At 46.2% G+C, this 57,671-nt stretch carries 52 protein-coding genes and 2 tRNA genes (2 of these 54 cut by a window edge); 21 read left to right on the plus strand and 33 right to left on the minus strand.

The annotated features are described in order from the left end of the window. From putA to MBO_RS02270, 5 genes are all read left to right on the plus strand, one after another. On the plus strand, window positions 1-2,947 hold the 3' portion of the coding sequence (gene putA, locus MBO_RS02250; protein ID WP_036362821.1) for a bifunctional proline dehydrogenase/L-glutamate gamma-semialdehyde dehydrogenase PutA. 641 nt of this gene lie to the left of the window's left edge; only the last 2,947 of its 3,588 coding nucleotides appear in the window; its start codon lies off the left edge, out of view; the stop codon is at window positions 2,945-2,947. A 389-nt stretch (window positions 2,948-3,336) separates the two neighbouring features. After that, window positions 3,337-5,613 carry a class 1a ribonucleoside-diphosphate reductase subunit alpha gene (nrdA, locus tag MBO_RS02255; protein ID WP_036362823.1) on the plus strand — a complete coding sequence of 759 codons (2,277 nt, stop codon included), beginning with the start codon at window positions 3,337-3,339 and terminating at the stop codon, window positions 5,611-5,613. A 122-nt stretch (window positions 5,614-5,735) separates the two neighbouring features. Beyond that, on the plus strand, window positions 5,736-6,068 hold the full coding sequence (locus MBO_RS02260; RefSeq protein WP_036362828.1) for a YbaB/EbfC family nucleoid-associated protein: 333 nt from the start codon (window positions 5,736-5,738) through the stop codon (window positions 6,066-6,068). Between the two features lies 1 nt (window position 6,069). Next, on the plus strand, window positions 6,070-6,663 hold the full coding sequence (recR, locus tag MBO_RS02265; protein WP_036362831.1) for a recombination mediator RecR: 594 nt from the start codon (window positions 6,070-6,072) through the stop codon (window positions 6,661-6,663). 7 nt (window positions 6,664-6,670) lie between these two features. Continuing rightward, window positions 6,671-7,906 carry a ribonuclease D gene (locus MBO_RS02270; RefSeq protein ID WP_080702149.1) on the plus strand — a complete coding sequence of 412 codons (1,236 nt, stop codon included), beginning with the start codon at window positions 6,671-6,673 and terminating at the stop codon, window positions 7,904-7,906. 76 nt (window positions 7,907-7,982) lie between these two features. Here MBO_RS02270 and MBO_RS02275 read toward each other — a convergent pair whose 3' ends face one another. Then, window positions 7,983-12,374 carry an NAD-glutamate dehydrogenase gene (locus tag MBO_RS02275; protein WP_052585241.1) on the minus strand — a complete coding sequence of 1,464 codons (4,392 nt, stop codon included), beginning with the start codon at window positions 12,372-12,374 and terminating at the stop codon, window positions 7,983-7,985. A gap of 262 nt (window positions 12,375-12,636) precedes the next feature. On the opposite strand from MBO_RS02275, the gene xseA reads away from it, so the two are divergent. Together xseA and nfsB are read left to right on the plus strand one after the other, a co-directional pair. Then, a complete protein-coding gene (xseA, locus tag MBO_RS02280; protein WP_052585242.1) occupies window positions 12,637-14,154 on the plus strand; it encodes an exodeoxyribonuclease VII large subunit in 1,518 nt (505 codons plus the stop codon). A gap of 18 nt (window positions 14,155-14,172) precedes the next feature. Then, window positions 14,173-14,826, plus strand: coding sequence for an oxygen-insensitive NAD(P)H nitroreductase (gene nfsB, locus MBO_RS02285; protein WP_036362835.1), 654 nt, complete (start codon window positions 14,173-14,175; stop codon window positions 14,824-14,826). A gap of 45 nt (window positions 14,827-14,871) precedes the next feature. Here the strand turns inward: nfsB and MBO_RS02290 are convergent, their stop codons facing one another. Together MBO_RS02290 and gpmI are read right to left on the minus strand one after the other, a co-directional pair. Then, window positions 14,872-16,197 carry a S41 family peptidase gene (locus tag MBO_RS02290; RefSeq protein ID WP_052585243.1) on the minus strand — a complete coding sequence of 442 codons (1,326 nt, stop codon included), beginning with the start codon at window positions 16,195-16,197 and terminating at the stop codon, window positions 14,872-14,874. Between the two features lie 17 nt (window positions 16,198-16,214). Continuing rightward, entirely contained in the window at window positions 16,215-17,786 is a 1,572-nt protein-coding gene (gene gpmI / locus MBO_RS02295) for a 2,3-bisphosphoglycerate-independent phosphoglycerate mutase (RefSeq protein WP_152545084.1), read from the minus strand. A 257-nt stretch (window positions 17,787-18,043) separates the two neighbouring features. On the opposite strand from gpmI, the gene MBO_RS09920 reads away from it, so the two are divergent. Together MBO_RS09920 and MBO_RS10305 are read left to right on the plus strand one after the other, a co-directional pair. Further along, complete coding sequence (locus tag MBO_RS09920; protein ID WP_197971974.1) at window positions 18,044-18,508, plus strand: AzlC family ABC transporter permease; 465 nt, start codon at window positions 18,044-18,046, stop codon at window positions 18,506-18,508. Window positions 18,509-18,823: 315 nt separating this feature from the next. Further along, on the plus strand, window positions 18,824-19,078 hold the full coding sequence (locus tag MBO_RS10305) for a branched-chain amino acid transporter permease (protein WP_227712651.1): 255 nt from the start codon (window positions 18,824-18,826) through the stop codon (window positions 19,076-19,078). Here MBO_RS10305 and MBO_RS02310 read toward each other — a convergent pair. The 3 genes from MBO_RS02310 to uvrB all read right to left on the minus strand — a co-directional run bounded on the left by MBO_RS02310 (window position 19,055) and on the right by uvrB (window position 22,638). Further along, window positions 19,055-19,648, minus strand: a complete 594-nt coding sequence (locus tag MBO_RS02310) for a uracil-DNA glycosylase family protein (RefSeq protein WP_036362838.1) — start codon at window positions 19,646-19,648, stop codon at window positions 19,055-19,057. The genes MBO_RS10305 and MBO_RS02310 overlap by 24 nt on opposite strands. A gap of 98 nt (window positions 19,649-19,746) precedes the next feature. Continuing rightward, complete coding sequence (locus MBO_RS02315; protein WP_036362841.1) at window positions 19,747-20,331, minus strand: OmpW/AlkL family protein; 585 nt, start codon at window positions 20,329-20,331, stop codon at window positions 19,747-19,749. 177 nt (window positions 20,332-20,508) lie between these two features. Beyond that, complete coding sequence (uvrB, locus tag MBO_RS02320; protein WP_036362843.1) at window positions 20,509-22,638, minus strand: excinuclease ABC subunit UvrB; 2,130 nt, start codon at window positions 22,636-22,638, stop codon at window positions 20,509-20,511. 228 nt (window positions 22,639-22,866) lie between these two features. On the opposite strand from uvrB, the gene MBO_RS02325 reads away from it, so the two are divergent. The 6 genes from MBO_RS02325 to ppk2 all read left to right on the plus strand — a co-directional run bounded on the left by MBO_RS02325 (window position 22,867) and on the right by ppk2 (window position 28,787). Next, window positions 22,867-23,031, plus strand: a complete 165-nt coding sequence (locus tag MBO_RS02325; protein WP_036362848.1) for a rubredoxin — start codon at window positions 22,867-22,869, stop codon at window positions 23,029-23,031. Beyond that, window positions 23,031-24,032 carry an alpha/beta fold hydrolase gene (locus MBO_RS02330; protein WP_046700031.1) on the plus strand — a complete coding sequence of 334 codons (1,002 nt, stop codon included), beginning with the start codon at window positions 23,031-23,033 and terminating at the stop codon, window positions 24,030-24,032. Before MBO_RS02325 ends, MBO_RS02330 begins: the two co-directional genes overlap by 1 nt. Before the next feature lie 54 nt (window positions 24,033-24,086). Beyond that, on the plus strand, window positions 24,087-24,689 hold the full coding sequence (locus MBO_RS02335) for a fumarylacetoacetate hydrolase family protein (RefSeq protein ID WP_036362852.1): 603 nt from the start codon (window positions 24,087-24,089) through the stop codon (window positions 24,687-24,689). Between the two features lie 78 nt (window positions 24,690-24,767). Beyond that, window positions 24,768-26,045: a phosphoribosylamine--glycine ligase gene (purD, locus tag MBO_RS02340; RefSeq protein WP_036362856.1), complete on the plus strand. Its 1,278-nt coding sequence runs from the start codon at window positions 24,768-24,770 to the stop codon at window positions 26,043-26,045. Between the two features lie 144 nt (window positions 26,046-26,189). Beyond that, complete coding sequence (locus tag MBO_RS02345) at window positions 26,190-27,542, plus strand: ABC1 kinase family protein (RefSeq protein WP_036362859.1); 1,353 nt, start codon at window positions 26,190-26,192, stop codon at window positions 27,540-27,542. Window positions 27,543-27,686: 144 nt separating this feature from the next. Then, the gene (gene ppk2, locus MBO_RS02350) at window positions 27,687-28,787 is read left to right on the plus strand and encodes a polyphosphate kinase 2 (protein WP_036362862.1); all 1,101 of its coding nucleotides are present in this window, start codon (window positions 27,687-27,689) and stop codon (window positions 28,785-28,787) included. A gap of 37 nt (window positions 28,788-28,824) precedes the next feature. Here the strand turns inward: ppk2 and MBO_RS02355 are convergent, their stop codons facing one another. The 10 genes from MBO_RS02355 to MBO_RS02400 form a co-directional block, all read right to left on the minus strand. Further along, window positions 28,825-29,142 (minus strand): hypothetical protein, encoded by a 318-nt coding sequence (locus tag MBO_RS02355; RefSeq protein ID WP_036362865.1) that lies wholly within the window; start codon window positions 29,140-29,142, stop codon window positions 28,825-28,827. Further along, complete coding sequence (locus MBO_RS02360; protein WP_036362868.1) at window positions 29,139-29,357, minus strand: hypothetical protein; 219 nt, start codon at window positions 29,355-29,357, stop codon at window positions 29,139-29,141. Before MBO_RS02360 ends, MBO_RS02355 begins: the two co-directional genes overlap by 4 nt. Window positions 29,358-29,362: 5 nt before the next feature. Beyond that, window positions 29,363-29,548 carry a hypothetical protein gene (locus MBO_RS02365; protein WP_036362871.1) on the minus strand — a complete coding sequence of 62 codons (186 nt, stop codon included), beginning with the start codon at window positions 29,546-29,548 and terminating at the stop codon, window positions 29,363-29,365. Beyond that, on the minus strand, window positions 29,548-29,898 hold the full coding sequence (locus MBO_RS02370) for a 2Fe-2S iron-sulfur cluster-binding protein (protein WP_052585244.1): 351 nt from the start codon (window positions 29,896-29,898) through the stop codon (window positions 29,548-29,550). Before MBO_RS02370 ends, MBO_RS02365 begins: the two co-directional genes overlap by 1 nt. A 104-nt stretch (window positions 29,899-30,002) precedes the next feature. After that, the gene (nrdB, locus tag MBO_RS02375) at window positions 30,003-31,133 is read right to left on the minus strand and encodes a class Ia ribonucleoside-diphosphate reductase subunit beta (RefSeq protein WP_036363233.1); all 1,131 of its coding nucleotides are present in this window, start codon (window positions 31,131-31,133) and stop codon (window positions 30,003-30,005) included. Window positions 31,134-31,290: 157 nt separating this feature from the next. Beyond that, window positions 31,291-31,548, minus strand: coding sequence for an EamA family transporter (locus MBO_RS02380; RefSeq protein WP_052585245.1), 258 nt, complete (start codon window positions 31,546-31,548; stop codon window positions 31,291-31,293). A gap of 18 nt (window positions 31,549-31,566) precedes the next feature. Then, entirely contained in the window at window positions 31,567-32,001 is a 435-nt protein-coding gene (locus MBO_RS02385; protein ID WP_118873402.1) for an EamA family transporter, read from the minus strand. A gap of 184 nt (window positions 32,002-32,185) precedes the next feature. Next, window positions 32,186-33,079 carry an SEL1-like repeat protein gene (locus tag MBO_RS02390; RefSeq protein ID WP_052585247.1) on the minus strand — a complete coding sequence of 298 codons (894 nt, stop codon included), beginning with the start codon at window positions 33,077-33,079 and terminating at the stop codon, window positions 32,186-32,188. 107 nt (window positions 33,080-33,186) lie between these two features. Continuing rightward, a complete protein-coding gene (locus MBO_RS02395) occupies window positions 33,187-34,428 on the minus strand; it encodes an O-succinylhomoserine sulfhydrylase (protein WP_036362873.1) in 1,242 nt (413 codons plus the stop codon). A 149-nt stretch (window positions 34,429-34,577) separates the two neighbouring features. Further along, a complete protein-coding gene (locus MBO_RS02400; RefSeq protein ID WP_036362876.1) occupies window positions 34,578-35,510 on the minus strand; it encodes a branched-chain amino acid transaminase in 933 nt (310 codons plus the stop codon). Between the two features lie 169 nt (window positions 35,511-35,679). On the opposite strand from MBO_RS02400, the gene MBO_RS02405 reads away from it, so the two are divergent. After that, the gene (locus MBO_RS02405; protein ID WP_046698225.1) at window positions 35,680-36,516 is read left to right on the plus strand and encodes a threonine/serine exporter family protein; all 837 of its coding nucleotides are present in this window, start codon (window positions 35,680-35,682) and stop codon (window positions 36,514-36,516) included. Window position 36,517: 1 nt separating this feature from the next. After that, window positions 36,518-36,970: a threonine/serine exporter family protein gene (locus MBO_RS02410; protein ID WP_036362878.1), complete on the plus strand. Its 453-nt coding sequence runs from the start codon at window positions 36,518-36,520 to the stop codon at window positions 36,968-36,970. Window positions 36,971-37,034: 64 nt separating this feature from the next. Here MBO_RS02410 and MBO_RS02415 read toward each other — a convergent pair whose 3' ends face one another. The 3 genes from MBO_RS02415 to MBO_RS02425 are packed head-to-tail and all read right to left on the minus strand — an operon-like array spanning window position 37,035 to window position 43,225. Further along, entirely contained in the window at window positions 37,035-38,651 is a 1,617-nt protein-coding gene (locus tag MBO_RS02415; protein ID WP_080702151.1) for an efflux transporter outer membrane subunit, read from the minus strand. A 9-nt stretch (window positions 38,652-38,660) separates the two neighbouring features. After that, window positions 38,661-41,810 carry an efflux RND transporter permease subunit gene (locus tag MBO_RS02420; protein ID WP_036362881.1) on the minus strand — a complete coding sequence of 1,050 codons (3,150 nt, stop codon included), beginning with the start codon at window positions 41,808-41,810 and terminating at the stop codon, window positions 38,661-38,663. Between the two features lie 8 nt (window positions 41,811-41,818). Further along, window positions 41,819-43,225, minus strand: a complete 1,407-nt coding sequence (locus tag MBO_RS02425) for an efflux RND transporter periplasmic adaptor subunit (protein ID WP_036362884.1) — start codon at window positions 43,223-43,225, stop codon at window positions 41,819-41,821. 481 nt (window positions 43,226-43,706) lie between these two features. Between MBO_RS02425 and MBO_RS02430 the strand changes: the two genes are divergently transcribed. Beyond that, window positions 43,707-43,780 (plus strand) — tRNA-Cys (locus MBO_RS02430). 27 nt (window positions 43,781-43,807) lie between these two features. Then, window positions 43,808-43,894, plus strand: a tRNA-Leu gene (locus MBO_RS02435). Window positions 43,895-44,092: 198 nt separating this feature from the next. Here the strand turns inward: MBO_RS02435 and MBO_RS02440 are convergent. Together MBO_RS02440 and MBO_RS02445 are read right to left on the minus strand one after the other, a co-directional pair. Beyond that, window positions 44,093-44,875, minus strand: a complete 783-nt coding sequence (locus tag MBO_RS02440) for a hypothetical protein (protein ID WP_036362889.1) — start codon at window positions 44,873-44,875, stop codon at window positions 44,093-44,095. Then, window positions 44,866-45,720 carry a D-Ala-D-Ala carboxypeptidase family metallohydrolase gene (locus MBO_RS02445; RefSeq protein WP_052585248.1) on the minus strand — a complete coding sequence of 285 codons (855 nt, stop codon included), beginning with the start codon at window positions 45,718-45,720 and terminating at the stop codon, window positions 44,866-44,868. The genes MBO_RS02440 and MBO_RS02445 overlap by 10 nt, the downstream gene beginning before the upstream one ends. Window positions 45,721-46,373: 653 nt before the next feature. On the opposite strand from MBO_RS02445, the gene MBO_RS02450 reads away from it, so the two are divergent. Further along, on the plus strand, window positions 46,374-46,958 hold the full coding sequence (locus tag MBO_RS02450) for a septal ring lytic transglycosylase RlpA family protein (protein ID WP_036362892.1): 585 nt from the start codon (window positions 46,374-46,376) through the stop codon (window positions 46,956-46,958). Between the two features lie 76 nt (window positions 46,959-47,034). Here MBO_RS02450 and radA read toward each other — a convergent pair whose 3' ends face one another. The 12 genes from radA to ffh form a co-directional block, all read right to left on the minus strand. Further along, on the minus strand, window positions 47,035-48,450 hold the full coding sequence (radA, locus tag MBO_RS02455) for a DNA repair protein RadA (protein WP_036362895.1): 1,416 nt from the start codon (window positions 48,448-48,450) through the stop codon (window positions 47,035-47,037). Between the two features lie 23 nt (window positions 48,451-48,473). After that, window positions 48,474-49,205 carry an LPS export ABC transporter ATP-binding protein gene (gene lptB, locus MBO_RS02460; RefSeq protein ID WP_036362898.1) on the minus strand — a complete coding sequence of 244 codons (732 nt, stop codon included), beginning with the start codon at window positions 49,203-49,205 and terminating at the stop codon, window positions 48,474-48,476. Between the two features lie 96 nt (window positions 49,206-49,301). After that, the gene (lptA, locus tag MBO_RS02465; RefSeq protein WP_052585249.1) at window positions 49,302-49,832 is read right to left on the minus strand and encodes a lipopolysaccharide transport periplasmic protein LptA; all 531 of its coding nucleotides are present in this window, start codon (window positions 49,830-49,832) and stop codon (window positions 49,302-49,304) included. A gap of 27 nt (window positions 49,833-49,859) precedes the next feature. Then, window positions 49,860-50,435, minus strand: a complete 576-nt coding sequence (gene lptC, locus MBO_RS02470; protein ID WP_036362900.1) for an LPS export ABC transporter periplasmic protein LptC — start codon at window positions 50,433-50,435, stop codon at window positions 49,860-49,862. A 23-nt stretch (window positions 50,436-50,458) separates the two neighbouring features. Beyond that, window positions 50,459-50,986 (minus strand): KdsC family phosphatase, encoded by a 528-nt coding sequence (locus tag MBO_RS02475; protein WP_036362903.1) that lies wholly within the window; start codon window positions 50,984-50,986, stop codon window positions 50,459-50,461. Window positions 50,987-51,001: 15 nt separating this feature from the next. Continuing rightward, complete coding sequence (locus MBO_RS02480) at window positions 51,002-51,973, minus strand: KpsF/GutQ family sugar-phosphate isomerase (RefSeq protein WP_036363252.1); 972 nt, start codon at window positions 51,971-51,973, stop codon at window positions 51,002-51,004. Window positions 51,974-52,198: 225 nt separating this feature from the next. Continuing rightward, entirely contained in the window at window positions 52,199-53,080 is an 882-nt protein-coding gene (gene ubiA / locus MBO_RS02485; protein ID WP_036362906.1) for a 4-hydroxybenzoate octaprenyltransferase, read from the minus strand. Then, window positions 53,070-53,345: a hypothetical protein gene (locus MBO_RS02490; protein WP_036362909.1), complete on the minus strand. Its 276-nt coding sequence runs from the start codon at window positions 53,343-53,345 to the stop codon at window positions 53,070-53,072. The genes ubiA and MBO_RS02490 overlap by 11 nt, the downstream gene beginning before the upstream one ends. 12 nt (window positions 53,346-53,357) lie before the next feature. Further along, the gene (locus MBO_RS02495) at window positions 53,358-54,173 is read right to left on the minus strand and encodes a class I SAM-dependent methyltransferase (protein WP_036362912.1); all 816 of its coding nucleotides are present in this window, start codon (window positions 54,171-54,173) and stop codon (window positions 53,358-53,360) included. An 83-nt stretch (window positions 54,174-54,256) separates the two neighbouring features. Next, window positions 54,257-55,099: an undecaprenyl-diphosphate phosphatase gene (locus MBO_RS02500; protein WP_036362915.1), complete on the minus strand. Its 843-nt coding sequence runs from the start codon at window positions 55,097-55,099 to the stop codon at window positions 54,257-54,259. Window positions 55,100-55,223: 124 nt separating this feature from the next. Further along, entirely contained in the window at window positions 55,224-55,880 is a 657-nt protein-coding gene (gene tsaB / locus MBO_RS02505; protein WP_036362918.1) for a tRNA (adenosine(37)-N6)-threonylcarbamoyltransferase complex dimerization subunit type 1 TsaB, read from the minus strand. Between the two features lie 78 nt (window positions 55,881-55,958). Further along, window positions 55,959-57,503, minus strand: a complete 1,545-nt coding sequence (ffh, locus tag MBO_RS02510; RefSeq protein ID WP_036362921.1) for a signal recognition particle protein — start codon at window positions 57,501-57,503, stop codon at window positions 55,959-55,961. A 151-nt stretch (window positions 57,504-57,654) separates the two neighbouring features. Here ffh and MBO_RS02515 point away from each other — a divergent pair, with 151 nt between their 5' ends. Next, window positions 57,655-57,671, plus strand: the 5' portion of a protein-coding gene (locus tag MBO_RS02515; protein WP_036362924.1) for a cytochrome C assembly family protein. The gene runs 775 nt beyond the window's last position; the window shows 17 of its 792 coding nt (coding positions 1-17); its start codon is at window positions 57,655-57,657; its stop codon lies off the right edge, out of view.

The raw sequence follows: 57,671 nt of genomic DNA on the forward strand, positions 1-57,671 counted from the left end.
TGACCGTTACTATAATGACTATGTGACCGCCATCCACGCCATTGGCAAAGATGCCCAAGGTCGCGGCGTGTATAATGGCAATGGCATCTCGGTTAAGCTATCTGCCATTCATCCACGCTACTTCCGCGCTCAACACGACCGCGTGATGAACGAGCTGCTGCCACGCCTAAAAGCCCTATTCGTTCTGGCCAAAGAATATAACATCGGTCTAAACATTGATGCTGAAGAAGCCAACCGCTTAGAACTGTCGCTTGATCTGATGGAAAAACTGGTGTCAGACCCAGATCTGGCAGGCTTTAATGGCATCGGCTTTGTCGTACAAGCATATCAAAAACGCTGCCCTTATGTGATTGATTACCTGATTGATCTGGCGCGTCGTAACAACCAAAAACTAATGATTCGTCTGGTTAAAGGCGCATACTGGGACAGCGAAATCAAATGGGCACAAGTCGATGGCATGGATGGCTATCCTGTCTATACGCGTAAGGTTCACACCGACGTGTCTTATCTTGCATGTGCACAGAAGCTACTTGCCGCTCAAGACGCCATTTTCCCACAATTCGCCACACACAACGCCCAAAGCCTTGCCACCATTTACAAGATGGGCGAAGGTAAAGACTTTGAATTTCAATGCTTGCACGGCATGGGTGAGACCCTATACGACCAAGTTGTCGGCGAAAAGAACCTAGGTCGTCGCGTGCGCATTTATGCACCAGTTGGTACACATAAGACTTTGCTTGCCTACCTAGTGCGTCGCCTACTAGAAAATGGTGCCAACTCATCATTCGTTAACCGTATCGTTGATGAGAAAGTAAGTATCGATGAGCTGACTGTGTCGCCACTAGATGAGATCGATGTTAATAACATTACTACCAACCCACTGACGCCTAAGCCACGCCACATCTACGGCGAGCGACTTAATTCTTATGGCATTGATTTGTCTAATGAGCATGTATTATCCGCACTTCAAGCTGACATGAATGCTGCGCTTAACATTGACTTTGGCAGTGTTAAGTCTCTAACCAGCATTCCTGTGCTACACAACCCAACGCACGCCGTTCTAAACCCGGCTGATCACAGCGATATTGTCGGTCATGTATCATTCATTAAGGTTGATGCGATCTCTGATGTGATTGGTGCCGCCATCAGCGCCCAAAGCTCATGGCAAAGCACTTCACCAAAAGCGCGCGCTGATATCTTGCGACGCTTTGCCGATACGCTAGAATCACCCAAGCACATGGCACTGCTGATGATGATCGCTGTACGCGAGGCTGGTAAAACCTTATCGAACGCCATCGCAGAAGTTCGTGAAGCGGTTGATTTTTGTCGTTATTATGCCGATGAGACCGATCGTCTAAACCTAAACAGTCCAGTTGGTACTGTTGTTGCGATCAGCCCATGGAACTTCCCGCTTGCCATCTTTGTGGGTGAAGTGGTTTCAGCACTGGCCGCGGGTAACACCGTCGTTGCCAAGCCCGCCGAACAAACAAGCATCATCGCCCATCTGGCAGTGACGTGGCTACATGAAGCTGGCGTACCAAAGGACGCGCTTCAACTTGTTCTGGGCGCAGGTGACGTGGGCGCGGCATTGACAAATGACCCACGCATTGATGGTGTGATCTTTACAGGTTCGACCGATGTCGCCAAACGCATCAACACCATCCTAGCTGCACGTACTGACAATCCTGTATTGATCGCTGAGACAGGTGGTATGAACGCGATGATTGTGGACTCTACCGCACTGCCTGAGCAGGTATGTACTGACGTACTGGCCTCTGCCTTTGACTCAGCTGGTCAGCGCTGCTCTGCCCTGCGTATTCTATGCATCCAAGAAGACATCGCTGATCACATGATCGAGATGATCAAAGGCGCTATGGATGAGCTTGTGGTGAATAATCCAGCTTATCTAGCAACGGATGTCGGTCCTGTGATTGATGCAGAAGCCCAAGAGAACCTGCTTAACCACATCAATACTCTTAAGCAAACGGCACCTTATCATGAGGTGAAAGTACGCTCACACGCCCAAGGCACCTTCGTCGCGCCAGTAATGTTCGAACTTAAGAACCTAGCGCAGCTCAAAAAAGAAGTATTCGGCCCTGTGCTGCACATTGTTCGATTCCATGCGCATGAGCTTAATGACTTGATCGATAACATCAACAAAAAAGGCTTTGCGCTGACGCACGGCATCCACAGCCGCATCGATGGCACGATTGATAATATCACCAGCCGTATCGAGGCAGGTAACGTATACATCAACCGCAACATCGTTGGCGCGGTGGTTGGTGTGCAGCCATTTGGCGGTCATGGCATGAGTGGCACAGGCCCTAAAGCTGGCGGTCCATTCTACTTACAGCGCCTAAGCAAGCTTGACACTTGGCACGCGCCAGAGGTTGATTTCCCTGCGCGCGTGGATGAGATGGCACTTAATCAAGTGCTTAGCACTGCAAAAGCCCTAAGCCTATCAGTAGCCGAACTTCACTCATTGGAAGCCATCGCTGATCAAGCACGAAAAAATTCGCTTAACGAGGCATATACCGTGCTTCCAGGACCAACAGGCGAACGCAATACCTTATCATGGCGTGCACCGCATTCTGTGGCACTATATGGCGGTACAGTAGCTGCATCCGTAAAAGCATTGGCGGTATTAGCAGCTAACGGCATCACAGCACACATCTTGCCAAATCATATCTTAGCCGCCAGCGTTGATCTTTTCGGGGATAGCCTGGTGGTGAGTGAGCAGGCTGGCTTAGATGCGCATAACATCATCATCGCCTTAGAATCGATGCCAAGTGATGAACAAGTACGCTTAGCCGCCCTAGATGGTTCGATTCGCCGCATTATCGATGCCACTCACGGCTTAGACGTTACTCGTCTATATCATGAAATCAGTCAAAGCTACAACACCACGGCTGCTGGTGGTAACGCAAGTCTGATGGCAAGCGCGTAATCTGATTGTTAATATAGACCATAAAATACGCATCCTTTTGGGTGCGTATTTTTTTATAAATTACCCAGCAATCAAAAGATAAACCATTAAATTTGACAAAATTTATCACAAAAAATTTTAAAAACCGCTTGACAAACCTGCACCCCTTGCCAGATTTAGCTTTCGCAAATTTTCCAAAATAGATTCATAAAATCACAAAAAAAACAAGCTAGCATTTTAAAAATTTTTAGGCTATATTGTGCTACATCAAATAGAATACACCTAGATATAGTGATTAAATTTTATGCGATGGGTTGATTAAGTTGATAAAAATCATATCATCAAGCCATTGAAGAACACCATATCTGAAGATTTTTAACGATTTTTTGACGAAATACGCAGGATACATCATGGTACATATTGACAAAATCCAAGTCACCAAACGCGATGGCAGATCAGAACCAATTGACCTAGAAAAAATCCATAAAGTCATCACTTGGGCGGCTAAAGACCTAAAAGATGTATCCGTATCCCAAGTGGAATTAAAGTCACACATCCAGTTTTATGATGGCATTCGCACCAAGGACATTCATGAGACCATTATTAAAGCTGCCGCCGACTTAATCTCTGCATCGACACCAGATTATCAATATTTAGCAGCGCGCCTTGCCATCTTCCATCTGCGTAAAATCGCTTATGGCGATTACGAGCCACCACACCTATACGACCACGTCTCTAAATTGACCGAAGCAGGCAAGTATGACAAGCACATCTTGGCTGACTACACTTATGAAGAATTCGATGAGCTAAATAACTACATCGATCACGAACGCGACATGAATCTTGCTTATGCTGCTGTTGAGCAGATGATGGGCAAATACCTGGTTCAAGACCGCGTCACCAAGCAAGTCTATGAAAGCCCGCAGTTCCTATATGTACTGGTTGGTATGTGTTTGTTTGCTGCTTATGACAAGGCGGAGCGTTTGGATTATGTGAAGCGTTTTTATGATGCGACGTCTAACTTTTATATCTCTTTGCCAACGCCCATCATGTCGGGCGTGCGCACACCAACACGTCAGTTCAGCTCGTGCGTACTGATTGAGTGCGGTGACAACCTAGACAGCATCAACGCCACCACTTCTGCCATCGTGCGCTATGTCTCACAGCGTGCAGGCATTGGCATTAACGCAGGCGCAATACGCGCCCTAGGTTCGCCAATTCGTGGCGGTGAAGCGCAGCACACAGGCTGTATTCCATTCTTCAAAATGTTCCAGGCTGCGGTTAAATCCTGCTCACAAGGTGGTGTTCGTGGTGGTGCAGCGACTCTATTTTATCCAATGTGGCATCTAGAAGTTGAAAGCCTACTCGTCCTAAAAAACAACCGTGGCGTTGAAGACAACCGCGTGCGCCACATGGATTACGGCGTTCAAATCAACAAAACCCTATATGCACGCCTGATCCAAAACAAAGAAATCACTCTGTTCAGTCCATCAGATGTACCAGGACTGTATGAGGCATTCTTCGCTGACCAAGCAGAATTTGAGCGCCTATACACGCAGTACGAGAACGATGAAAGCATCCGCAAACGCAAGATTCCTGCCAGAGAGCTATTTAGTCTCATGCTTCAAGAGCGTGCGAGCACAGGTCGTATCTATGTACAGAACGTCGATCACTGCAATACACACAGCCCATTCAACCCTGCAGTCGCACCGATACGCCAGTCAAACTTATGTATGGAAATCGCCCTACCGACCAAGCCTCTAGATAACATCAACGATGAGAATGGCGAGATTGCTCTGTGCACATTATCTGCGATTAACTTAGGCAAAATCAACGACCTGTCTGAGATCGAAGAACCCGCCGAACTTATCGTGCGTGCGCTTGATGCCTTGTTAGACTACCAAGACTACCCTGTCATCGCCGCCAAAAAAGGCAGCATGAATCGCCGTACGCTTGGCGTTGGTGTGATCAACTACGCTTATTATCTTGCCAAGAATGGTACGCGCTACTCAGACAACGCAGCGCTTGGCTTGACTCATCGCACCTTTGAGGCGTTGCAATATTATCTATTAAAAGCCTCTAACAAGCTTGCACAAGAGCAAGGTGCTTGCCCATGGTTTGATCAGACGACTTACAGTCAAGGCATTCTACCAATCGACACCTATAAGTCAGACCTAGATGGCATCTGCAACGAGCCACTACACCTTGATTGGGAAGGTCTTCGCGCTGACATCAAGGCACATGGACTGCGCAACTCCACACTGTCTGCGCTTATGCCATCTGAGACCAGCTCTCAGATTGCCAACGCAACCAACGGCATCGAGCCGCCTCGAGGTCTTGTTTCTATCAAGCAATCAAAAGATGGCATCTTAAAGCAAGTTGTGCCTGACATCGAATCACTGGCTGACCAGTATGAATTGCTATGGCAAATGCCTGACAACAACGGCTATCTACGCCTTGTCGGCATCATGCAAAAATTCATCGACCAAAGTATCTCTGCCAACACCAACTATGATCCTTCTAAGTTTGAAGGCAATAAAGTGCCGATGAAAGTGCTGATCCAAGACCTACTGACCGCTTATAAATTTGGTGTAAAAACCCTATACTATCACAACACGCGTGACGGCGCAGATGACAGCCAAAGCGACATCGATGATGGCTGTGCAGGCGGTGCATGTAAATTGTAATTTCACTGTATTTATCATTAAAATCCAAGTAAGACCATGGTTCTGCTTGGATTTTTTTTGTCAAAATATGCTATAATTAGTCAAATTTTTGTCCTTTTAATCATTAAAAATTAGGAATAATCATGAACATTCAAGCCCTAATGCAACAAGCTCAAGCCATGCAAAAGCAAGTTGAAAAAAATGTCGAAGCTGCCAAAGCAAGCCTTGCCACCAAAGAAGTGCATAGTGAGTCAGGCAATGGTCTGGTTAAAGTCACCATGACAGGTCGCCATGTGGTAAAACGCATCAGCATCGACCCTAGCCTAATGGATGATGAGCCTGACATGATTGAAGATTTGGTTGCAGCGGCAATCAATGATGCCGTTCGCCAAGCTGATGAGCTGTCTGAGGAAGTCATGGCGGGCGCGACCACGGGTATGGGTCTACCAAAAGGCATGCAAGGTCTGTTCGGCTAATATGCTCACCCCAAAGTTTGATCAATTGGTAAAAGAGCTGCAAGTACTACCTGGCGTCGGTCAAAAATCAGCACAGCGCATGGCTTTGCAGCTACTTTCCAAAAAACGTCTACAAGGCATCAATCTCGCTGCAGCGCTTGATATTGCCATGCGTGACATCATAGAATGCCGACACTGCCATTCTTTTAGCGATGATGAAATTTGCCCCATCTGTGCCGATCCACGTCGGGATGACACCCTTCTATGCGTGGTTGAGAGCGCTTCAGACGTGATGGCGATTGAACAAAGCGGTGCCTATCGCGGTAAGTATTTTGTGCTAGGTGGGCATTTATCACCCATTGATGGCATCGGCGCGGATGATCTGCACATTGACGAACTGATTTTTCGCCTCAAGAACGAAACCATCGAAGAGCTGATACTGGCTACAGGCGCGACCGTTGAAGGTCAGACCACAGCATTTTTTATTACAGATGCAGCGCGCCCTCATGTCAAAAAAATCACCCGTCTTGCCCAAGGCATTCCTATGGGCGGCGAATTGGAATATGTCGATAGCCTAACTCTCCACCAAGCCCTCCAAAATCGCGCTTTTATTTGATACACTTATGACAACCACCCTTACTGATGATGAACGTTTTGGCTTCTTTCGCGCCAATGACGTTGATTTTGATGCCTTAGATGACCTGCCTACCGTGTGGGTGCGCACCGAAGATGAGCTGTATGAGCTTATCGATGAGATTGATTCTGTTGATGTCGTCGCACTTGATACCGAATTCATCAAGCGCACCACCTACTATCCAATCTTAGCCCTCGCTCAGGTCAATACTGGACGAGCCATTTACTTAGTGGATGCGCCGCGCCTAGATTTAACAGAATTTTGGCAGGCTCTGATCGAAGTGCCGACGATGGTGTGGTATGCCTGTGGTGAGGACTTGGGGATTTTTTATTTACTTGCCAAGAATGCCCCTTTGACGAATATTTTTGATGTACAAATCGGCGTGGCGTACCTGACAGGCAAGCTTCAAGCAGGCTACAGCCAGGCAGTTTCTGAGATCCTAGGCATTGAATTGGATAAAGGCGAAAGCCAATCGGATTGGCTGGTACGCCCATTAAGCCCCACCCAAGAGATGTATGCGGCGAATGACGTGCGTTATTTGTTGGCACTTTATCAAGCGGTGCAAAATAAATTAGCACAAAATCAAGTGCTCGACTATGTCATAGAAGACAGCAATCTATACGCCAAAGAGCTGCATCATACCACCAATATCAGCGATGAGGTGCTATACCTTGATTTTACTGCACCCGAATACAATCGCCTACAGATCGGCGCGCTAAAACAACTCGTGATGTGGCGAGAAGCCCTAGCACGAGCCACAAATGAGCCGCGCACTTTTATCATTAATAAGCAGGCCATGCGTGAGATCATAGAGACGCTGCCTGATAGCATCAAATTATTAGCCAGAACCACCATCAATCGTGGCTCACTACGCAAATACGGCGATGAAATCATACGCATCATACGCATGGTAAAAGCACAATCAGTTGACAGCTTACCACCATTGCCACCACCTGTTTATAAGAGCAAAGAAAAAACTTTCAAAAAAGCCCTAGATAAAGCAGCCCATGATCACAGTCATGCCATCAATGTGCCTGAAAACCTACTGCTTCGCGGTCGTTGGATTCATGAACTGCTGTTAATGACCGCTTATGATCACTCCATTGATCAGCTACCTGATGGCTTAAAAGGTTATCGCCGAGCTTGGGTGGTGGATGTACTTTTGCCATTATTGAATGAGTATAAATCCCAAATCATAGCAGGATTGGAAGCGTCCAAACCATAAACAATTTAAATTGTATTAATTAAGAAATCAGGATGTCTGCACATCCTGATTTTTACTTATTACAGAGTTAGGCTGCCTACTTAATGGCTGCTATCTGCGCAGGTAGTCTGGCAAATAGTGCAGCAGACGCCGCCGGCACACCTTGACCTTCAAGCTTAGATTGATAAGATTCATCCACGCCATCAGCCACATCTAGATGCTGACCCACTAATGTCGCCACATCAAGGTCGTCATTAGCATTAAGTAGTGAGATAATGGCAAATTGAAGGCTGCGACGAATCTGAATCTCGATATCAAGCTGTAGCTCGGCTGAGATTCGATTATCCAGAGCTTCGATCTCATTCCAAAGCATCTGCACCCCAAAGACATCGCGAACCACCGCATAAGCGCGTGTAATATCTGCGATACAACGATCAGTCTTACGATAAATATCGAACACCGTCTCAATGCCAAGTCTATTTACCAAGCCGTTGGTTAGGTAGGTGCTGATGATTTCTCGATGCAGGCGATGTTTTACCATCTCATCAAAATACGGCCCATCCAGTGCATCTGGGAAGTATTTTTTGAGTTCATTTAAGAAATAAGCATCATTCGCTAAGTCGCTATCAAGCATCTCATCATATACCCACATCTTGCCATAGGCCAACAGAATGGCAAACTCTGGATTGGTCAGCCCTTGAGTTAAAGCTTGGCGCTCTTTGATAACTTCATCACTTGGCAGGTATTCGATGGCGCGATCTAGTCGACCTGCATTCTCAAGGAACTGCATGAATTGATGGTGTTCTGGCAGTCGGGTCGTGGCTTCACGAGCGGATAACTCGATCGCTTGTGGCTGTAGGTAGTTCTGGCGAAGCACCAATTGAGCCACTTCATCGGTCATGCTCTCAAGCAGAGTATTACGCTGTTTGATGGTCATCTCATCTTGTTCAACGACCGCGCCCAGCAGAATCTTGATATTCACTTCATGGTCAGAGCAGTTCACACCCGCTGAGTTATCGATGGCATCGGTATAGATGCGACCACCGTTTTGAGCGTATTCGATGCGACCCTTTTGGGTGCAGCCTAAGTTACCGCCTTCGCCGACAACCTTGGCGCGCACCTCATTACCATTGACACGAATCGCGTCATTGGCACGATCACCCACATCGCTGTGCTCTTCGTCAGATGACTTAATGTAGGTGCCAATACCACCGTTCCAAATCAGATCTAAAGGCGCCTTTAATAGCTTATTAAGTAGCTCATTTGGGGTTAGGCTATCTTCTGCGATATCAAAAGCAGCCTTCATCTGTGGCGTGATGCTGATGGATTTATCTGTGCGGTTAAACACGCCACCACCTTCACTGATGAGCTTAGTATCATAATCTGTCCACATAGAGCGCGGCATGTTGAATAGGCGCTCCCGCTCGGTAAATGAAACCTTGGCGTCTGGATTAGGATCGATAAAGATGTGCAGATGGTTAAAGGCGGCCAGTAGGCGCGTGTTTTTCGACAGCAGCATTCCATTGCCAAATACGTCGCCTGACATATCACCAATACCCACCGCGGTGAACTCATCGTGAGTCTGAATGTCTTTACCCATCAGGCGGAAATGACGCTTTACGCTCTCCCATGCGCCACGAGCAGTGATGCCCATGCCTTTATGGTCATAACCTGCCGAACCACCAGAAGCGAAGGCATCTTGTAGCCAAAAGCCATATTCGGCCGACAGCCCGTTGGCGATGTCAGAAAACGTCGCCGTGCCTTTATCAGCTGCGACCACCAGATAAGGGTCATCCTCGTCATGGCGCACGGTATTGCTTGGCGGTAAGACTTTACCATCGACCAAATTATCTGTCAGGTCGAGCAGTCCGCGGATGAACGTCTTATAGCACGCCACACCTTCAGCTTGCCACGTCTCGCGATTGGCCGCCTTGCTGCGATCTTTACACACAAAGCCGCCTTTTGACCCGACAGGTACGATGACGGCATTTTTGACCATTTGCGCTTTTACCAATCCTAACACTTCGGTACGATAGTCTTCCATACGATCAGACCATCTTAGACCACCACGCGCCACTTTACCGCCGCGCAGATGTACGCCCTCGATGCGCGGAGAATATACATAAATCTCAAACATCGGCTTGGGCTTAGGTAGGTGTGGAATTTGACTTGCGGCAAATTTAAAGGAAACTCGGTCTTTGCGATTACCCCCTTCATCTACTTGATAATGACTGGTGCGTAGCAACGCCTGAATCAAATCTAAGAACCAGCGAATGATGCGATCCTCATCAAGACTGCTTACATTGGCCAGCTGAGCATCGATGGCATCTTTGGCGCTTTGAACTGCGCTGTCACGATTATCCACATCGGGTGACATCTTGGCGTGGAACAGCGTCACAATTAGGCTTGCAAGTTGTGGGTTATTCACCAAGGTAGCATGGATATATTCATTAGAAAACGGAGCTCGTGCCTGCACGATGTAGCGCGATAATGCGCGTAACAGCACCACGTCATAGGCATCTAGGTTGGTGGTTAGGACTAACTCGTTCAGCTTATCTGATTCAATCTTACCCTGCCAAATCTCGCGCAAACTATCCTCAAACTGGGTGCGCACCGCATTTAGATCCACAGTAATGCCATCGCGCAGTTTTAGCTGATATTCTTGAATCCAAGCGCCATGCGTGTTATCAAATTTGAACGAATCTGCGTTCAAGACCAGCACGCCAAAATTCTCCAAGATAGGCAAAACATGCGACAGGATAGACGGTTCGCCTTGACCATAAAGTTTCAAAGTTAGCTTGTCCGCACTTTCGCCAACGGGCTGATACAGTCGCCAAGCCATCGGTTCTTGGCTATTGATGGCCAGCAGGCGTTTGGTGTCTGCCACAGCCGTATTGGCATCATAGCGCTCCTTATAGGCAGCAGGCACAGAGTCGCCATAATTACTGATGATGCGATTCGCCTCACTCTCGCCCAGCTCCTCACTTAATGCGCGCGCATACTCGTCAGACCAGTCTTGCATGAGTGCACCAAGCTTGTCTTCTAGCAGCGCGGTATCGACAGGCTTTACCTTACCAGGAATGGTACGCACATGAATGTGTACGCGCGCGTGATGTAGCTCGTTAAATTCTGTTGTGAAGTTGGATGATTCACCGCCAAAGGCTTGGGTTAGTAAGTTTTGAATCTTAATACGAAGCTCGGTGTCGAACTTATGACGCGGGATATATACCAAGCACGACACGAAGCGTTGATAATGGTCAATTCGCGTGAACAGGCGTAGGCGATTCTTATCCTGAAGCTGACTGATCGCACTTACCATCGGGTACAGCTCATCGATACCCGCTTGGAATAAATCATCGCGCGGTAGTGTATTGATGATATGAGCCAGCTTAAGGTAGTTATGGCTGTTCTTAGCAAAGCCTGACAGCTCAAGGATTTGATTGGCTTTCTCACGAAGTAGTGGAATATTACTCACTCGCATCTGATACGCGCGCGATGTCAAAAGACCAACAAATCGATATTCACCGACCAGCTTACCCTGCTCATCGTATTTATGAATACCCAAAAAATCCATATACACAGGACGATGTACAGGTGATTCATGGCGTGATTTTGATAATAAAATCGCACGTGGCAGACTTAGCATTCCCTTTAATTCGCGTGGCAAGCGATGAAAGCTCTTAGACAGCGAATCTTCTGATAAGCCTCTTAGCACGCCCAATCCACTGCCGCCGACTGAGTACAACTCAGCATCCTCGCCAAGTCCATCGAAGCGGTATTCGCGAAAACCCATAAAGATAAAGTTCTCATCACCTACCCACTCCAAGAAGTCTAGTACCTCTTCTTTTGAATTGTATTCGGTAGGTACAGGTACGCCCGCCATCTCTTGGCGGATGCTGTTTAGTTTATCGCGCATCTGCGACCAGTCAGTGACGATGACATCCAATGTATTGATCTTAGCAAGCAGCGCATCATGAATCTCAGCAAGCTTTGCCACATCTTGACGAGCGATTTGGCAGTGGAATAACGAATATTGCTGTGAAATATTGGCATCACTCTCATCAGCACCGATCACATCGACGATATCGCCTGAAGTATCGCGAACCACTTTGACGATATTGGTATAAATACGATGCACCGCCACGCCTTTTTTCTCAAGGCTCATGAGCATGGTATCAGTCAAGAATGGACGGTCAAACGCCGCCATCTGAATCACGCTTTTTTTATTTGAAAAATAATGCTCATCACTCACAGGATTGATGACTGCCAGTCTTGGGCTTTGACCGTTATGATTTTTTAATAGGCTAAAATGATGCAACGCCATGCCCGCAAGATCAGCATCGCTAATGCTCTTAGCGACATCGTGATGCAGATATTGATAATAAATGTGGATAAACTTCGTCAGCAATGCCTCACTCTCACTACTCTTAGCGGTGGCTATTCGAGCAATGGCATCAATGCGTGATTGGTCAATCGTTAGGTTGTTCATATATTTTCCATGATTGTTTGAATGATAATTTTAAAAACTAAAACGCTACACCACAACAAAAGTACGGTCGTACGCTTTATAAATTACATTAACGCCCATTGAAAAGCAAATGGGAAATTATTGTTTTAATATTAATAAATATGATAAATATGGCTTTTTTATGCATTTGTACTAATAAATAATCGCACCCAAAATCCCATGATGTCAGTTTTATTCGTGGATAGACTGTGATATAGTGATGATTTTAATTATTCTAATAATCATGAATCAACAAGCCAAACGTATTGCAGACTTGGTGGAAAATCTATACGAACCCACTCAAGACGTTGATAAATTACACGCCAAAATTGCTGCTGAGCTCAGCGATTTACAGACTCAAAACGACACTCAAGCACAGCTACAAGGAGTTCATCTGGCGCTGAGTGATTATCTAGAAGCCGTTAAGATGGTGATCAGTGATACTTTTGATCACGAGGTATGGATTCGCGCCGAGATACGCTCGATGTCATCCAAAGGCGGGCATCATTATTTTGAATTGGCAGAAGAGAATGACGATAGGCAAATCATCGCCAGCTGTCGAGCGACTCTGTGGCGTTATCGGGCATCAAGCGTACTGTCCAAATTCCACCAAAGCACGGGGCACGCTCTGGAAGCAGGCGCAAGCGTCCTGATTAAGGCATCAGCCAGCTTCCATGCACAGTACGGCTTTAGCATCAACATCAGCGACATTGATCCAAATTATACCTTGGGCGAATTGGCAGCAGCTTATAACGCCATGCTAAAACGCCTACACGATGAAGGTCTAACCCAATTAAACAAAGCCTTGTCCGCCCCCTTCGACATTCGCCATGTGGTCGTTATCGCGCCAGAGAATGCCGCAGGCTTGGGGGACTTTCGCGCAGAGGCGGATAGATTGGCGGCAGCGGGCGCTTGTCAGTTTCATTATCATCATGCGACTTTTCAGGGCAATCGTGCACCCAACGAGATTCGCATTGCCATCACGCACGGCATGCGTCAGTTTATCGACACTCATCAGCATCTGCCAGACCTGCTTGTGGTCATCCGCGGTGGTGGCGCAGTGGGTGATTTGGCATATCTAAATGATTATGAGCTGGCAGCACTCATCGCTGAACAACCTGTACCCGTCTGGGTGGGCATCGGTCATGAGCGTGATAAAGTGCTTACTGATGAAGTGGCGCATACGCGATTTGACACACCATCCAAGGTCATTGGTGCGATTGAACGTCAGCTCATGAGCATCACCCAAGATGCCAAAATCGCCATGCAGAAGATCCAAACATTAAGCCAAAGACAGCTCATGCACGCCAAAAATAATAGCGCCAATTCAATGCAAAGCATCCAATCATCCGCCACGAAGCTGGTATTCCTTGCCAAAAAAGACAGCCATCATGAGATGAATCGCACCAAACTCATCACCAATCATCGCCTGGACAAACAAAAAACCCAAACCAATACACTTTATCAAGCCGTACAAGTAAATGCTACCAAGCAGATCAATCACGCTAAGACTCATACCAGCGCCCTGCTTGACAGCCATCGCAATATCGAGGATAAACTAAACCACCTAAAAAACCATTGTCGCCACCTACAAAGCCTAATCATGATTCAGCACCCCGCCAGAACTCTAAATAAAGGCTACGCACTCATTCATCAAGAAGGTCGCATTGTGTCATCTTCTACCAAGATAGACACCAATCAAGACCTGCAAGTTGAATTTCATGATGGCAAGATTTCCGCCACACCGCATTCATTCAAATAACACAATAAGGCAACACTCATGAGCAACCTCTCCATCACACAATCACGCTACACTTGTAAAGCTTACGATCCGACCAAGCAAATCGACGATGCCACTTTGGATCACATCCTACAAGCGTTACGCCTTGCGCCATCTTCCATCAATATTCAGCCTTGGCAATTCTTAGTGGCCGCCAATGATGATACCAAAGCCATCACCGCAAGCAGCATGACTGGCTCAGATGCACATAATGCACCAAAAGTATTGAACGCCTCGCACACCATCATCCTATGTACTCGCACACAGCTTAATGATGATCATCTAGACAAGGTGTTAGATGCAGAATCACGTGCAGGCAGATTTAGAACGCCAGACAGCAAAACCGCACGCCAAAACTTATGCCAGAACTACCTTAGCGAATACGCCAAAACACCTGCCAAGCTATCACAATGGGCTGAACAGCAGATCTTCATCGCGCTTGGACATCTGCTGCTCGTTGCTGAATTGGCAGGCGTTCAAGCGACGCCGATTGGCGGATTTGATCAAAACCTTTTAAATGATGCTTTGAATTTAAATAGCCAAAATCTAAACGCTTCTGTGGTCGTTACCTTAGGTTATGCCAGTGATGATGATTTTAATAAGGCTCTGCCAAAGGCTCGTCTTGATTTTGATGAAGTTATTCGATTTATTTAAATCCAAAAAAACGCGCCAATGATCGGCGCGTTTTCTATTAAACCCTTAAAATCCACCAACAGGCGCAAACTCAACCCCTGTGGTAAGCTTACCCTCTTGCATGATGGTCAAAGCGCGCTCCAGCCACTCATCAATCAACTCATCTTGATGATCGACCTGAGGGAATGTAACATCGGGCTTAACACCGATTTTATCAATCTTCTCACCCGTGGCGGTTATGTAATGTGCTGTGGTTAGTTTTACCGCCTGATTATCGCCAATTGGAATAATAGACTGCACCGAACCTTTGCCATAACTGGCTTCACCCAATATCAGTGCACGACCTTGAGTCTGTAATCCACTAGCCAATACTTCGGCGGCAGAGGCAGAATATCGATTTTGCAGGATGAGTAGCGGAATCTCATCAAGTAGCGGGGAACCTGATGTATGCATGACACGCTCAATGCCATGACGCCCTTCGACCTGAGTGACGATCTCATTACGCATAAAAAGCGAAGCCACATCTACCGCCGAATCCAGCACACCGCCCGGATTATTACGCACATCGATGATCATCCCTTGTACGGGTATCCCTGCTGATGAGACACCATTTAAGATCTGCTCGCGTGTGTTGGTTTGAAATACAGGCAGCTTAACGATCACGATGCCGTCACGCACCAGAATCTCAATGTTTGACTGCGTGCTGTGGGTACGCTCAAGGGTTTTGGTTAGTTTTGACCGACCTGCTTTGGAGAATGTGACGTCCACTTTAGTATTAAGAATGCCACTTAAAAGCTGCGCAACATCGTTTTGGGTTTGGCTGCCTGTCAGACGGACATCACCGATCTGATACAGATAATCACCAATAGCAATGCCTGCTTTGGTCGCGCTAGATTCAGCCTCAACCTTAGTAACCACCCAGCGCCCTGCATCCTCCTGCCATACCGCTGTGATACCAACATCGCCAACATTACCCGTGGTGAATGACTGAAGATTATTAAACGCTTTAGCATCCAGAAACTCAGCATGACTATCCACCTTGGTCAGCATGCCGTTGATGGCATGATAAAAAAGCTCATCATCATTCTTCTGGTCAGGATATTCACGGCGCACTAAATCCACCACCGACACGAAAGTCTTTAATGTATTTGGTGAGATGGCATTTAATGGTACACGCCCCTGATGCAGCCCGTCGATACCATGCAGAACATTTGGCTGACTGTCTAGCACACCCAAATCAATCTCAGAGACATCACCCCCCTGATCTTCATCAGCCTGTGAATTAGGCTCAGATGGCACAGGCGCAGAACCAGAAAACTCATCCTGCGCAACCGATGACAATGGCACAGCCATCATCATAAAGAGCAACGTTAATATTGGCAGCTTTTTCATGAGATCCTCGCGAATGCTCAGCCTTCGATTAATAGGCTCTCGCCTGTCATTTCACTAGGCTTTGGCATTCCCATCAAATGCAGGATCGTCGGTGATACGTCGCACAGTTTACCATCTTCACGTACACTAACTTTCTTATCGCCCACATAAATGAACGGAACAAGCTCAGTCGTATGCTGTGTGTGCACTTGCCCACTTTCATAGTCTTGCATCTGCTCGCAGTTACCATGATCAGCGGTAACCAGCAAATGCCCACCCATCTTTTGTACACTATCAACGATCACACCAATACACTCATCGACCGCCTCAACAGCTTTTACAGCTGCCTCGAATACGCCTGTATGCCCCACCATGTCGCCATTGGCGTAGTTAATGATGAGTACATCAAATTCACCTGACTCAATGGCTGCTTTTAATTTATCAGTAACCTCATAAGCACTCATTTGAGGCTTTAGATCATAGGTCTTCACTTCAGGGCTGTTCACCAAGATGCGCTTTTCACCGTCATATAACTCTTCACGTCCGCCACTAAAGAAGAACGTTACGTGAGCGTATTTTTCAGTTTCAGCGATGCGAAGCTGAGTTTTACCATTATTTTGTAGGTATTCGCCCAAAGTATTAGCCAGACTGGTTGGATAATAGGCGATGGTGGTTTTTGGGTTGTTTTCTAATTCATCTGAATATTTGGTCAGCATGACATAGGCGGACAGCTCTGGCGCCACTTTACGCTCAAAACCATCAAAGTCATTATTAACGAAGGCCTGGCTGATTTCACGAGCACGGTCTGCACGGAAATTCATGAAAATCACCGCATCATTATCACAGATAATGCCGTTATCATCGATGATGGTCGCCTGAATGAATTCGTCAGTCTCGTCCGCTACATAAGCTTGTTTTACCGCATCGATGGCTGTGCCCGCTTCACGTACAGCATTGGCTTGGGTCAGAAGTTCGTAAGCGGCTTGAACACGATCCCAGCGCTTATCACGATCCATCGCGAAGAATCGACCGATCATGCTGGCAATCTTCGCCTCGCCATCGTATTGGCCGCTGATGTCCACCAAGAACGCTTCAAAATCTGCCACATAAGCCTCGGCTGACTTCGGCGGCGTGTCACGTCCATCCATGAATCCATGCACAAATACTTGTAGTGCACCCTGCTCTAATGCCATGCGTACAGCCGCTTTCATGTGATCGATGTGCGCATGGACGCCACCATCTGACAACAGACCCAGAATATGAACCGCACCTTCTGCCTCACTGGCAGCTTTGACAGCACCGACTAAAGCTTCATTCTTAAAAAAATCACCCGTATTAATATCATTCATGATACGAGTTGAATCTTGGAACAAGATACGCCCTGCACCTAAGTTCATGTGACCCACTTCAGAGTTACCAAACTGACCATCGGGCAGACCCACATCCATGCCAGAGCCAGAGATCAGACCGTTAGGGCAAGTCGCGGTTAGCTTATCCAAGTTGGGCGTATTCGCCGCCAAAACTGCATTATCTCGTGGGTCGGTGCGATGTCCCACACCATCTAGAATCATCAATACATGCGGGATTTTTTTATTGGTCGCGTCAGTCATGAACATACTCCAAAATTCAATGTAAATTTCATGATATTGTAGCATAAATCAATATAAAAAAGACGTTAATTTACCAACATCGGTAGCTACAATCATGAAAGTTAATCATGCCAAATATGATCGCTAACTTGCACAAATAGTGCTTTTGACCAAGGATTAAATTTGTATTTTTATGGGCTTTTGGTTGCAGTTGAATGGTTTTAACTTATAATAGCGGTTTGCTATTTTTGATTATTCATACTTTTAGCTTGTAGCCGATGCAACACCTAAAACCCACCATAAAATCCGCCTTTATTCAGAGCCTGCCTATTTTATCGGGCTTTTTGTTTTTGGGAATGGCATATGGCGTCTATATGCGTTCGCTTGGCTTTGGGGCGATTTACCCCATTGCGATGGCGTTTTTTATTTTTGTAGGCTCGGTTGAGTTTGTCATGGCAAGCGTGTTATTGGCAGCATTTAACCCCTTATCTGTTCTGCTGCTGATCGGCATGATTAGCGCTCGGCAAATTTTTTATGGCATTTCGATGCTGCATAATTTTAAGGGTATTGCAGGCTTTAAAAAGTTCTATCTTGTGTCAGCCATGACCGATGAATCTTTTGCCATCAATTACTCAGCCAATATTGAAGATGGTATCGATAAAACGTGGTTTATGGTATTTATCACGATTTTTTTACACATTTATTGGGTGAGTGGTGCGGCACTTGGGGGCATTACTGAGTGATGTTTTACCTTTTGATTTGAAAGGCTCAGAATTTGCCATGACGGCTTTATTTTTGGTGATTTTTGTGGAGTAATGGCTCAAAGAGGACAGCCACATCATCTCAATCATCGGGCTTGGTATTAGCATCGTTTCTTTGGTAATTTTGGCAAGGACAACTTCTTGATTCCTGCGATGGCTGGGATTTTAATCTTGCTTGGCGCTTTCCGTACGCGCTTGCGTGCCTACCATTTAGGATGATTCATGAGTATTGAACAACAAATAATCAGTATCCTTATCGCCATCATCGCTGTACAGATCTGTCGCTGACTTGCCTTTATCGCCTTTGCAGAAAACAAACCCATCCCCAAATTCGTACAATATCTAGGCAAGGCGCTACCCTCTGCTGTATTTGGGCTTTTGGTCGTGTACTGCTATAAGAACGTCGATCTGCTCACGCCACATCATGGCGCACCAGAATTCATCGCAGGGATCGTGGTAGTCTTACTTCACATTTGGCGACGCAACGTGTTTTTATCCATCGGTGCTGGCACCTGCCTATATATGTTTTTAATACAAAAAATCTTCATCTAAATCAAAGATCTCATCAAATACGGCATGATAATATGCCGCTTTTTTATCCAATGCCAAAGGATAGGCACGCGAAGATGACGGCAGTCTGCGCAATGTCACTATTTTGTCATTGATGGGTAATTGCACTGACTCGCCAATTTTTGGCGGATTTAAACCATGAACTGACAGCAGAATTTCGGTCGCCTTTTCTCCTGTGGTGATAATATGTGCGCATTTTGGCATCTGAGCAAGTAGTTTGGAGACATCAGAGGGCTCGATGATGGTTAAGAACTTATCCGATGCATTGTCCTGCTCGCGTACTACCGCTTTGGCAGCATCAAAAATGGCAATGCCTTGCTCCCTCAAAAAATTCTCAATCTTGTCCTGATAAAAACACTTATTCGACACATCAATAAAGCATTCTTTATCGCCAAAAAACACCAATCCCATGATGCGCCACATATCATTATTAAAATTCGGATAATAAAAATCCATTTTCCAACGCAACTTTGGCGGCGGAAAACTACCAAGCATTAATACCTTGGCATTCTTTGGTAAAAATGGCAACAAAGGATGTTTTTCAATATTCATGGAAATCGCGACCGTCAAGATAGATTTTTTAGCTATTAATTTAAAGCAAGCATTAAAAGAGCCGACAACATGGTCGGCTCTTTTATTCCAATCAAAGATTAAAATGATTTAACGAATGATACGCCATAAACCCATGGGCTTAGGTCTAGTTCGCCTTTATTTGCACCATCAATTTTAACGTCAGTTTTAAGATCAATGTAGCGCGCGTCTAGACGAACTGCGTCACGGTCAGTTAGTTTGAAGTCAACGCCAACGTGGCCAGCTGCACCCCAGTTGTCTTTTAGTTCAAGATCTGAAACAGCTAGGCGCTCTTTGAAGAAAGTAGTGTAGTTTACACCAGCACCGATGAATGGTACAACTTTACCACCGTTGTCGAAGTGGTATTGTAGAGATAGAGTTGGTGGAAGTAGTTTAACTGAACCAACTTTCTCGCCGTCAGACTCGATGTCATGCTTGAATGGGTGTGCTGCTAGCAGTTCGATACCAACATTTTTAACTGGGAAGTATTCGAAAGTAACGCTTGGACGAACATCTTCATCAACAGATAGTTCTAGACCTGGGTTGCTCTTAGGATCAACGTAAGCAGCGCCCGCGCCGATGGTCCAAGTGCCTGCAGGTGCGGCAACAGCAGCGGTAGTTGCAGTAGCAGCTACTAGCGCAAGTGCAATATTTTTTAGTTTCATGGCTATTCTCCAATATGGAAAGTGGCTAAAAAAATAAAAGAGCCCGCGTATTGCAAGCCCTTTTGCGAAAGTATATCATCACTCTTAATGAATGACGGTTTAAAACTTCTCATCATTTTATAACAATTGGCAAAAAAATCAACAAACTTTTAAGACTTTTAAGACTTTTGTGACTTTTTAGTCAATTAAACGCTCTTTTAGTGCCAATACAACATCACGAACGCGCGCTGCTTCTTCGAATTTAAGCTCGGCTGAGAGTGTGCGCATTTGTTTTTCTAGGCGATTGATTTCTTTAACGATGAGCTCAGGTCGTCTTAAAATCTCTTCGTCCACGCCAGCTATCGCACTTTGGGCGATGACCGCACTGCCTAGGGCATGCATGGCTTCTTCTTCGCCTGTGTCAATCTTATCGGTGATGGCACGGCTTGCCGATTTTGGCGTGATGCAATGTTCAGTATTAAAAGCGATTTGTTTGGCTCGTCTGCGCTCGGTCTCATCTATCGCCTTTTGCATACTGGGAGTAATGCTGTCAGCGTACAAAATCGCCTTGCCACTAACGTGCCGTGCTGCTCGCCCAATGGTCTGAATGAGCGAACGCTCCGAGCGTAAAAAACCCTCTTTATCCGCATCAAAAATCGCCACAAGCGACACCTCTGGCATATCCAAGCCCTCACGCAAAAGGTTAATCCCCACCAGTACATCATGCACGCCTGTTCTAAGTTCGTGAATGATTTTCATGCGTTCTACCGTGTCAATGTCGCTGTGTAGGTAGGCGACTTTTACGCCATATTCTTTTAAGTAACTGGTCAAATCCTCCGCCATGCGTTTGGTGAGCGTGGTAATCAGCACCCGCTCGTTTAAGGGTTTACGCAGGTTTATCTCACCAAGCACATCGTCCACTTGGGTAAGCACAGGGCGGATTTCTAAGACAGGGTCAATCAGTCCTGTGGGGCGGACGACTTGCTCCACGATGTTTTGGGCTTTTTCAAGCTCATATAGGGCAGGCGTGGCGGACACATAAATGGTGGACGGCTTGATACGCTCCCACTCTTCAAATTTCATCGGGCGGTTATCCATAGCGGACGGCAAGCGAAAGCCATAGCTAACGAGGGTCTCTTTGCGCGAGCGGTCGCCCTTATACATTGCTCCGATTTGTGGGACGGTAACATGACTTTCATCAATAAACAACAACGCATCATCAGGCACATAGTCAAACAGCGTGGGCGGAGCAAGCCCAGCAGGTCGCCCTGACAGATGACGTGAGTAGTTCTCAATGCCGTTGCAGTAGCCTAACTGTTGTATCATCTCAAGGTCGTATTGGGTACGCTCTTTGATACGCTGGGCTTCGATGAGCTTGTCATTACCTCTAAAATATTCCAATCGTTCAGCAAGCTCGACTTTGATGGTGTCGCTTGCTTGTTCCAATTTTTCTCGTGGGGTAACGTAGTGCGATTTTGGATAAATCGTAATACGTGGGACGGTGCGGACATTTTTACCAGTCAAAGGGTCAAACCAGACGATTTTTTCGACTTCATCATCAAACATCTCAATGCGTACGGCAAGGTTCTCACTCTCGGCAGGATAAATATCCAAAGTCTCGCCACGAATGCGATACGTCCCTCGCCCAAAATCCAGCTCGTTGCGTTCGTATTGTAGCTCAACCAAACGTTTGATAAGGGCGGTTCTATCCACGACATCGCCCACCACCACATGAAGGAGCATTTTTAGGTAGCTCTCAGGGTCGCCCAAGCCATAAATGGCGGACACAGAAGCCACGATAATCGCATCTCGGCGTTCTAGCAAAGCGCGAGTGGCGGACAGTCGCATTTGGTCAATGTGGTCGTTAATGGCAGAGTCTTTTTCTATAAAAGTGTCGGACGCAGGCACGTACGCTTCTGGCTGATAATAGTCATAATAGCTGACAAAATATTCCACCGCATTATTGGGAAAAAACGCCTTAAACTCGCCATAAAGCTGGGCGGCTAGGGTCTTGTTATGAGCCATAATTATCGCAGGTCGCCCAAGCTTGGCGATGACTTTTGCCATCGTATAAGTTTTACCCGAACCTGTCACGCCAAGCAATAGCTGCTCTGTTCTACCTGCCTTGACACCGTCCACCAAGCCAGCTATGGCGGTGGGCTGATCGCCTGCCGGCTCGTAGTCGCTGACAAGGTCAAAGGCTTGACTGCTGATCTGTGTGCCTGACACATTGACGCCTGTCAGTTCGGCGCTTTCTTGGAGTTGCTTGGCAAGCTGGTTAAGATGTCGCTCTTCTCGCGTGGTATTTTTGATGTCTGGGATTCTCATGATGGTCCGTGATGACGATTATTCAATCCTTTATCATTGGGATTTTTGGCAAAATTTAAAGACAGTGGGACATTTTCATTTAAATATTTCAACACAAATCTCAGCCAATCACATCTTTTTACAAAATTTACTTGCAAAAAATCGATACATCTGTAAACTAAGCACAGTTTTTAACACGACAATCACCCACATCGATTTGTACCAAATCGTCTAGGCATAAGGTTTATTATGAAAAAATATCAATGCATCGTCTGCGGCTGGATTTATGATGAAGAGCTTGGCTGCCCTGAAGAAGGTCTTGCGCCAGGTACCCGCTGGGAAGACATTCCAGATGATTGGACTTGCCCTGAATGTGGCGTCACCAAAGAAGATTTTGAGATGGTAGAAATCTAATGGACACCCCCTTCCATGTGCAGCCGACAGATTTGCCAGAGAGTTGGCAAAAGTTCGGACAGATAGACTGGCAACCGTCTGATCTCTGTGAACATCTGTATCAAGCCATCATCCACATCGGTGAAGGCATGTCGCTGTGCGTGGAAGCTGGGGGTGACCCTGCACATCCTGCGATGATTTTTATCACAGGGCTTGGGTCTCAAATGCTGTTCTGGTCGGATAAGCTGCTTAAACAATTCATTGATGCTGGCTATTTTGTGATTCGCTTTGATAATCGTGATACAGGCCTGTCTAGCAAAATTCGCATCGATGGCCTGCCCAAGGTGAACACCCTAAAGATGATGCTCAAGGTGCAAGCAGGTCTATCCAACCGCCAAGAGCCTGTCGCCTACACACTCACTGACATGGCAGAAGACGTCGCCAGACTCATCAAGACCATGAATCTAGATAAAGTCAATCTGGTGGGCGCATCGATGGGTGGGATGATCGCACAGATCGTCGCAGCGCGTTACCCTAAATATGTGGATAATCTGGTGCTGATGTTCACCAGTAGTAATCGTGCTTTCTTGAGGCCACCAAATCCCAAGCAATTCATGACTTTCGTGCGTCGCCCAGAGAGCCACTCCGAAAGAGACATGGTGCGTCATAGCGTGTGGTTCATGACAGCAGTCGGCTCACCAGGACATCTAGATATTAAGGGTACTCGCGCCATCGCAGAGAAACGCTATCAGCGTAATTTTCACCCGCTTGGTGTCGCCCAGCAGCTAAATGCCATCTTGGCTTCCGGCTCTATCTTGCGCTTTAGTAAGCAGATTCGCGCGAACACCCTCGTACTACACGGCAGCAAAGACGGACTGCTTACCCCCAGTCATGGTAAGTTCTTAGCCAAGATCATTCCAAATGCTCGCTTTGAGCTCATCGACGGCATGGGTCACGACATCCCGCCTTATTATTATCCTTATCTTGTGAGCATCATCGCAAGGCACTGCCAAGTCGATTGATGTTTTGTGAGTTAGGACTTATAATGCTCCTACATCCATTCACAAGGGGACATCATGCATGCCATCACATTGGGCGATGCCAGCTATCGCATCAACACCATCTACTGCATCGGACGCAGCTACGTCGAACACATTCATGAGCTTGGTAATGCCGTGCCTGATGAGCCGCTGGTATTCCTAAAGCCGAACAGCAGCATCGTCACTAGCGATATCATCACCCTGCCCGACTATTCAGATAACGTCCATCACGAGACTGAACTTGTCCTACTCATCGGTGAAGGTAAGCAAATCGTCGCGGCCACCGTTGGGCTAGACTTGACAGCCAGAGATGTACAAAGCATCTGCAAGAAAAAAGGTCTGCCATGGCTCAAGGCCAAAGGCTTTAAGGATGCCTGCTGGCTTGGCGACTTTATGCCATTTGAAGATAAGACCTATCATCTGTCGTTGTCAGTCAATGGCGAGATGCGCCAAGATGATAGCACAGATAAGATGATGTATAGCTTTGATTATTTGGTTGAATATCTTGATGAGCTATACGGGCTACAGGCAGGTGACATCATCATGACAGGCACACCCAAGGGCGTCGATAAGCTGATGAGCGGCGATAAGTTAACAATCAAATTGGATGGTTCAACCTACCAAGTTAGCGTTAAATAACCACCAAAAGCGGATTTTTTATCGAAATTTTGTTACAATAAGGCTTTTTAAAATCCTCAATCCACAAGGAAATCCTCCATGAATATTCTTGTACTTGGTACAGGCGGGCGCGAACACGCACTGGCTTGGGCATGCGCTAAAGACACCAAAGTCAATACCGTCTATGTCGCCACAGGCAATGCAGGCACAGCAATAGAACCAAAACTACAAAACATCGACCTAGATGTCACCAACCACGATGCTGTTATCAAGTTCTGTCAAGATAATAATGTTGAGTTTGTATTAGTTGGCCCAGAAGCACCCTTAGTGGCAGGCATCGTCGATGACCTTCGCCGTGCCAAAATTAAAGCATGGGGCCCTACCCAATACTGCGCACAGCTAGAAGGCTCTAAGGCATTCGCCAAGGATTTCATGAAAAAAGTCGGCATTCCTACCGCATTTTACGAAGTATTTACCGAGATCGAACCTGCCAAAGAATTCGTCCGCACCAAAGGCGCGCCGATCGTCATCAAGGCAGATGGTCTAGCAGCTGGTAAAGGCGTCATCGTCGCGATGAGCGAAGAAGAGGCCTTTAATGCCATTGATGACATGCTGTCTGGCAATAAATTCGGTCAAGCAGGCTCTCGTGTGGTTATCGAAGAGTTCTTGGCAGGTGAAGAAGCTTCATTTATTTGCATGATTGACGGTGATAACATTCTGCCAATGGCGACCAGCCAAGACCACAAGCGCATCTTTGAAGGTGATAAAGGCGCCAACACAGGTGGCATGGGCGCGTACTCGCCTGCGCCTGTCGTGACAGCTGATGTACACGCCAAGGTCATCGAGCGCGTGATTCGCCCTGTCGTCGATGCCATGAAAGCCAATGGCACACCTTACACAGGATTCTTGTACGCAGGTCTTATGATTAACGAGGCAGGCGACCCTTATGTGATTGAGTTTAATTGCCGATTTGGCGATCCTGAGACTCAGCCGATCATGATGCGACTACAGTCATCATTGGTCGATTTGATTACAGCTGGTCTAGATGGTAAGCTTCCCGTATCTGCCGAATGGGATGAGCGTGTGGCGCTAGGCATCGTATTGGCAAGCCGTGGCTATCCTGAGACTTCATCAAAAGATGATGTCATCACAGGTCTACTAGCCATCGGTTCACACGATGACCTAAAAGTCTTCCATGCCGGCACCAAAGAAGCCAACGGACAAATCCTAACCAATGGCGGTCGTGTTCTATGCGTAACAGCTCTAGGCGCTACTGTCGCAGAAGCACAGGCGCGTGCTTTGGCAGGCTGTGGCAGCATCAGCTTTGATGGCATTCAATACCGTCGTGACATTGGCTGGCATGCGATCGAACGCTAATATTGATTATAATCAATCGAGCTCTTTTAAGCACTGCCTTAAAAGAGCTTTTTTGTTATACATCAAGCACAAACACGCCATAATGACTTGATTTTTTGGTATAATAACCCCAATTTATGAGACAAAATATCACAACAAGACATCATGACCAAACCGCTAAATACCCTAAAAACAACCCCACTACAACGCAGACTTTCCATCGCCAAGACCTCATTGAACATCGGGGCGACTTGGGCAAAAAGCGGCGTATCGGGGTTATTTTTAAGTAAAGAGGCGCGAGAGACCCAAAAGCACGCCCTACTCCAAGAACAAGCGGATTATCTGGTCAGCGAACTGGGCAAACTAAAAGGCTCTGTGGTCAAGATTGGGCAGATGCTTGCGCTGTATGGCGAGCATTTTTTGCCGCGCGAAGTCATCAATGCCCTGCACACACTTGATGCCAACACCGCCCCACTCTCATGGCACATCATCTATGACACCCTAAAGCATGAGCTTGGAGATCGCATTGATGATTTTGAGATCGAGCGCAACCCCATCGGTACTGCAAGCCTTGCCCAAGTCCATAAAGCCAAACATAAATACAGCGGACGTACCGTCGTTCTCAAGGTTCAATATCCCAATGTTGCTAACGCCATCGATTCTGACCTAGCGATTTTTAGGCAGCTACTTAAGATTACAAATGCTGTCCCACAGACCAAAGCGCTGGATGATTGGTTCTTAGAGATCAAAGAGCTGCTACATACCGAGGTGGATTATCGTACTGAAGCTAAGACCACGAAGCGATTTGCTGCTTATCTGGCGGATGATGATCGCTATATCGTGCCGACCATTTATGACAATTACAGCACTGATCGCTTGATTTGTATGAGCTATGAAGCAGGCATTCCTTTGAATGACCCTGCGCTTCTGCAGCTACCCCAAGAACGTCGTAACACCCTTGGTCAAGCCGCCATCGAGATCGTCATTCGCGAACTGTTCGAATGGGGAGAGATGCAGACCGATCCTAATTTTGGTAATTATCTGGTGCGTAGCGAGAATGATACGGATCGCTTGGTTTTGCTTGATTTTGGTGCGGTGAAACGCTTTGATAGCCATCTACTAACCATCGCAAAAAACTTACTCACCGCAGGCTATCATCAAGACAGTCAGATGATGAAATCAGCCATGACAGGTTATGATTTTTTTGATAAATTGACTGGCAAGCCAAAAGACGACATGGCTAAGGTTTTTTTGATGGCGTGTGAGCCTTTTGCCAAGGCAGAACATGTTAATAATGCTTATCTTGATGACAATAATCGCTATCTGTGGGCAGGCAGTCAGCTTTATAATCGCGTGATGGCTACTGCTAAAGATGGCATGACCTCCCTTGAATTTAGCTTACCACCCAAAGAGATGATGTTCATCAGTCGTAAATTCATCGGTGCATATGCCCTACTGGTTGCGCTGGATGCTCGCACAGACAGTACAGAGCTCATCGAACCTTATCTCATCCCTTGACATATAACGCCTTGATGTTCATTATTAAGGCGTTTTATTCATGAGTATTTTGTATATATTCATCAGATAATTGACATTGCGCAACCATTCACAAGATGCTAACATAAAGGATTAACTCAACCTCAACCAGCTAAGGAGTGACTCATGCCAGTTAATGATCAAGACACCAAAAACACCAGCAGCACCCAAGCAGCACCTAAGACCACCCCAGCCAAAAAAACCACCACCAAGACCGAACCAAAAGTCATGCCAAGCACAGCCACACAGCTTGAAGAGCTGCTGATGCATGCCACACCTGATGATTTGGTTGAACTTGGTCAGGTGCTGAACGATTATCTGCCTGTAACACAGATGGTCGGTCAACTGCGCGCTGACAAGTCAAAGGACACACAACTTTCAGACAACTGGCGTGAAGGCGGTTACCCCTACAAACATCGCCTTAGTCGCAAAAACTACGAAGCTCAAAAATACAAACTCCAAATCGAACTATTAAAACTACAACACCATGTCAAAGCCACAGGTCAAAGACTGGTTATCCTATTCGAAGGTCGTGATGCTGCCGGTAAAGGCGGTACCATCAAGCGCTTTATGGAGCATCTAAACCCTCGTGGCGCGCGTGTTGTCGCTCTTGAGAAACCCACCGAACAAGAAAAAGGCCAATGGTATTTCCAGCGTTATATACAGCACCTGCCTACCTCTGGCGAGATCGTACTGTTTGACCGCTCTTGGTATAACCGTGCCGTTGTTGAGCGCGTGATGGGCTTTTGTACCGAACAAGAGTATCAAATCTTCATGCATCAAGTGCCTGAATTCGAAAAACACCTAATCGAATCGGGCATTCAATTGGTGAAATTCTGGTTCTCAGTATCGCGCGAAGAACAAAAAGCCCGTTTCGCCAGCCGTGAGAACCACCCACTAAAACAATGGAAACTCTCTCCTGTTGATAAAGCCTCTTTGAACAAATGGGATGACTACACACTAGCCAAAGAAGCGATGTTCTTTAACACCGATACCGCCGAATCGCCATGGATCGTTATCAAATCCGACTGCAAAAAACGTGCTCGACTAAACGCCATGCGCTATGTGCTAAATAAGCTCAACTACGAGAACAAAGATCCTGCCCATATCGGCAACATCGACCCTCTAATCGTGGGTCGTGCAGGTGCACTGTATGAGATGGATGAGCGTACGGATCTGGCAGTCTCATCACTAAGACCGACCAGCCCAGTCCAAAATAACTCTTAAATTACCATCAATAAAATACCGCTCATCTGAGCGGTATTTAATTGATGGTTACTAATAATGACTCAAACTCAACTTGGATTAGTCCTTTGGCATTAATGACATCAAGCCTATCTTCATGAACGAAACGCGCTTTTTGATAATTCACGGCTTTCTTGTCAGTCAGATGCTCATATAGCACCGGTGTACCTGTGATTGTTTTGTTCATTAATTCGTGGTACATAACGACTGGCGAATTTTTTAAAATTTTGGTCTCAATAATCTCTATGCGAGATTTATTGTCAGGATTTTCAAACAACCAATACAAGGTATCATAGCCATGCTCACCGAGTACGCCTTCATACTGCCTGCCCGTCAAGAAAAACCTGATAATTCAACCTTAGTCGGTTCAAAGCTAAGCAGCTGCTTGCATCCAAATCGATAAGTTATTTTGGCACGCGTGACCTGCTTGAATTCATCCGTCAGCACACCACCTGATAGACTAACTGTGCGCTTAAGATGATTTAGCTGTTGTTTTAGTTGTTTTCGTTCAGCTGCATTAATGCTGTCATCATCAATGGACAGATAACGCACCGCTTCTACTTCGACCTTGACAGGCTGACCGCCTTAGGGATGCTTAGCATCGACAGATCTACATCAGGCATCACATCAGACTTGGCTGGCTTAGCACCTGGGCGCAAGTACCACGCCCCGCCAATCACCACGAGACCGATCGCTGTTAGTATCAGCGCCTTATTGGTAAAATTGTGTCTATCTAAGATCATCACACCCTCCAGCACTCATGAGCGAGCCACCAGTGTCTTAGATCCGAGACGCTCTTATCTTCGAATAGACTTAGCTGCTCGCCTTCCATTCTAGGCGCATAGGTCACACACATGGTGCCTGTCGCCTGACAGCAACAAGCCAAAACTTCATCCTCTTCAAGCATGGCAATTGGCTTTTTTGTCATGACAAGCTTACCAGTCTTTGCGGTCACTCGCATTTTGCACGAGCCACAATACCCCTGCTGACATTCAAAACGAACCTTCTGATGACCTGTACGTCTCATGCCCTGTAATAGCGTTTCATTTTCGTGTAAATAAAAGCGCATCTCGTCGGTAAATACCCAGCCCATTGCACACCTGTTTTCTTGCAAAATCTTAAATCAATTATTATTTTTATAAACTGTCTTTATCAGATTTTTAAACCGCCAAGCAGCTTGACGGTTTAAGTATTGATTTATAATTCAAAATCATCCAAATCCACATCATCCAGATCAGAATCAATCTGACCAACCAAATAAGTGGTAATCTCTGTCTCTTGTGGTGCTACCTGCACATTATCAGATGACAGCCACGCGTTAATCCATGGAATCGGATTCGACTTGGTCTCAAAGATCGCAGGCAAGCCAATCGCCGCCATGCGTGTGTTCGTGATGAATTCGACATATTGGCACAGGATGTCTTTGTTAAGTCCGATCATTGAACCGTCTTTGAACAGATATTCCGCCCATGCTTTTTCTTGTTCGGCAGCACTTCTAAAGATATCAATTGCTTCATCTTCACAAGATTTTGCGATCTCAAGCATCTCAGGATCGTCACGACCAGAGCGCATCAGGTTAATCATGTGCTGTGTGCCATTTAGATGCAAAGCCTCATCACGAGCGATCATCTTAATGATCTTAGCATTACCCTCCATGACTTTGCGCTCAGCGAACGCAAACGAGCAAGCAAACGACACATAGAAACGAATCGCTTCAAGGACATTCACCGCCACGATGCACAGGTACAGCTTTTTCTTAAGGTCTTTTAAGGATACCTCCACCGTCTCATCGCACACGGTATAAGTACCCTCACCGTGCAAGTCATACAACTGTGCAGCGCGATGCAGATCGTCATAATATCGCGCGATGTCACTGGCACGCTCTAGAATGTGCTCATTTTCGATGATATCATCAAAAATCTTGCTCGGATCATTCACCACGTTACGGATGATGTGTGTATAACTGCGGCTGTGAATCGTCTCGCTAAACGACCAAGTCTCGATCCAAGTCTCAAGCTCAGGGATAGACACCAACGGCAATAGCACCACGTTCGGGCTACGACCTTGGATACTGTCAAGCAGCGTTTGGTATTTTAGATTTGACAAAAAAATGTGTTGCTCATGCACCGATAACTCAGCAAAGTCGATGCGATCACGCGATACATCAATCTCCTCAGGTCGCCAAAAGAACGACAGCTGTTTTTCGATTAACTGCTCAAAAATCGGGTGTTTTTGTTGGTCGTAGCGTGACACATTGACAGGCTGACCAAAGAACATGGGTTCTTTTAGGACATCATTTTTTGTTTGGCAAAAAATAGAATAATGCATGGTAATGTTTCCCAAAGTCGTTTTTGTTGATTTATATAAAAGCTGACTTAAATCAATATATAGTATGATACTTGGAAATTTACACACGATATAGTGTAAATTTGCGGTCATTGTACCACAAATTTGGCCAGCGCGTATATTTTTTTAATAATTACTCTTATTTAGATGATGAATTGAATAAGCGAAGAGCGCCAAAGACATGCACCATCAGTGCCAACATGACAACGATCACACCCAACCAATGCCAAAAATTAAGCTTCTGTGACAGGAATACAAAACCCACCAACAGTGCAATCACAGGCACGAGTAATGCCAAAGGCGCAACCTGGCTGGCGGGATGCTTAGAAAGTAGGTAACCCCAACCTGCATACCCCAATAGGCTGGCGACATAATCCAGATACAGCACACTCGCCAAACCGCCCCAAGTCAGATTCTAAACCTGCGCACTCAAACCATCTATGCCATATAACCACAATGAACCGACAGCAAAAGCACCCAATGCCGAGATATTGCCCCACACTACCAATGATAACGGATTAACCGCGCCCAGTTTTTTGACGACGATATTACCCACCGTCCAACAGAATGATGCCGCCAACACCACCCACAGACCAACCAAAGGCGAGTTGCCTTGATACTGTCCAACACCGATTAACGCCAATCCGACAGCTGCTGCTATCATGGCGATCAGGTGGTGTCTTAGTACAGCTTCTTTGAACATGCTCGTAACCAGCAGTACTGTCATGAAAACCTGACTTTGGTGCAGTAGTGCAGCCAGTCCTGTGGGCACATCCATCGATAACGCCAAGAACATAAAGGCAAATTGTCCAAAGTAATGGTCAATCCATACAAAATAAGCCAGCGTCAAGGCACATCTGGGCGCTTAAAGAAAATGGCAGGGAAAAGCAAAAAGGCAAATCGGAGCAATCCAAGCACCATGGGCGAGATGTCGATCAAGGCAAATTTCATGAATATGAAATTAATACCCTAAGCAAACACAACACCCAAAGCGATCAACCAATCCCTAGCGTTCATATTCTTACCCTTAATAATTATTCTTGTGATGCTGTTAATTTGTTGAGCAATTCTGTGGCTGGTTCGTGATCTTTTTGGGCGGCTTTTTGTAACCACAGCTTGGCTTCATCGGTTGATTTTGATACGCCTTTACCATCTAGATAGCAGAGCGCCGCTTGATGCATGGCAGGCGCAAAGTCAGCATTGGCAGCTTGTAAGAAATAATCAAACCCCACTGTCAGATCCTGCGCGACGCCCTCACCACGTTGATAGTGCACAGCCAGATTGTACATGGCTTCTGGAATATCTCCTGCCGCTGCTTTTTTGAAGCATTCTATTGCCTCGGTATAATCTTGCGGAACGCCGCGCCCTACACAGTACAGATTACCCAAATTCAGATACGACAGACTCACCCCTAGATCGCCTGCTCTTTTGTGCCATTTTACCGTTTCATCTTCATCTGCTGCCACACCTACGCCATATTCATACATCAGTGCGATGTTATGACAAGACTCAGCATAACCGTGATCGGCAGCTTGCTTATACCAAGCAAATGCCTCTTTATGGCTCTGCTTGACACCAAACCCATGGTAATACATGACGCCCAGATTATGACATGCCTTAATGTTGCCTTGCTCGGCTGATTTCTTTAGAAGTTCGTGACCTTTTTCGTAATCTTGGCGCACCCCTAAGCCCTGACAGTGCATCACACCAAGACTGCGCTGGGCATCGGCAAGACCCAGCGACGCTGATTCTAGCAGCAGAGCCGCCGCCTCTTCATAATTACCTGCCTGATAATGCTCGGTCGCCTCATCGTACAGAGCTTGCGCGCGCGCCATGTCTTGGCTAACATCATCAACAGATTGCTTTCTGTATTCAGCGATAGAATCGTTTTCGTTGGATTTTTTGAATAATTTGGTTAAAAAACTCATGACGAACTCTGATGATAAAAGTACCTTATTATACTTGAAAACCTTGTCAATTTACCAATAAAAAACCAAATCCAAATGGACTTGGTTTTTAAAATCACACAACAACATTACAAAGCATCTAGCCCACGCTTTAGGTCGTTGATGATGTCTTTGGCATCTTCAAGTCCTACCGACAATCGAATGAGCCCATCGGTCACGCCCGCCTCCAATCGCTGCTCAGGCGTCATGCGAAAATGCGTCGTACTGGCTGGATGTGTGATGGTGGACTTAGCATCGCCTAAGTTATTGGTGATGCTGATGACTTGGGTGCTGTCGATTACCTGCCAAGCGCTGTCCTTATCATAAACCTCAAAGCCAATAATCGCCCCGAATGCGCCGCCTTGTACATCTAGATGTTGATGCTGACTCTTGGCAAGTTCATGGCTTGGGTGGTCATGAAGCGCTGAGAAGTGTACTTTGGCAACATTGGGATGATTTGATAAAAACGCAGCGACTTGATTGGCATTCTCACAATGCGCTCTCATACGCAAGTTTAACGTCTCAAGCCCCTTTAATAGCACCCACGCATTAAATGGCGACAGACTGATGCCACCGGTACGCACCACGCCGAATGCCTTCTCCATAAGTTCATCGGAGCCTACCAACGCCCCACCAATCACACGACCCTGACCATCGATGTATTTACTGGCAGAATGGATAACAACATCCGCGCCCAGCTCTAGCGGCTTTTGGATGGCTGGCGTGGCAAAGCAGTTATCCACGATCAGCAGCGCATCATTGTGATGAGCAAGATTCGCCAAAAATGACAAATCAGCAATCTGCGCCAGCGGGTTAGAGGGACTCTCACAGTATAGCACGCGAGTATTAGGCTGAATGGCATTCTCCCATGCGTCATTGTCAAAACAATCCACGTAACTGACAGAGACACCAAACGCCTTAAAATAAGTATCAAATAGCGCAACAGAGGAACCAAACAACTGCTTAGCACATAACAAATGATCACCCGCCTTAAGATAGGCTAAGCACATCGTCAAAATCGCACCCATGCCACTTGCGGTAGCGACACAGCGCTCACCACCTTCAAGCAACGCCAGACGTCTTTCAAAGGCGCGAACGGTAGGATTGGTGTGGCGGCTATAGACGTTGCCCTTCTTCGTGCCATCAAAATGATCAGCAGCATCTTTGGCAGACTTATACACATAACTGCTGGTGGTAAAAATCGCCTCACCATGCTCACCCTCGTCCGTACGATGATAGCCACCGCGCACCGCCAAGGTTTGAGTAAAAAACCCCAAAGCAGGGTCTAAGGCATCGGATTGCCAGTTATCATCTAGGATTGGTTTTATCATGATTGCGCCTTTTTATTGTTTGATAAATTTGCATTATGATACCACAAAACAACGGGTGGAGTTTTGCTAAATTAGAATTTTAATTAGGTATCAAACTTATATCTTAAAATAAAAAAGACGACATAAGCCGTCTTTTTTGATTATATGTATTAAGCATTAACAAAGGTCAGCCAATGCTTGTATTTCTCGTTGCGGCCTTGAACCACATCAAAATACAAGGTTTGTAGCTTCTCGGTGATCGGGCCGCGAGAGCCATTACCAATAACGCGATCATCATATTCACGAATCGGGGTAACTTCGGCTGCGGTACCCGTCATGAAGATCTCATCAGCCAGATAGAATTCATCACGAGTGATGCGACGCTCAATCACTTTAATACCAAGATCGTTGGCAAATTCAATGATGGTGCGGCGAGTGATGCCATCAAGTGCACCGCCTGCCAAGTCGGGCGTATGTAGCTCGCCATTTTTTACCAAGAACAAATTCTCACCCGAGCCTTGACACACATAGCCTTGCGGATCCATCAAGATCGCTTCATCATAGCCCGCCTTGGTCGCTTCTTGGTTAGCCAAGATAGACACAGGATAGTTGGCAGCGGCTTTGGCTTTACACATGGTGACGTTAGGATGGTGATGGGTATAGCTAGATGTCTTGGCGCGGATGCCGTTATTGATGCCATCTTCACCAAGATATGCACCCCAATGCCACGCAGCCACTGCTGCATGAATGCTGTTATCCTTGGCGGCGATGCCAAGCTTCTCTGAACCCACCCAGATTAATGGACGAATGTAAGCACTTGCCAAGCCATTTTGATGGACGACATCTTTTTGGGCTTGTGCTAGCTCTGCATGGCTATAAGGCAAGTTTAATTGGAAAATCTTAGCAGAATTTAATAGACGCTCGGTGTGCTCTTCTAGACGAAAGATCGCAGTGCGACCGTCTGGCGTCTCATACGCACGCACACCTTCGAACACCGCCAAACCATAATGCAAGCTGTGCGTCAATACGTGAACTTTCGCTTCAGGCTGATCAACGAGTTCGCCATCAAGCCATAATTTGCCTTGTTGGGTTGCCATATTCATAAGTCATTCCTTATATTTTGGGGTTTACAAAAAGTGAAAACTATCGCGTGATTATAGCACCGTTTAAGGCTTTTGCAATGATTTGTTGAAATTTTTGGTGCAATTGTGATGATTTTTTTGATGATTGGCTTTACAATATGTCAAAATTTATACATCTCTTATTCTACCCATGCCCAGCAGCGAAAACACCCCACGCCGATTGCCCTACATCTCTCACGAAGAGCAGCAGCGCATCACCAGGCTATGTGTACGCTGCGCCCTGCTATTTATGCAGTATGGCGGAGAATCAGCAGTCGTGGTCGATCTAACTAAGCGGCTTGGTGTGGCGCTTGGGGTTGGTGGGGTTGAATGTGCGCTGTCATTTAATGCGGTGACCCTAACCACCTTATACAATGGACGCTGCATCACCACCGCCCGCAATACCGTACATCAAGGCATTAACGTCAGCATCCTAGTTCAAATCCAGCAAATCGTGCTATATGCCGAATCCGCCACCAAAGATGACGCACTCATCGATGACATCGAATCACGTTTTGATGACATTAATCGCACCACTTATCCCAATAACCTGATGTCATTATTCGTTGGGCTATCTTGTGCCTGCTTTGCTTATTTAAGTGGTGGTAATCTCATCATCTCAGCCATTACATTGGTGGCGGGGTTCTGCGCGATGCGAATGCGCGTGTATTTGTCCGCGCATCATTTCAACCCGTTTGTGGTGGTTATTATTACGGCATTCGTGGCGACGTTACTCGGGGCAACGGCGTATTTTTTGGATTCATCGCAGATCGTGGCACTAGGCCATCATGCTGACATTGCGGTCGCTGCCAGCGTGCTTTTGCTTGTGCCGAGCTTTCCTATTATCAACGCTCTATCCGACATATTAAAAGGATACATCAATATGGGTGTGGGACGATGGATGTTCGCAACGATGCTGACATTATCGGCGTGCGTAGGTATTGTGATTGCGCTTATTTTGCTACAGATACCGCACTGGGGACTATAATATGTGGCTAATCTCTGACATACTATTATCATGCGTCATCACTCTAGGCTGGTGCTTAATGTTCACGCTACCAAGTCGCTATATTATCTATTGTCTTATCATGACCGCGCTTGGTTTTGGTGCTAAGAGCATGATGGTAAATATGGGCGTTCACTTGGCGGTATCGACATTTTTTGGCTCGATGCTTGCAAGTTTCTTGGGTGTACGGTTTGCCCAACGATTTCGCCTACCCCCCAAGGCGCTCATCGTCCCTAGCGTCATCTGCCTCATGCCTGGTATTCCCGCCTATAAGGCAATGGTTAGTATGGTGCAGATTGGTTACTTTGGCTTTGATATGAGTTTATTTGTCGTGATGATGAGTTATTTTTTTGAGACGATATTTGTGATTTCTGCCTTGGTATTGGGCTTATCCATCCCTGGTATTTTATTTTATCGCAGAAAGCCCATCGTCTAAAATTACCCTGGCAGCAAATAAAAAAACGCTCACCATTGGATGAGCGTTTTTTATTGTCAGATCATTATTGAATACTGATAGGTGTTGAAATACCATCAGCATTAGCAGGCTCGATCACATTCAATGTCGCTGGTGCAGGCTGTACGATCTCGACACCAGCATCGGCCACATCCGCACTCACAGTCATAAGCTTCTCTGTGGTCGCAAGTTCAGCCGTACGCATCGCTTCACGCTGCTTTCGTAGGCTGGCGATCTGTTCAGCAGTTAATGTTGCGCCGCCACCCAATGCTTGATACAGCTGAATCTGACTTAGGATTTTTTGTAATTCTAAGTTTAGGATGTTTTGCTGATTGGCGAATAATGAACGCTCCGCATCCAGCACGCTTAGATAATCATCCAAACCTGAGCGGAAACGCGCATGGGCGATTTGATAGGTTTGTTGATAATTATTCTGAAGCTTATACTGAGATTCTAGCTGTCTGCCAAGCGTAGCACGGCTTGCCAACACATCACCTACTTCTTTAAAGGCGGTCTGAATGGCTTTTTCGTAGGTGACTAATGCACTCTTTTGGGCGACTTCTGCCACTTCATAATTAGCACGTCGAACACCTGCATCAAAGATTGGCAGATTAATCGAAGGGCCAACAGACCAAGCAAAAGCGCTCGACTCTAGCAGATTACTTAGGCTAGATGAACTAAATCCTAAATTACCCGACAGGCTGATCGATGGGAAATAAGCAGCACGTGCCACATTGATGTTCGCGCCTGCTGCTTTTAATGCGTGCTCTGCTTGTACGATGTCAGGACGATAGTACAGAAGTTCGCTTGGAAGACCTGTGCTAAATAGCGTCTGGGTCGTGATGTTATCTACCGCCATGTCAGGCATCAGCTCATCAGGGACTGGTGCGCCAAGTAGCAGCTGTAGTGCGTTACGCGCTTGTAGAATGCCAGTATCAGCTTGATAAATCGCCAACTTCGCCGCTTCTAGTGACGCTTCTGCCTGCAAGCTGGGTGAGCGTGCATCAATCCCCGCTTTAAAGCGCTTATTCGTGATGTCTAGTGAATGCTCACGAGTCTTTAATGTCTCAACAGCAAGCTGACGCTGGGCCAATGCATAGCTTAGATTGACATAGCTTTGCGCGATGTTAGAAATCAAAGAAATCTGCACCGCGTCTTTGGCTGAATTGGTCGCAAGATAGTTATACAGCGCTGCGTCTTTGGCGTTCGCCACTTTACCCCAAAAATCAATCTCGTAGCTAGACATGGCAAGACCGACATTGTAGCCACTGCTGGCATTACGATCGGCAGGCGATGCTGAACGAGTCGCACCACCAGATGCGCCCAGCTTTGGAATGCCGTCAGCTTCGGTGATCTGATACTGGGCACGCGAGCTTTGGATCGCCAGAACAGCTTTTTGTAGGTCTTTGTTGTTGTTCAGACCGAGTTCGATCAATGACTTAAGTTTGGGATCGGCATAGAAATCCTGCCAGCGCATCGATGCCACGCTTGGTGCTTCTGCCACGCTGATGGTCTGTTGATCTAGCACTTGGTAAGCCTGATCCACTGCCAAATTTGGCTGAGCCACCATGGTCTGGGCTGATTTTGGAATCGTGCTACACGCCGATACCCCCAGCACTAGGGCTGAGAGTGTGAACAGGCGAACTGTTTTGGTTGATTTCATAAATTCTCCTTACTCGCGTTCGCATGCAGCGACGGGTTTGGCAAGATTTGGCTTATATGGGAAGACTGAACGCACCCACACATAGAACATCGGGATAAAGAACACGCCTAGGAAAGTCGCTGTGATTACCCCGCCGACCACGCTCGTACCGACTGCGTTCTGGCTACCAGATCCTGCGCCTGTGGCAACCATCAAAGGCACAACACCGATACCAAAGGCAAGAGATGTCATGATAATCGGGCGCAGACGCATTCGAGCTGCTTGCATGACCGCGTCTTTTAGACTCGCCCCCGACTCTTGAATCTCTTTGGCAAATTCAATAATCAAAATCGCATTCTTCGCGGAAAGACCAATTACCGTGAGCAGGCCCACCTGTAGATAGACGTCGTTAGCAAAGCCTCGAAGCATGGTAAAGATAACCGCACCAATAACACCCAATGGAATAACCAACATCACCGAGAATGGTACCGACCAGCTCTCATACAGCGCTGCCAGACACAAGAATACAACAACCATAGAGATCGCATATAGTGTCAAAGCCTGACCGCCAGTCTTACGCTCTTCTAGTGATAGGCCTGTCCACTCATAACCGATACCCTCAGGCAGCTGGGAGATCATCTGCTCCATGGCAAGCATGGCATCACCCGTACTCTTACCAGGCGCGGCTGAACCCTGAACATTCAGTGATGACAGACCGTTATAACGGTTAAGCCCAGGGCTACCATATTGCCATTCACTGTTAGAGAACGCGCCGAAGCTGATCATCTCGCCCTGGCTGTTACGCACATACCACTTATTGATGTCTTCAGGTGTGGCACGGCTATCAGGAGCACCTTGCATATATACTTTCTTGATACGGCCACGATCAATGAAGTCATTAACGTAGCTACCACCAAAGGCTTGAGCCAGAACGCCATTTACTGTTGCCATATTTAGGTTATAGGCAGCTGCTTGCTCTTGGTTGATGTTTACTTTAAGCTTAGGTGCATCCTCTTGACCATTAGGGCGGACACCTGCCACAGCTGGGTTTTGAGCAGACATACCAAGTAGCATATTACGAGCTTCCAACAGCTTAGCATGACCCACACCGCCGATGTCTTGGAGTTGTAAATCAAAGCCACTGGCATTACCAAAGCCTTGGATCGCAGGTGGCGCAATCGGATATACCAACGTCGCCTCTGGAATCATGACATTCAATGCCATGGCGCGATCCGCAACTGCTTGAGCTAGGCTTTCATCTGAAGTACGCTCACTCCAGTCTTTTAGTTTAACAAACGCCAAACCCGCATTTTGACCACTGGCACCAAAGCTAAAGCCAGAGATGGTAAATACCGACTCGATATTGTCTTTTTCTTGTTCATGGAAATAACCACCAATCTTCTCCATCACTTCTGCGGTCTGATCAAGCGTCGAACCTGCAGGCAGCTGAACCAATGTCATCAAGACACCTTGGTCTTCTTCTGGGACGAATGATGATGGTAAGCGCGTGAACAATAATGCCATCACAGCGATAACCGCAGCATACACGATCGCAAAGATCCACTTGGCATTGAAGGTCTTACCTACGAATTTCTCATAGCCACGGCTGGCCTTGAAGAAGAAACGGTTAAACCAACCGAAGAAGCCTTTTTGAGTGTGGATGTCTTTGTGCGCTTGGCGTTTTAGAATGGTTACACACAGCGCAGGTGTGAAGATAAGTGCAATTAATGCTGACAATGACATACTGGTGATCAGTGTTACCGCAAACTGACGGTAAATCACACCAGCCGAGCCACCAAAGAAAATCATCGGTACGAATACCACCGACAGAATCAGTGCAATACCGATAACAACTTTACTAATCTCACCCATCGACTGGATGGTGGCATCTTTGACTGAGATATTTGGATTTTCTTCTAAGATACGCTCCACGTTCTCCACGACAACGATCGCATCATCGACGAGCAGACCGATGGCAAGCACCATCGCAAACATGGTTAGGATGTTAATGGTAAAACCAAATAGCGATAATACCGCAAATGTACCTAGAATAACAACAGGTACCGCAAGTGTCGGGATGATGGTTGCGCGCCAGTTCTGCAAGAACAAGAACATAACCAAGAACACCAGCACAATCGCCTCAAGAAGCGTCATAACAACTTGCTTAATAGACAGCTTAACAAATGGTGTGGTGTCGTAAGGCACAACGATTTTTAGACCTTTAGGGAAGCCTTGTGACAACTCATCAAGCCTTTGTTGTACCGCTTCACGTACCTCAAGGGCATTGGCACCAGAGGCAAGCATGATGCCCATACCCGCGGCTTGTTGTCCATTATATAGAGTCTTAACGGCGTAGCTTTCTGAGCCCAGCTCAATATCTGCCACATCACGCAGATAGACTTTTGCGCCTGAAGGGTCAGATTTAATTATGATGTTGCCGAATTGCTCTGGCGTCTGCAGGAAGCTTTGCACACTCACCGTCGCGTTAATCACTTGACGATCTAGATCTGTTGGTAGGTTAGCAAGCTGACCTGCTGATACTTGCACGTTTTGTGATTGAATCGCAGCTGAGACATCAGATGGCATCAGCGCATAAGAAGAAAGCTTGGCAGGATCTAGCCATATACGCATGGCATAAGGCGAGCCAAACACGTTCAGCGAGCCCACACCATTAACACGACTTAAACTATCCACCACGTTCGAGTTAATATAGTCAGCGATGTCCGACTGTGTCATGCTGCCATCTTCAGAGATGAATGATGCCACCATCAAAAAGCTACTGCTAGACTTATTAACCGTCACGCCTTGACGCTGTACATCAGCTGGCAGTGAACTGGTCGCTGCTTGTAGCTTGTTTTGTACTTGTACCTGCGCGGTGTCAGGATTAACGCCATTTTCAAAGGTTAGCGTAACGGAGGCCAAGCCATTCGCTGATGAGCTTGATGACATGTACATCAGACCATCCAGACCTTTCATCTGCTGCTCGATGACTTGCGTTACTGTGTTTTCTACCGTCTCAGCATCAGCGCCAGGATAGACAGCACTCACCGAAACTGTCGGCGGAGCAATCTGCGGATACTGCTCAATGGGTAAACTGCGAACCGCAATAATACCTACCAGCATGATCAAAATGGCGATCACCCATGCAAAGATGGGACGCTCAATAAAATACTTAGACATGACCGCTCCTACTGTGCTTTAGGCGTATCTTGAGCAGCTTGCGACTGTTCGCTTGACTCATCTTTTGGCGCTACCACGCTGTTTTGACCCGCCTGCTGTGGCGCTTGAGCGTTTTGCGCTTGATTGCCTACTGCGCCCGTTGGTGGCAATGTACGCACTTCTACTGCTTGGTCAGGCTTAACTTTAGCACCGCCCATCACGACAACTTGGTCGCCATTTTGTAATCCACTGCTGACTACCCATTGACCGTTAAAGGTACCTGAAGTTTCAACTGGACGAACTTCGATTTTCTTGTCTTTATTTACGACATAAACTTGGGTTTCGCCTTTAGGTGTGCGTGTGATGGCAGTCTGTGGCAGCAGAACAGCGTTGTTCATAATAGACTGCGCAAGATTGGCATTAACATACATGCCAGGGATGAGGACGCCATCAGGGTTCGGGAATACCGCTCTTAGCTTAATCGCGCCAGTGGCTTCATCGACACTCGCATCAGACAGAGCCAGACGTCCGATGATTGGGTATGTGCCACCGTCTTCTAGGACGATTTGCACTTCTGGATCGCCTTGGCTCGCTTTACCTTCGGCGATCTGCTGACGTAAGCGTAGCATCTCTGCGGATGATTGGCTGATGTCTACATAGACATAATCGGTGCGCGTGATGGTTACCAGAGCATTTGATTGATTGGCTGACACCAATGCACCATTCGTTACTGCCGAGATACCTACTTTACCGCTAATGGGTGCGCGTACGATGGTACGGCTTAGGTCTAGCTCGCTTGCGCCTAAGCTGGCTTTGGCGCTGTTGATCGCAGAATCTGCACTACCGACACTCGCTTTGGCTTGTGCGACCGTGGCTCTGGCAGCTTCGACATTCGCCTCAGCCGTACGCACAGCAGTCACCGCCTGATCATAAAACTGTCTTGATACCGCATCAACTTCAACTAAGCCTTGTAATCTGGCTAGATCAGCACGCGCCTGGGCTAAAGTTGCTTGCTGCGCGGTTAGGTTGGCTTGAGCTTGGGCTTGGGCTGCACGTGCATTTTGCGCAGAAGCCTCAGCATTGGCGAGCGCTGCACGACCTGCATTAATCGCACTGGTATAGTTATCCGTGTTAATGCGGTACAAAGGCTGACCTGCACGTACAAACCCACCTTCGCGGAACAACACTTCATCAACGATCCCCGTCACCTGCGGGCGAACCTCAGATGTCTCAACTGCTGTCACGCGACCTGAGAAAGACTTCACTACAGGGATCGCGCTAAGCGTTACCGTCTGAACATCCACGACTGTTGGCGGCATTTGTTGCTGTGCTGCCGCTGCCGCTTGCTCATCTTGGGCTGATTTATTACAAGCAGCCAGCAGTGTCATGCCTGCAAATACTGCAGCAATGGTCGCTGCACGTAAATTTAATTTCATAAGCACCTTATTTTGGCTTTATCAGATAATGAAAATGGGGTTTTACGGATTTGATTTTTTAGACGGTTGCAAAACCAATCATCAAGCAAGCACCCAAGAAAGCAAAACCCTAAAACCACGCAGAATAAAAGTATCGATAAACACTCTTATTCAACCTAATGTTTTTATTGAGTTTTTTGGTTTTGACAATTTCAAAACAAACCAACAGTTTTGATAAACCCATAAAACTAAATAAATTTTACTATTATACTTTAAAATTCTTGATTTTATGAGCTTTTTATTTACTTCACATCCAAAAAAATAGATTGATTTTTACCAAAAATTGTGAACAAGCGTCTATTTTTTATGCATAATTATCGTCACACACTCTATCATTTGACAAAAAATATAAAAAATGCAAATTTTTATAAAAAATCGCTTGCTTTTTTGTAAAAATTTGCTATCATAGCGTCCACTTAATCGATGCGATTAAGCACATAATGGCTGGGTGGCAGAGTGGTCATGCAGCGGACTGCAACTCCGTGTACGCCGGTTCGATTCCGACCTCAGCCTCCATTTTTTGATTGTTATTATTAACAACCCGCCCGGGTGGTGAAATTGGTAGACACAAGGGATTTAAAATCCCTCGCTAGCAATAGCGTGCCGGTTCGAGTCCGGCCCCGGGCACCATCTTTAAGCTCTTGAATATTCAAGAGTTTTTTTATTACCTAAATAAAGGTAAACGCCCTAAATTAATTGGTTATTCTCAGTGAAAGTTGGAAATCAACCAATCAATAATTAAAATTATCACATGCCTTTATATCATTAAAATAACAATACAATTGACAGTACAGAAACCAAGTCGGTCGCATCCTTGATTCAAGATGGTTAGGCCGTTACCGACTGCCACAGCTGCTTCTTAGCATTACTGTCTTCATGCATCACCAAAAGTTGTGGTAATGTTTGCACTTCACCAAAATAATCCACCCCATCACTTAGCTCGCTTAGGAAGGCTAATTTTACCTGATCGAATTTGGTGATGTCGCCCATCATTCGTAATCGCAGAATAAAACCATCAAGGCACTTTTGGGCCAGCGCTGGCGAATTTTCCAGATCATCGTTCATAGGATAACGAATACTCTCCACCGAGAGGAAGGCTTTGCGTTCTGCCGCCCATTTTGACAATGCCGTCTTTAGCGATGCCCATACCAGCTTCTCTTTATCACCCATCAGAGTCATATCCACCAAGAGCACCCACTCACCAACACGAACACCTTCTAGTACATATGAAATAGCAGTCGATGATAAATCAGCGGATTGGGCGGTACTCACCTCATCTATATTTAAAAGTGTACTTTGGGCAGGATTTTTAGATTGTTGTGTGTTATTGATTGACTTATTTGGTTCTTGGACGACCGATGTAATCTGCGTATTATCATCTACCACCAAAGAATTTTCAGGCGTGGTTAATGGCGGGTTAGGCTCATCTTGATCCTGACGTATGTCATCACTCTTAGAATCGAAACGCTTAGCATCCTTCATAAACCTATCAGCTAAGCTTGCCACCTGAGCGGCAGGCGTGCTTAATTGCCCCCATTGGCGAATACCGATAAGGTTTAAGATATGTCGCTGTTGTATCAATGCATCAAAGGATGATTTGGTTATTGCCATGTGAACTCACTAGGCTTAGGCGGTGTATAGCGGCACATAGAATGAGACTCGGAGAATTGCGAACCCCATTTTCGATAGCCTTGCGTATCTAGATGAATGGCGCCTGTGCCATATAATCCCAAACCAAAATTATGCGATTCACCATAAAACACCCAGTACTCGCACAGACGATTCTGCAGTTGATATAATTCATGACTGTCTGCATCATAAGTAGGCACCCAAATATCCATCGCGCCATTCGTCATGTGCTTACTGCTGGGCGCACCGCCAGCACAACGGTTTAAGTCAGGATTGCGATATACTGAACGGATGTGGGTATTGGCAGGTAAGATGCCTTTAGCGCGAAGTTCGTCATACAGCTTAATCGTTGGCAGCATCTGCGCCCACAGCTCACGCGGCGGTACTTCATAAGGCTCATAACCACACTCCTGCCATGAACGCGCCGTCGTCAGTAGCTGGTGCATCGGCGGCAGATTTTTACCGATATGATTCTTAAGAAATTGCGTATATTCTTCAACATGAGATTTTTGATGGGGATGACTGCGTAGCCACATCTCAAAATCTGCCTTCGTTCCGACATTCCTGATAATGTCATGAGCATGCCCATCATGATCGCCGTGATGATGTATGATGTTGATCTGAGGCGGTTTAGCCACTGTATTGACGGTATTCACGGGTTGCTTGGTGGACTGTTTAGGTTTTGATAACACTTTGGTTGGTTGTGGTTTTTTGGCGGGTGCAGTTTTTTGGGCGCACGATGACAAGCCAAACACCCCCATCATAATCACCGCTGTTACTTGTAATTTTTTATTCATTGTCATCATCTTATCAACCTGGCCAATCATAATTAGCACCAAAGCTATTGATTATTATAAAATATCTTAACATTAATCCGAAAAAATCTCATGCTACATTTGCAATTTTAGCAATTTTTCCACCAATCCACAAACCACTATCGCATTATCCGATACAAATAAAATCGTATCATTAAAATTATTAAGTTTGTCTTAATTATTATTAATAAAAATATCATAATTAAATACTTAAAATATCTAAATCTATTAGACAGTAATTTTAATCAATAACAAGGTAACATAACCAATTTTTGAATCAAAAAACCTTGCAAACACGGACTTTATAAATGATATTTTTATTTAAGTATATGATTTTAATGGTTTTAATATGCTTGTAATTTATCTAAATGGTGTTACCATATAAAAAATCCATAAATCCGCATTGTTTTATCAGTTTATCAATTGATTTTGACAATGAAATTTATACATTTTATGACCAAAATCGTTTAGTTAAAGTGCAAGGCATTTTGATCAGACATCAAATTATTGAATGCAGTTTGTCATACAGTTTAAAATCACAGCGACTTGAATTTTGCTGCGTTCATCTCCATGTTGTTAAGATGGTTTAATAACAAATGTCTATCTAATAGACCTCGGTGAAATCGCCCGATGGAACTTCACCAAACACCAAAGAAGAGGTAGTTATGAAAAACATTAGCACCTATTTGCTAGGCACCAGCATCGCACTTGGCGCAGCCATTAGTGTATCTGCCACTGCTGCCGACAGCAAAACAGGCGCTGTCAACATCGATCAAGTGCTCGGTGAATTGACTCGTCAGCATAATGGCGCATCAAGCTTGGTCAAATCTGCTCGCCAGCCCTCTTCTTTGACCTTTAACAGCCCATTGATTACTCAATCTGGCTCATCAGTTAAACAAGATGAGCCCGTACTGGAAAAATTAACCGCTGTGGCTTCTAACACAGTCAATAAATTCAAACAAACTGGTTTGGCATCTTGGTATGGTCGTCAGTTTCACGGCAAAAAAACTGCTAGTGGCGAGACTTTTAACATGAACGCCATGACCGCAGCTCATCGTTCATTGCCTCTTAACTGCTATATTCGAGTCACTAATAAAGACAATGGCAAGTCTGTCATCGTAAAAGTCAATGATCGCGGCCCTTTTAATGGTAATCGCGTGCTTGATCTGTCTTATGGTGCAGCACAAGCCATCGGCATCACGCAACGTGGCACAGGCAATGTCATCATTGAGCGCGTTGATGGACCTTAATATTTCATCTAATAAAACAACAGCTCCTAGGGCTGTTTTTTATTTGCGTCTTTTCACCATGTAAAGGCCATACTACCTAAATCAACTCAAATGCTCGATCAATGGCATCATCCAATCGATCTACAGCAATCACCTGAATGCCTTTAAATTGCGAACTGTCAGATTTGGGTGCATTGGCCTTAGGCACGATGGCGTGTGTGAATCCGTGCTTCATCGCTTCTTTTAATCTCTCCTGCCCATTAGGTACAGGGCGAATCTCACCTGATAGCCCCACCTCTCCGAAAACCGCCAAGCGTGGTGGCAGCGCCTTTTCTCTTAAGCTAGATGCGCAGGCTAATAGTACTGCCAAGTCAGAACCTGTCTCCATGACCTTCACGCCACCCACGACGTTTACATACACATCTTGTCCGCTTGTGTGAATGCCACCATGTCTATGCATGACCGCAAGGAGCATGGATAACCTTTGATGGTCAAGACCCAACGCCATACGCCTAGGCTGAGCGTGCGAATCATCGACCAGTGCCTGAACTTCAACAAGTAGCGGGCGAGTTCCTTCTCGGCTTATCATGACCACCGAGCCTGCAATCGGTCGTTCGTAACGACTTAAGAATATCGCCGAAGGATTGGCGACTTCTTTTAGTCCTGTATCTGTCATACCGAAGATACCAAGTTCATTCACCGCACCGAAGCGATTCTTTACCGCGCGAATCATTCGAAAACGACTGTCAGATTCCCCCTCAAAATAAAGTACCGTATCAACCATATGTTCAAGCACACGCGGACCTGCTAATGCACCCTCCTTGGTAACATGACCTACCAAAAATAGCGCCGTTCCCGTCTGCTTGGCATAGCGTGTCAATATCGCTGCAGATTCACGAATCTGAGCCACGCCACCAGGCGCCGACTGTATGGCATCGGTAAATAATGTCTGGATAGAATCAATGATTGCCACGGCTGGCTGCTCGGTGGATAAAGCCAAACAAATGGTATCAACATTGGTCTCAGCAAGCACTCTTAAGCGATCTGTCGGCAGTCCTAATCGCTTGGCACGCATGGCAACCTGAGATAAACTCTCCTCACCCGTGATGTATAGCGCCGATCCCGCCAGAGAATCACTTGCCGCCATATTGGTGGCAGTCTGTAATAGGATTGTAGATTTACCAATGCCTGGATCGCCACCAATCAGCACAACCGATCCTGCCACCAAGCCCCCGCCAAGCACTCGATCAAATTCCCCTATCCCTGTCGGCATTCGAGTCTCTACAGTAACACCCACCTCATCAAGGCTCATGACACCCGACAACGCACCTGCATAATTAGAGGTTTTGGGCGTGGATGCGATGGTCTTTTTGGTGGCTTTATGATGTGGCATACTGACATCAGGTGCTTCTACCAGCGAATTCCATTCACCGCAGTCGGCACACTGTCCTGACCATTTGCCATAATGAGCACCACAGGATTGACAGACATAAGATGTTGATTTTTTTGCCATTTATTTATAATCTTGAAGTTTGATTAAACTGAGAAATCTTTACCAAGGTATACTTTTTGCACCAATTCATTCGCCAAGATGTCATTGGGCGCGCCTTCTGCGATGATGGCACCTTCTGAGACGATGTAGGCTTTTTCACAGATGGACAAGGTCTCACGCACATTGTGATCGGTGATTAACACGCCAATGCCGCGCATTCTTAGGGTACTGATGACGTCTTTAATATCACTAACAGAGATCGGGTCAACACCTGCAAATGGCTCATCAAGCAAAATAAACTTAGGGTTGCTTGCCAAAGCACGTGCTATCTCGCAACGACGACGCTCACCGCCAGAGACGCTCATTCCAAGAGATTGGCGCACGTGCTCCAAGCTAAACTCGGCCATTAACTTCTCAAGCTCTTGCAACTGCTGGTCCTTGTTCAGGTCTTTGCGCATTTGTAGCACAGCCAGAATATTCTGCTCGATTGTCAATTTACGAAAAATCGATGCTTCTTGGGGCAGGTAACCAATACCTTGAGCGGCGCGTTCATGCATGCTTTTTTTGGACAAATCCAATTCGCCAAGCGTTACCTGACCACGATCCATCGGCACAAGCCCGACCACCATATAAAAACTGGTTGTTTTGCCGGCACCATTTGGCCCCAAGATGCCAACAACTTGACCTTGCTCCACTTCAAATGACACGTCTTTAACAACCCAGCGCTGACCATAGCGCTTGCCCAAATGACGCATGCTCAATGTCGTATTTGACATGTTTTTCCTTATAAGTTTTGACATTCAAAGCATCATCAATCACAAAGATGCCCCATACCCAAAAATCAAAATAGGGCAAAACGCCCTATTCAACCATCAGCGCAAACCCTGCTGAGAGCTGCCGCCACTTGGTGGGAAAACAAGCTCCACACGTTGACCACCGCCGGCATTCGCTTCAACATCCCCAGCTTTTAGGCTGTAACGGATGGTATTGCCTGCAAAACTAGAACCTGCTTGGGTAAGCTTTGCATTGCCGGTTAGGGTTACGATGCCAGTGACTGTATTATAATCAATGCGGTTGGCTTGACCCTTAGCAACACCTTTTTCTTTGGTGATGACTTGCTGGAAGGTAGCAGGTCTGCCGGTAGCAGTCGCCGAGCTGATCTTACGATCGTTACTTAAGTTCAGCGTGATGTTATCAGCAGCGATCTTAAGGCTGCCCTGCTCAATGGTGACATTGCCCGAATAAGTCGTAACGCCAGTACGCTCCACATAAGTGGCACGGTCGGCCAGTAGGCGAATTGGTTGATTGGCGTCTGATGGCAACGCATTGGCGCTACTGATAACCAAAGGCAGTCCAAATATGCCGATTGCCAAAGCAGTTTTTAGATCATTAAAAGTTGACATAGTATTCTCAAATTTTAAAAATATAAATTAAAACAACGATTTGTCCTGTCTAGGCGCAGAATTGTAAAGCACTTCAATCTTACTAAATTCGTATTCGCCTGTTTGTAGGTTTGCACTAAAACCCTGAGCTTTAAAGCGATCTTCACCATGGACAATAGTCAGCGGCTCATCGCTTGAGAGCATGCGCGACTTGGTATTACCCGATAGTTTATTACCTGTGATGACAAGTTTGGGTTTATTATCCACCGCTTCACGCGTTAAAGTAAACCCATTAGAAAGCGCCATATCGCCTGTTGACTGCTCAAGAACAGCTCTTTTAGCTTCGATGATGTACTTCTCGCCTGCAGGTGGCTGCCAATTCATCACCGCGACCAACATCTCATCTTCGCCACTGGCATTTTGTACCAGCGAGTCGGCAGTCAACGTGTACTCAGTCTTGCCCGTCTCTTCATTCGTCTGAACGGCTTTGATCTCGGTGACTTCATAAGATACGTCAGGCTTGGCGGGTACGGTAGGTTCAATCTTTGGCTCTTCTTGGTAAAAAAACCAAGCGGCAACCATGATTACGATTACGCCAAGTACACTTAAAATTCGTACATTCATTTAATAATGCCTATCACACCAGACTACAAAAATTTTTGGATAAAGGCATCGTAATTACCTTGAACCTGCAAAATAAGCTCACACACTTCACGCACTGCGCCATGCCCACCAGCCTTCGTGGTTACATAGTCCGCCGTCTGCTGAACGATGGGTGCTCCATTTGGTACACTCATGCCAAGCCCTGCTTCGCGTATCGCCTTTAGGTCTGGCAAATCATCGCCCATATACGCGCATTCATCCAAAGACAAATTCAGATCGGCTGCAAGCTTTGATAACGCGGTAAATTTATCATCGCGACCTTGAATAACATGATGGATTCCAAGCTCTTGTGCGCGACGATCCACCATGGGAGATCTGCGACCCGTGATGATGGCAAGGATAATGCCCGCTTCTTTGAGTGCTTGTAATCCCACACCATCTTGTGCATAGAACGCTTTCGTCTCCACGTGATTCGAGCTATAAATGATCTGCCCATCTGATAAGATGCCATCGACATCCATCGCCAACATTCGGATCTTGGCAGCTTTTTGGGAGATAATTTCTTGTGTCATGTCTTCTTCCGATTTTTAGCTAACGCCTGCTTGTACCACGTCATGAATGGACAGAACGCCTTGTAATTTACCACCATCCAAGACCAACAATTGCCCGATACTGCACTCATTCATGATGGATAATGCATCAGCGGCGCGTGTCTCTTTGGTGGTATGTTTTGGTGTACGCGTCATGATGTCGCTAATTTTTACTGACAGATCCGTGTGCTCAGCAAGTCTACGCCGCAAGTCACCATCGGTAAAAACGCCAACCACATCTTCTACATCATCAATGATTACCGCAAGTCCTAGGCGACCACTGGTCATGACAAGCAGCGTATCATGCAGGCTTGCGTCTTGATTGATGATAGGTAGATTCTGGTCGTGCATCAGGTCTTGAACACGGGTCAATAGCTTGCGACCCAATGCACCTGCCGGGTGCGACAAGGCAAAATCACTACTGGTAAATCCACGCGCATGCAGCAATGCCACCGCGAGCGCATCCCCCAGTGCAAGGGTTGCTGTCGTACTGGATGTCGGTGCCAAACCAAGTGGGCAGGCTTCCTCAGACTTACCCAGCGTCAGTGCAATGTCAGCAGACTTCGGCAAAAACCCGCGCTTATCACGGCTGATGCTGATGAGCGGAACGTTAAGCTGCTTAACCACAGGGATTAATGTGCGAATTTCATCAGACTCGCCTGAATTAGAGATGGCAATCAATACATCGCCTTTGACGAGCATGCCTAAATCACCATGCCCCGCCTCACCAGGATGCACAAAAAAAGACGGCGTGCCAGTCGATGCAAATGTCGCTGCCATCTTGCGTCCAATATGGCCAGACTTACCCATGCCTGTAACCACCACACGCCCATTGCAATTCAAAATCGTCTGGCAAGCCAAGATGAATCGCTCATCAAGTTCATCAATCAATAAATCAAGCGCACTCTGTTCTGTGCGAATGGATTGCACCGCATCAGCAATAAAATCAGTCTTCATCTTATCCGTCATAATAAATAATAAATACCAAGCCAAATCCTCTTGGCAAATTACCAGTCCATTCACATCATCTAGCACCATTTACAGCGCGGTTATTTTAAGGATGTATCATATCATATTTTGATCGTAAGTTATGAATTTTCCTAATGATATGAGCCCACTTTCCCCAAAAATCCATAAAAATACAACAAGTTATTTATAAATAATAACAAAGAAATACCTATAACTTTGAAGGAATTAACCACCAAAATAAAAAATACACAAAATCAACACCAACGCAAAAACATAGCGCCCCACCCATGCGTTGTGGCGGAAGGCACGAAAGCACGCCATGCGCTCACGATTTCTAATTAATAGATATTGATAAGAGAACATTACAAACAATGGCGCAACCAACAGCCACCCCGTCCAATTATCAAAATAATGCCGCAAGACCAAGCTCATCAATAGCGCAAATGCCAAATGCAGCAACATGGTGATTGTCACATCATAGCGACCAAACAAGATTGCTGTTGATTTAACCCCGATTTTTAGGTCATCATCTCTGTCGCACATGGCATACTGCGTGTCATAGGCCACCGTCCAGCACATGTAGGCAGCGAATACCAGCCAGCCCCATCCATCCACATACCCCAACGTGGCCGCATAAGCCATCGGCACCGCCCAGCCAAACGCCGCTGCCAATACAACTTGGGGCAGATGCGTATAACGCTTCATGAATGGATAAATAAAAGCAAGTGCTACCGCCCCAAACGACCAATAAAATACCTGCAACGGCAAAAATACAAGCAGACAGGCCGACAATAAAGCCAAACCCACAAAGGTCGCCACGGCCGTCTTAGCAGACAACCTTCCATCCGCCAAAGGTCGATCTTTGGTACGCTTAACCTGACCATCTACCTTGCGATCAGCAAAATCATTGATCGCGCAGCCTGCCGCGCGCATGAATATCGCCCCAAGCATAAAAGTCACCAAATGAGCGATACTTGGCAATCTTTGCAGGCCTGCATTCGCCAAGAACAGCGCCCACAGCGTCGGGTAAAGAAGCAACTCTGTGCCCACAGGCTTATCAAAGCGGGTCAACTGAAGCCAAGCGATGAGTTTGTCTTTAAAAGTCATGCTTTTGGTTCTTGGTTTTGATTGGCTGATTGTGTGCGATTTGACTCACTTCGACCGCTTGTAGCAGGTTTAGCTCGCTAAATTCACGGCGCAGCTGCTTGACAGCCGCAGCTTGGTCGCGCGTCTGAGCCACGATCTCAAGATAGCGCGTTATATATTTGCTCTTATCCATCGCTTGCCACAACTGTTTAATTTTACGTCTTAGCGAAAAATTCTGCCACGTCATGATCAGTACAATGATTAGCACCAGATATTCATACTGCATAGATTTTCTCACTCATTTATTTAATTCATATCTATCAAACCGAATGGCATCATTTGCCACGCTTTGCACGGGTGTTTTATTTGCCAAATGGGGGGCGGATAAGGGGCGTTTGACTATGATTTTGCCATTATCTTTTAATTGAGTATTGGCACTATCCAAAAATAGTTTTTGATCATCATCGCTTGGCGGATTTGCCAAATCATGTAATACTTGCATGGTTTTACCCACCTTTGCCGAATAGCTATCGGAAGGAAACATGGGGTCAAGATAAATCATATCCACTTTTGGCAATGTCGCCAGAAAATCAGCATTCAAAAAATTGCCATGATAAATCGTAATTCGGCTTAATAATTTTTGCCAATTTGGATTGGTGTTCATCATTTGATGTTCAAATAATAATAGCATTGCCACGATAGGATTTTGCTCTATCATCGCCACACTCGCCCCTGTGCTTGCCAATATCAATCCGTCCTGCCCAAAGCCTGCCGTACCATCTATCACGCTCATGTCAGGCGTTAATTTGCTTGCTTGTAATATCAGCTCGGACTTTCGCCCTGCGGTTACGATACGTTTGGTTAGGGCTTGCCAATTTAATGATGATTTTATAATGGCGTTGTTGTCAATTTTAATTAAAGTTGGCGTATTTTTTGTAATAGCGATTAGGGGTGTATCAGCATTATCATTGGCAAACGATGAGATAAATTTATCACTTAGTTTTGATAAAGCATAAAAAGATAAATTCAAAGACAAATTGTGAGTTTTATTGATAACGTCTAATGTATCAAATAACAATTTGTCTTGTTCGGTGCCGATGATGTTAATAGTCAAAATATTGCCTTTTGAGTTGCAATTTAGATAATAGGACGAATATGATTCACCCCTACAAATACCGTTTAATACTTAGCCTAAATTTACCCTTGAATTTGATAACCAAACATAAAATACGCCAATAACACAATCACGCCTGTGATAATCCGCAAATAGGCAAAAATCATAAAATCCCGTTTTGATACCCACGCCACAAGCAAACGAATGCACAATAGAGCAATAACAAAAGACACTGCCGTTCCCACGCCCAAAATCGCCCAATCTTCCCCTGTTTGTAGCACGTCTTTTTTCTCAATAAGCTCCAAAAGTCCTGCCCCGACAATGACAGGGATGCCCAAAAAGAATGAAAATTCGGTCGCCGCCTTGCGAGACGCTCCAAACCACAACGCCCCGATGATGGTGGAGCCAGAGCGACTTGTACCAGGGATTAAGGCAAGGCATTGGCAAAGTCCGATTTTAAGAGCGGTCTTGATGTCAATATGTTCGGCTTCTTGTGCCTTAATGGGGCGTGGGTGCTTTTCGACATAGATGATAAGTAACGCCCCAATGATAAGCATGGTCGCCACAACAAGCGGGTGAAAGAGCGTGCCTGTGATAAAGTCTTTTAGGGTAAAGCCGACAACCATGACAGCAATAGTGGCAATGATGAGCGATATACCCAGCCCACGAGGGTTGGTCATGCCGTCCGCCTTGCCTGTCAGTAGCCCCATAAACGCCGTCCACAGCCTGCCCCAATAGTCATAAATGACCGCCAAAATCGCCCCAAGCTGAACAAAAACAATGAACAAATCTCGCTTGTCCTTGTCCCAAAAATTCATGATGTCTGCCGACAAAATCATATAACCTGTACTAGAAATCGGCAAAAACTCGGTAATACCTTCGACAATACCCATGATAACGGCTTTGATAAATAATAAAATGTCCAAAATATTACTCTTTTATTTAAATTCACCAACATTTATTGGCGGTATGGGTTGGGGGTTAAATATTGCTTGGTATTGAATAATTAGGCGAATAAATTGTCCTATATTTCATTTTAAAATTGCTTGATTATTTCTTGCCTTGTTCTGTCAATGTTTTCCAAGCGTTATTTCTTAGATACACAGGTAAGGCATTTTCTGCCGTTACCGTCTCACCCTTTAAAAATAAGGGATAGGCAAGGTGTGCAATGTGGCAAGCAGTCGGATTTAGGCGTAATTTTTTGGCAGTTGTTGCCACCAAATCCACCCCGTCACCCACGATGATGTCGGTCTCTACACGCTTATCATAATCCAACAAATATTCGCTTTGGGCAATGGGCAAGGTGTTTTGTACCACAAAATCCCCTGCATAGACTTGGTTTTGGCGAGCGTCTATCACGCCAGTTATCCTTGTACCGTCCGCCACACTTGTCTGTTCACACGCCATAAATGCCAGGGCGTGTAGGCTGGATATGCCGATACACGGTGCGTCATTGGCGACAGATAGGGCTTGGACTAGGGCGGTATTGATTCGAATGCCACTAAATGCCCCCGGCCCACGGTTAAACGCCCACGCCTGTACGTCTTTTATGTCCACACCTGCCGTATGCAATGCCTTATCCAGCATGGGCAAGATAATCTCCGTTTGCCCACGCCCACCTGCCACGGTCTGGGTGTAGATGATGGTGTCGTTTTGCAAAATGGCGATAGAGCATTGCTCAAAAATGGTGTCAAAGGCGATTAGCATGGTTAGGAGATCTTGGTTTATACAATAAAAACAAAACACCCAAGCCCATTGTTGGGTGTTTTATGGCGAAATAGATGATTAAAAACGCTTTTTGAAATTAGGAAGTTGCCCTTCCATCGCTTTCATCTGCTTTTGCATGTCTTCCATGCTTGGCATATTGTTAGGATCTAGCCCTAGGTCTGCCATGGATTTTTTCATGTCTTCAACATTCATGCCTGCTGGATTTTGACCAGCATTACCACCACCGAATAATGGCCCACCACCACTCATGCCCTTGGTTAGCCCTTGAACAGCTTTCATCATCTTGCCGATGCCATCAGGACGGCTGATCATCTTCATCATTTTCGCCATTTGCTTGTGTTGTTTTAGCAGGCGATTGACATCTTGGATTTGCTTACCGGAACCTGCGGCGATACGACGTTTACGGCTCGGGGTAATTTTGTCAGGGTTCTGGCGCTCAAATGGGGTCATTGAGTGGATCAGCGCTTCCATCTCCTTGACTTTCTCTTCAGGCTTGGCTTCTTCCATCGCTTTTTGGAGGTCGGCGCCACCCATGCCAGGCATCTTATCAAGGAATCCTGCCATACCGCCAAGGTTTTTCATTTGCTGGAATTGATTTAACAAATCTTCCAAATCAAACTCACCGCCCTTTTGGAGCTTTTTCGCCATGCGTTCGGCTTGCTCGCGGTCGATTTTATTCTCAACCTCTTCGACCAATGACAACACATCACCCATGCCAAGGATTCGCTGTGCGATACGCTCAGGATGAAACAGCTCCAAGGCCTCCAGCTTCTCGCCACGACCTAGGAATTTGATTGGCTTACCGGTGATGGCGCGCACAGACAAGGCAGCGCCGCCGCGAGCATCACCATCTGTCTTAGTCAGGATGACACCTGTCAGCGGCAAGGCGTCGTTAAATGCCTTAGCAGTATTGGCAGCATCTTGACCTGTCATCGAGTCCACCACAAACAGCGTCTCGGTTGGGTTCACCGCTGCAGTAAGCTCCTTAATCTCATTCATCATCTCCTCGTCGATCGCAAGGCGACCTGCGGTGTCAATGATCAGAATGTCTTGATACTGCAATTTGGCTTGTTCGATGGCGCGGCGAGCGATGTCGATTGGGTTCTCGTCTGTACTAGATGGTACAAAGCTTGCATTAACCTGACCTGCCACCTGCTCAAGCTGACGAATCGCTGCTGGACGATATACGTCGGCTGATACAAGCATGACTTTTTTCTTTTGTTTTTCTTGTAGGAATTTGGCAAGCTTACCTGCGGTCGTTGTCTTACCTGCGCCCTGTAGACCTGCCAACAGATATACCACTGGCGGCTTGCCAGTCATCTCCAAAGACTGATTCGCCGAACCCATCATCTCAGTCAGCTCATCATAGACAATCTTAACGAATGCCTGACCTGGCGCAAGCTCTTTTAGAACTTCTTGTCCTAGCGCCTGCTCTTTAACCTTCGCAACAAATTCACGCGCCACAGGCAAGGCAACATCCGCCTCAAGCAGTGCCATGCGCACTTCACGCAATGTATCCTTAATGTTATCTTCGGTCAGCTGACCTGTGCCTGCAATATTACGAAGGCTGCCAGAGAGTCGTTCGGTTAAGGTATCAAACATAATTTTTCCACAGTTAAATTTAAAATCAAACAGCAAGACTGCTACAAATCCCCCCTATTTTATGATAAATTATGCAATTATGCCAATTTAAATTAAAAGTACGGGGAAAAATGCGCAATTTTGGGCGTTTTTATCCTAATTAGGGGTTGTTGTGTTAATTATTTATCT

The sequence above is a fragment of the Moraxella bovoculi 237 genome (assembly GCF_000696305.2).
Classification (GTDB): domain Bacteria; phylum Pseudomonadota; class Gammaproteobacteria; order Pseudomonadales; family Moraxellaceae; genus Moraxella; species Moraxella bovoculi.

Coding starts and splice junctions, on each gene's coding strand:
- nrdA (WP_036362823.1), top strand. CDS start 3,337: ATGGTACATATTGACAAAATCCAAGTCACCAAACGCGATGGCAGATCA.
- MBO_RS02260 (WP_036362828.1), top strand. CDS start 5,736: ATGAACATTCAAGCCCTAATGCAACAAGCTCAAGCCATGCAAAAGCAA.
- recR (WP_036362831.1), top strand. CDS start 6,070: ATGCTCACCCCAAAGTTTGATCAATTGGTAAAAGAGCTGCAAGTACTA.
- MBO_RS02270 (WP_080702149.1), top strand. CDS start 6,671: ATGACAACCACCCTTACTGATGATGAACGTTTTGGCTTCTTTCGCGCC.
- MBO_RS02275 (WP_052585241.1), bottom strand. CDS start 12,374: ATGAACAACCTAACGATTGACCAATCACGCATTGATGCCATTGCTCGA.
- xseA (WP_052585242.1), top strand. CDS start 12,637: ATGAATCAACAAGCCAAACGTATTGCAGACTTGGTGGAAAATCTATAC.
- nfsB (WP_036362835.1), top strand. CDS start 14,173: ATGAGCAACCTCTCCATCACACAATCACGCTACACTTGTAAAGCTTAC.
- MBO_RS02290 (WP_052585243.1), bottom strand. CDS start 16,197: ATGAAAAAGCTGCCAATATTAACGTTGCTCTTTATGATGATGGCTGTG.
- gpmI (WP_152545084.1), bottom strand. CDS start 17,786: ATGACTGACGCGACCAATAAAAAAATCCCGCATGTATTGATGATTCTA.
- MBO_RS09920 (WP_197971974.1), top strand. CDS start 18,044: ATGCAACACCTAAAACCCACCATAAAATCCGCCTTTATTCAGAGCCTG.
- MBO_RS02310 (WP_036362838.1), bottom strand. CDS start 19,648: ATGAATATTGAAAAACATCCTTTGTTGCCATTTTTACCAAAGAATGCC.
- MBO_RS02315 (WP_036362841.1), bottom strand. CDS start 20,331: ATGAAACTAAAAAATATTGCACTTGCGCTAGTAGCTGCTACTGCAACT.
- uvrB (WP_036362843.1), bottom strand. CDS start 22,638: ATGAGAATCCCAGACATCAAAAATACCACGCGAGAAGAGCGACATCTT.
- MBO_RS02325 (WP_036362848.1), top strand. CDS start 22,867: ATGAAAAAATATCAATGCATCGTCTGCGGCTGGATTTATGATGAAGAG.
- MBO_RS02330 (WP_046700031.1), top strand. CDS start 23,031: ATGGACACCCCCTTCCATGTGCAGCCGACAGATTTGCCAGAGAGTTGG.
- MBO_RS02335 (WP_036362852.1), top strand. CDS start 24,087: ATGCATGCCATCACATTGGGCGATGCCAGCTATCGCATCAACACCATC.
- purD (WP_036362856.1), top strand. CDS start 24,768: ATGAATATTCTTGTACTTGGTACAGGCGGGCGCGAACACGCACTGGCT.
- MBO_RS02345 (WP_036362859.1), top strand. CDS start 26,190: ATGACCAAACCGCTAAATACCCTAAAAACAACCCCACTACAACGCAGA.
- ppk2 (WP_036362862.1), top strand. CDS start 27,687: ATGCCAGTTAATGATCAAGACACCAAAAACACCAGCAGCACCCAAGCA.
- MBO_RS02365 (WP_036362871.1), bottom strand. CDS start 29,548: ATGATCTTAGATAGACACAATTTTACCAATAAGGCGCTGATACTAACA.
- MBO_RS02370 (WP_052585244.1), bottom strand. CDS start 29,898: ATGGGCTGGGTATTTACCGACGAGATGCGCTTTTATTTACACGAAAAT.
- nrdB (WP_036363233.1), bottom strand. CDS start 31,133: ATGCATTATTCTATTTTTTGCCAAACAAAAAATGATGTCCTAAAAGAA.
- MBO_RS02390 (WP_052585247.1), bottom strand. CDS start 33,079: ATGAGTTTTTTAACCAAATTATTCAAAAAATCCAACGAAAACGATTCT.
- MBO_RS02395 (WP_036362873.1), bottom strand. CDS start 34,428: ATGATAAAACCAATCCTAGATGATAACTGGCAATCCGATGCCTTAGAC.
- MBO_RS02400 (WP_036362876.1), bottom strand. CDS start 35,510: ATGAATATGGCAACCCAACAAGGCAAATTATGGCTTGATGGCGAACTC.
- MBO_RS02405 (WP_046698225.1), top strand. CDS start 35,680: ATGCCCAGCAGCGAAAACACCCCACGCCGATTGCCCTACATCTCTCAC.
- MBO_RS02410 (WP_036362878.1), top strand. CDS start 36,518: ATGTGGCTAATCTCTGACATACTATTATCATGCGTCATCACTCTAGGC.
- MBO_RS02415 (WP_080702151.1), bottom strand. CDS start 38,651: ATGAAATCAACCAAAACAGTTCGCCTGTTCACACTCTCAGCCCTAGTG.
- MBO_RS02420 (WP_036362881.1), bottom strand. CDS start 41,810: ATGTCTAAGTATTTTATTGAGCGTCCCATCTTTGCATGGGTGATCGCC.
- MBO_RS02425 (WP_036362884.1), bottom strand. CDS start 43,225: ATGAAATTAAATTTACGTGCAGCGACCATTGCTGCAGTATTTGCAGGC.
- MBO_RS02440 (WP_036362889.1), bottom strand. CDS start 44,875: ATGGCAATAACCAAATCATCCTTTGATGCATTGATACAACAGCGACAT.
- MBO_RS02445 (WP_052585248.1), bottom strand. CDS start 45,720: ATGATTGGCCAGGTTGATAAGATGATGACAATGAATAAAAAATTACAA.
- MBO_RS02450 (WP_036362892.1), top strand. CDS start 46,374: ATGAAAAACATTAGCACCTATTTGCTAGGCACCAGCATCGCACTTGGC.
- radA (WP_036362895.1), bottom strand. CDS start 48,450: ATGGCAAAAAAATCAACATCTTATGTCTGTCAATCCTGTGGTGCTCAT.
- lptB (WP_036362898.1), bottom strand. CDS start 49,205: ATGTCAAATACGACATTGAGCATGCGTCATTTGGGCAAGCGCTATGGT.
- lptA (WP_052585249.1), bottom strand. CDS start 49,832: ATGTCAACTTTTAATGATCTAAAAACTGCTTTGGCAATCGGCATATTT.
- lptC (WP_036362900.1), bottom strand. CDS start 50,435: ATGAATGTACGAATTTTAAGTGTACTTGGCGTAATCGTAATCATGGTT.
- MBO_RS02475 (WP_036362903.1), bottom strand. CDS start 50,986: ATGACACAAGAAATTATCTCCCAAAAAGCTGCCAAGATCCGAATGTTG.
- MBO_RS02480 (WP_036363252.1), bottom strand. CDS start 51,973: ATGACGGATAAGATGAAGACTGATTTTATTGCTGATGCGGTGCAATCC.
- ubiA (WP_036362906.1), bottom strand. CDS start 53,080: ATGACTTTTAAAGACAAACTCATCGCTTGGCTTCAGTTGACCCGCTTT.
- MBO_RS02490 (WP_036362909.1), bottom strand. CDS start 53,345: ATGCAGTATGAATATCTGGTGCTAATCATTGTACTGATCATGACGTGG.
- tsaB (WP_036362918.1), bottom strand. CDS start 55,880: ATGCTAATCGCCTTTGACACCATTTTTGAGCAATGCTCTATCGCCATT.
- ffh (WP_036362921.1), bottom strand. CDS start 57,503: ATGTTTGATACCTTAACCGAACGACTCTCTGGCAGCCTTCGTAATATT.